The following is a 55,560-nucleotide window of genomic DNA, read 5'->3' as shown; positions in this document are numbered from 1 at the left end:
TGATGATAAGGCACCGTCAATGACGACTTTGACTTCAACTTTTTCACCGAGGTAGAGCTTCATCGTATCAACCTTGCGCATGACATCACCGACCTTTCTGGACATTTCTTCAGCCTTGCCTTGTATTGCGTAGGCGTTCTCCATCATAAAGTCTTCTGTTTGTGACATGATGGTAGTGAGTTCTTTGGTGCGGATCTTGGCGAGTTCACCGGCTAACTTTCCTAAAGTTGCTCTGTTTTCCAGGCTTCTCTTGTACTCATTTATCTGCGACATTTCGGTTGACGATGTGATCAATTGAGTGCTGCTTGATGTCATCATTTCAGGTGAAGGTAAGGCACTGCCAATGTGAAGCTTTTCGCGGCCTTTGTGAATAGTTTCTGCATCATGATTGGCAATTTGCTGCAACAGCGATGTTGAACTGGATAACCCGTCAACGATTAATCGCTGGACTTCAGTGGCGTCAGATTCAAGCTGCTTCAGGATCTCTTTTCGCTCGGCTAAAGCAACGTGTTTTTCAACAGGTTTAAAATTGAGGAGAAACTCGTCTATCTCAAAAAGTATTTTAGCGCCAATGCCGTTTTCCTTTTTGGGCTTATACAGGACGACGGTATGTACTTCATCGGTGATCAGATTAAATTTAACGTCAATGATGATGTAAATGTTACCAGGTGTCAGGCTGTGTTCGACCTCTTCTTGCGACACTGGTGGATTAAAACGCCAGTAATCCCCAAACTCAATGTTTACGTAATTGTTATTACTGGTGACGCCGCCATCAAATATGTTTATGTCTCTTTTCATTTTATTCACCTGTATCAGTGCAAAACAACGTTAATCTTTTAATAAATTCTGGTGTTATAAATTCACCGTGGAGTAATCTTTTTAAACACTGTAAACAGCGTTACTATTCAATCATCCTCAGTCGCTCCATCTCTTTGCATTCATCCCAGGGGGATGCGCTAACTATCGCGTCCACCAGCTTTGTTATGGTGTGTCCTTTAATGGGTTATTTCACCGGCACATTTGTAAGCCGACAGTAGGGCCGCATCGCAGTCTATGGCGCTGTCGGTAATGAGAGCATCGCTCAGTGATATCATTTGCTGTCGGATAAACTCTGTTTGTTTTACTTCAATGTATTGATGGTAATGTGCGACCAAAGCTCCACAGAATACGTCCAGCCACTGGTTTCCCTGTTCTTGTTGGTCGTATCTCAGTTGCTTGGGGTGTACTCTTTTGCTAAAACCAAAACTTCCCGTAGCTTCCAGTGTTAATCCATTAAACGGTGGAGGGGAGGGTATTTGTGCTTCTTCGTCATCAAGGAGCTGCTTTAATGATTTGGGAAACAGGTTTGGTAATTGATTTCGAATGACTTGTCTGACCTTTTTGCGCATTTCTTGCCAATGCGTATGGGTGTCGATGGTGTTAATGTTTTCACATTTTTCTGGCTCAAAAAATTTAAAATCCGATCCCGTTTTTACCTGGCAAGCGGTATTAAGATAATCAGCAATAGCATATCGTTCGTCTTGTGCTGCGTACCTTTCTGCCAGGCAGTAATGATGTTGTTCGAGGTCGTTGATCAGGCAATTAACAACGTCGTTTAATGCTGCGGCGATATCTTCAGGCGTGTGCCCCTCAAAGGCACATTGCACATAATCAACAATGAACTTAAATTCCTCATGAAATGAACGTTGCATGACAGTGGCTTTTATTTGCTCTTGCTCATGACGCCATTCGTTTGTCTCTTTATCCTTGATTTGTTGTTGCTTAAAGTGGGTCAACATTTGCTGTTGTGAATTAATGCAATATCCACTGCTGGTGGCATAGGAATCAAACAGTGATTTTTGTGTCATATATTTGCTTAACCACCCAGGTGCATTAGCTTCCTTTATTTCTTTTAGCAGAAAATGGTTGGTGCCTTTAATCACTTCTTCAAGATACGCTGTAATGCTGGCGATAAGGTTTTTATCCTGACTTTTAAAGCAAGCTATATTCCCATGATTTATCACGGTAAGCTCATCATTGTCCCCGAAAGGATTTGTGCGCAATAACTCTTTAGTTATTAATTCATTGCCACCTTTAAGGTAGCCAAAATAGTACTGAGGTTTAGTCTGCAGTTTTCGCTGTTCAGTGTTGGTTTTATATAATTGAAAAGCGCGTTTTATGAGTTGTTCAACAGACATTTTAGTATTCCTCGTATGGCCTCTTTTGTTGGGGGTCCCCTTAATGAGGCATTCAAATGATATGTAATTATATTAATTACTTTTATAAAGTGTGTCAATAAAATAATTACATTTTTATGCGTTGATGCTAATAGTGATTTAGTACTAAAGGCGGGTGATGACAGGTCAGGAAGTGAAACCCTGTATGTGTCTCTGAACTGGGGATTTTAGATGATGTTACCAGGGCTGCTGCGATGCCCTGTCGCTGGTGGACAGGGCAGTTTGTGATCTTAATCAATCACTGAGAAAGAAAATTCAGAATGAGGTTTAAGCAAAAACCGAGTCGTCAAATCGAGCCTGCCAGTATTCCTTGGTTAAGATCCCGTAAACGGCGGGGAACTCTAAATCGTATTGCCTGGCACAACTTGCCAACAAGGAAGGTAATGTACCTGAGCTGCGCTTACCGTAAACATGAAACATTTTTGCCAGGTGGTAGACTTGCATGGCGGATAATCTGGTGCCTCTTATGGTTGTCAGGTACTCTGAAAACCCATTGTATTTTATGAAGTCTTGCTTAAATTTCTTAAAACCGCCGTTATCTGCATAAACTTTTGCTACAGCCGGTGTGTCACAACGGTTTCGGTATTCTGCTTTCAAAAACTGGTTGAATGTTTGAAACATTGATTAGGCCTCTGTTTGTTTTAATTGTCCTGAGTGGATGAATGTAATTATAATAGATACACTCTCGCTGTCAATAATATAATTACATTGGCGACCCGTTTCGGAAGTGTTTGATAACTGGCAATATCGAAGTGAACCGGTTTTTTTTGATGAGTAAGGTGCGGGCAGGGATGCGATTGACTAGCCTGTAGTTGTACCTATTACAATGCTCACGTTAAATCCCTTTTCAGTTAAAGGCTCCAGGTGTTCCTCATGTATTTCTGCCAGCTCTGATCTACTCCACATGATTTGAGGTAAGGGTTTAACTGCGATCGACACACTCAGCCCATTGACCGCTGAATAAGATGCATTTTTAAATGTGTTCTGTTGTTCACCAGCAGGCATGAAATTTAGTTCGAATGACATTGAAGCCTGGCTCCTGAATTAATGATAATTTCCAAACTTCTAATGACCCCGTCTGCGCTATGCTTTCCTCTTTAGGGCTAACAGGCGGTTAAGTACCCGGTAAGAGCGGCCAGCATTTTTTTCAATTCGCGGCTCCCAAAAAAAGCCACCCGATATCGTTAGGGTTTACTTTCCAGTTGATTTGTTCCAGGTCTTTTTTGGTTTGTGCCGCTGCCATATCTATATGACGGTCATCCAGCTGCGTTAATGTTGTAGTTCGCATAATAATTCCGTTATCTATGTTTGTTGATAGCTATCTGCAATGTGTCCGATTACGGAGTATGACTGTTGCAGATGCCTTACCATCAATGAAATTATTACAATTACATTAGAAAGTCAATAATACAATTACATTATATTTTTAATTTTAGTGTTGCAAACGTGCGAATCGCACGCTAAAGTGTAATCGTCATGATGCATTTACAGACTTACCAGGAGCTTCAAAATGACAATTGATGAATTCAAAGAAAAGTACCCCGGTGCTTCATGGTTAGAAGATATAAGTGGGTGTGAACGTTGGACCAATGGGCTTGAGCCTGACTCTAAACATGAAAGTGTCTGGTTTGATAGCGATGGTCAGGAATGCCAACATCCGGATTTTTAGGCGGAATATTTTGGAGAAAACGATAATGAGAGAATTAGATGAAAAACACGTAAACACGGCGCTGGCCGCACTGCGTTTTGCACAAGATAGCATGGAAGAAGGATCTAAAGCCTTTCAAAACATGATTCATTTTAGTGATACAGAAGCCCCAACAAATGAAAGCATTGATGAAGTTTGCGAAACAATCAATAGTGAATCTGTTTTTGTTGGCACCTCTAAATCACTTCAAGCAAACTGGATGTCGGGCCGAGAGCAGGGGATTTGGGAGGTTATTGCAAAAGTTGCAAGAGAAAACAAAAAGTTGGCAATCTCTCTTGCTCGTGAAATGGAAGTTACAACAACCAATATTCACGAATTTGATTGGGAAAACTTTACTGAGATTTTTGGCTCAAAAGAAGCTTTTTTGAAAGCACGTAATGGCGAATAGTTGTTCGCCCATTATCAGTTGATAGTTTAATTTTAGGAGATCATCAAATGTCACAACTTACTATTGAAGAAGCTGGCTTAATCCTGCAGTGGATCGGCAAAGAAATGTTTAACGATAATGTGATAGCAGCTGCCACCGTCCAGTTTAGAGAACACGCTCACAAAGCCGAAGAGTTAGCGGATTTTCTAATTGAAAATGATATTGATGAAGACAGGGCTTCTGAGCTAACAGAAAACGTAGACCTGGATGAATTGATTGGTTTTGATTTGCAGGATTAATCGCTCGTGGGAGTAGTACCAGGCGGCTGTGTAAATCCACTTTGAGTTTAAATAGTAGTGACTAATGAAGAATTGCTAAAAGCATACCTTGTGGTTAAGGAATTTTATGGTGTTGACGCACTCAATGGATTTGAAGCGGCCCTTGGTAACAAAAAGAAACCCGACATTCCGGATCATCTGCACGGCAGAAGGTTTTTAGAGTGGAATGCTGGTTACGATGCTGGCATGGAACGCAAACGAGCCAAAAAATGTTTAATATTTGGTCGAAAAGCAGATGGGACGTACTGGTCAGCAAGAAGGTCGGGGTGGAATGTTAATCAGGCTCAGGTGGCAAGCCAGGCTGAGCGAAATGGGGTTACAGGTGATGTAACCTTTGATTATTACGATACAGCATTGCAAAAAGTTCCTGTGCGTACCTACGTGTGCTGCATTTAGGTCATTACGATTACAAGTAAACCGGAGTAAAAGATGTCAGATGAACACTATACGAATCACGTAGTAATTTCTGAGTGTCAGGAAGAAGACGCGCCGGAAGTACTCTACGAAGTCAATTTCTTTGGTCCCGCTGAAGATTACGGCTTCGATGATATTACTGATTTTTTAACCGCAGAAGACGCTGCGGCCATAGCACAGGATGTTGCTGAAGATTGCAATTCGACAATTGTTTGGGAGTGCATCAAGCCGGGTGGTTTACCTGGAACAGAAGCCTCTGAACTAAACCTTTATAGAAAATAGTATCGATTATGGCTTACTCACTACCTGACAATGATCAAGATGTTTTGCGACATTGGCAACTGTACAAAAAAGTGTTGCACAACACTTTTGAAATCTCTGGTTTGCTCTGTGGATTTTCCATCAAAATCAATGAATACAGTCCTTTCAAAGTCAGAGTGCAAGGCTGTAAAGGTGAACGTAGTTATGTTCATTGGATTGAGTTGTTGAGCAACGGGACATCATTATATTTCAGAGTTACTGGTATTAATCCGGGGGTGCTGTTTTCTAAAAGAGGGCAGGCATTTTTGGGTAACGATAATAATATCAACTTAATTAAAGATGTCGTTGAGTTTACTGTTGGTAAGTTCTCAGAGAGATATGAGCGCTATTCCTTTCTTGAACAAATGCGACAAAGAAGTGAATTGGCATTCAGCGGAATAATAAAGCAAATGACATCAAGGCCGGAATGTAAATTTAGTGTTTCTCAGAGTGGTGTTACTGCAAACGTAATTGTGCCGAACATGAAAGGTCAAATATATGGAACAATAGATAATAATGGTCATGCAAGTTTCAGTATTAACTTACGTAATGTTTGCCCTAAAAAGACTGCGCAAATTGCACAACTATTAAGTGAAAATTAGATGCGGAACTATGTATGCCGGTTGTTGATTTTGTAGTTTCTGATGTGTAGCCAAAGCGCCATTGCTCAGGCGCTCCCTGAAATTGATGACAGGCCCTGGGGTTTTTATGTGATCGCGTTGCTCCTTTTCTGCTGCTTTTTAATATGGCTTGGCATTAAAACCACCTCTGATGGCAGCTTGACCTCTACTTTTAACTTCGGTTCAAAATGAGGGGGTTACGGTGGCAGTACGATGTGATGAATATGCCTGGCCTTGGTACCAACAAGTCAGGAATAGTATTTTTATCAAAGGCGAATACTCAAATGAAACTTAAGAGAGTTAAGCAATGTGCTAAATGCCCATGGAAAAAGCGGGTTAATCCGCATGATATCCCCAATGGGTACGATATAGAAAAACACAAAGAGCTTATATCGACAATTGCCGATCCTGATGATGCTTTTTCTACACTAGGAAACACACTCAGAGTCATGGCCTGTCATGAAACTGCAGATGCACATTGTGTCGGTTGGCTGCATAATCAGCTTGGCCCCGGAAACAATATCGGGCTAAGATTGAAGATGCGTAACTGTGAAAATATCTCAAAACTTCAGGTCGTTGGGGAGCAGCATGAATCCTTTGGTGAGACCTTGCCTGTAGCGAAGGCTTTTGAATAAATATTACCAGGATGAAAATGCATCAACATGAGCTAGAGAGTGTCAGAAACAAGTTTAAATCGCTTGTAGAGCAGTGTGATGATTTTACTCATGCAAGCGACATCATTAAATCACACACTTACGGCATAGGTATCGATCGTTCCACTGTGAGCCGGATTTACAAAGGTGAAGGTAAATCCGGTGTAATATCAATGGCAACCAGGATACTAGAGTTGCATTTTGAACGAGAATGTAATACTCAAAAAAAGTAAGTCGGACAATTGGATTTTCCGACCCTTCTTAACTATTTTGATTACAACATGCGCTCGTGACGCAAACTAATTTTTTTGCGAGACTGACTCATCTTTTTATGCCTGTCTTGAAGAGTTTCATGAATTTGTCCCTTATCGTTAAACTATGCTTCTACGCGACGCATTTTAGTCAAAGGTTACTCGTACCAGCGCACCGGTATCAGTCGTGCATGAAAAACTGCTTTCTTTGCTCATTTTCTCACAGTTACCAAACTCTTCACTTTCAAAGAGCAACTGTGAGCCGGCATTATTTGAAGCAAGAACAATCGTCGTGCTACCACTATCCGTAGTTGAGGTCACTTTTGCAGCTGCCATCGGTGATACCACATGCGACCATTCGCTGATATTACCGTCTTTCATAATCTCAACCTTAAACGGCTTTTGTACAGTCAGATCCTGCGAAGATGCGCTCATGCTAATTGCCAAAAGACCAGAAAAAATCACATATTTCATTTTTATTTTCTCCATATTCCAATGGTGCGCAAAGCCCGTTAATTAGTTGATAAGGTCGTCTTCGTTATAGCGTCTAACTGCATCTCCAACTGAGCTTGCATCGGTCCAAACGGTCATACCGTTAGAACCCGAACCAACGTAAACAATCCCAGCTCTATTGATACCGTCGTGGTAAGCAACGTGTATATCACCCTCAATCGCAGCATTTTCCAAAGCAATTTCGTGAAACTCAAAACCTGCGTAATCTTCCGCTATATCTTCTTGCAGTGCTTTATCTAAATCTTTAAATTCAATCTCCATAAATTTCTCCTTTAATTTCAACGTAGTTTATTGATGTACAATTTTCAGCAGACTTTCAACTTTTTCCAGAGATAGATTTTTTACAAAATCATTCTTTGAAAATGCTTCAATTAATTCCCTTCGTTGAGCTGTCGCGTTTCTTTGCTTTTCCATATCTTCGGCTGTCCTGAACACTTCGATATAACTGTCAGTAACAGATCCTCTTGACAGAACAAGACCAAAATCAAGTTTGCGTACAATTCGATAACTTTGATTATCGATTGCTGCATTAACTCTAGCGAAATGAGTTAAAGTACCCACAGCTTCAATGCGCTGCTTCCGAGATACTGAACGGTCCCATTTAACTAAATAAACTTCATTACCTACGTCAGCTTTAGAAATCATCATTTATTCCAATTACAAAGTTCGAGCGTCAGCAACGCCCTTTGATGTAAGTTGATAATGCTGTCCACTTCTCAAAACGACACCATCATCAACCATTGTTTTTATTGTTTTGCTTATTGCTAACGCAGCAGCTTGAGGTGTAGCAAAAACATAGCCTTCAAATGCAAGATCACTAATTTCTGACAGACGTAACTCACACTGTTGACCGATATATGCCTTAAACCTAAGCATTTCTCGCAATACATTGGCTTTTAGTTGCTCGCTAGAAAGGTGTTTTTCGCTGTTACGTTCTGACATTTAGGGTAATTCCAACCCTATAAACGTTCAGCGCTATCGAACATTACGTTCATCGCTGTTTTAAAATCTGATATTGAGCCTTTCAGCTCTGAAATATTGATATGCGACTTTTCATAAATTCGCATCATGGTTACTAATGACTGGTAATCATAAACATTCAATTCTGACCATGATTTCCCCCGGTAACCCTGCTTCTCATCAAGAAGATCTAGAGGCTCTACACCATCAACCAGGGACTCACCTCTAATCCAAACTTTTAACTTTTCAGGCCATGAAAACATAGCTTTTATTTTGGAGTGGTGAACTTTCATCATCAGTCAACATTTCCTTTCGAATGTAATTCAACATGGAATTCAACAGCTTCCTTCATTGTGAATTTATTCTTTGGATAACGAGTCGTTCGATGTTGATCCTGAACACACCACTCAATATTTGAGTCGTTCCAAATCTGCATTCTCAATCCCGCTTTTTCACGTTTATAAATTCGCATGCACATTCACCGAAAAATTTTCCAATACTTTGTTGTCACCGACTCATACTGCGTGAATAGGGCATATTAGCTTTAACAAACTCCCAATTAGCAATATTTAATCTAGTCGCTGTATCATCGAGTTTAGTAACAAGTTGCTCAATTAGTTCCGCAGAATCAACATCACAGTCATTTAAGCCTAATGTGCAGTACAAAAACTCTAACGCAAACGTTAACCCTGTACATTCGTCAACATCACGCTCTGAGTAAAATGTAAATTCGTTGAACGCAATTAAATCGCGTACTGCTTTTTCAAGCGATTCGTCTGGGATTTTTGTTAGTTCTGACATGACATTCACTCCAATTAACATTCCAACACTCTATTCCTTCATAAGGAGGCTCAATCGCATAAGCAACCAGCCCTATGACTTTTTGCTCCTCGATGAGTGCATGGGTTATCCTTGCACCGCCATCCGGGTAGTCAACTTTCATTACCATTTCATCGTCAGTTAACAACCGATGTACCCGAATGCCTGTATTCACCGCATTCTGGAAATGTGATAAAGCTTCTTCCATATCAACCATTTGCCATTACGTTTCCCATCACAACTTAGGCCATGCATCTTCGTGGTCGATAAAGGTAAGATCAGCTGAATCGGTTCCAGCATCACACGCTTTTTCTCGGTCAACATTTGCTTCATGCAAAATAGTTTTCGCAACCGTTGGTTCATCACACATTTCAATACAGCGAGCAGCTGCGTAAACGATGCCTTGGGTAAAAATATCGTTATCTCGTGACATATTATTTCCAATATTCTTTTAATAAATCCAAAGTGATTCACCGAGCATATCAACCACCATTTTCAAAGCTTTGCTTTTCTTGGTTTGATACAGGTCGTGAAGTGCTTGGTGAAACGCAATAGTTTCTTTCTTATTGAGTCTCAAAAAAGGTTCCTCAAATTGTGAACGTATTAAAAATAGCTCACTCAACATTTGTATTGCCTTTTTCCTTTTGTTCGCTGCGTATTGCTCATTGAGCCATTTGTGAACATTGGTAAAGTCCTGCTTTCTACCTGTGAATATATGATCTTCACTGGCTGACTCACCGAGATTATTTAGCTTTGCAAATACTTCTAATGCCATACGCGAATTTTCCAATCGTTAAAATCTATTCAAAATTCAATGCCGGCAATCAGAAAAACGATTAAGGGCAAACTTCCAACTTGGTGAATTTATTTAATGCTGCACTCCGTGGAGTGCAGGAGTTAAATAAACTCTTTCGCCAGACTCTACAAAACACCATTAATGCCTTGCCAGTCATATCCTGTTTTCATTTGGCTTGCAGTAATATCGAGATACTGCCAATCCCGTCCCGAAGGAAATATATATTCCAATGGGGCGCTAAGCGCCCATTAAATTTTAAGCCAACTGCACATCAAACTGTGTGTCATTGGCCACCATGCGCTGAAACTGCTTATTACCTGAGACTGGCTTCAATGATACCAGTGTCGAGTCGTCATACCCCTTATAAGCAGCCTCAGTAGATGAATCCTGTCCATGAATAGCTACAAGCTCACACTTACCAACTTGTGGTAAGTCGATAAAGCAATCATGGTTCCACCAAAGCTGTTCAGAAATCGCAATATCGCTAATAGTTGCTTTTTTCATTTTTAGTCTCGTATAACAGTGAAGTAAGTATGAATAAACTATAGTCGCGGTGCGCGACCTTTTCAAGTATTATTTTGACTATTTTTCAGAAAAGTAATTGTTTGTTTTTGCAAACTGATAAATATCAATTAATCCTTGCTTTGTTGAGCCTGATTTATCTGACAAATCCGCTTTAAACTGTTCCCAAAAAGCTTGCATTTCTGCATCGTCTTTGAGTTCTTCTACTTTAAGGACTTGTTTTCGTTTAGCGTTGTATGTGCTGTGTTTATTACGCGTCATTTTTTAATGTCCTGTCACTTTTATTCTTGCATATACGCTATTGATAGCATCCGATAATTGCAGCAAATTACCGTTATACTTGTCAGTTACGATCTTTCTCGTTGAGTAGCCGAACAAATCAGCTACAACACCATGATCAACATTTTTAGCTAAGTGAATGATTAGCGAGTCCTCAAAGGTTTTCGCTGTAGCCCAATCTAAACCAGCTTTTTTAAGTAATGTGTTAACTTTGGTTCTGAGGTTAGTAGGCTGCTTATTAATGCCGCTCATAACTGCTCGGTGACTCATAGCGTATTCATTCAGTCGGTCATTCAATAAAGAAGGTGCGAACTCAGAAAAACCCCTATGCGTACCAAGGTTATGTCTGAATTTGGGTGGTAATTCTTGCTGCTCATACCATGCAAGATAGGTTTCAAGAGCTTGGCAGAATACCTCTGGCACTTCTATGACTCGATCTTTCTTACTGCGACTATAAGCGGCTGGTAACACCCATTTTCGGTACACTTCGCCCTTGTCACTTATTAACTGGTGCAAGCGCAATAAATTATGCTCTGTAAGCGACAGAGGAACGTAAGTTAACTGTGCTATTAGATACCTATCTTTAACTGCGAACTTGCCTGTACAGGCGGTGTTTAATAGCGAATCTATATCACTATCGACAAATATCTGCCTCAACATTTATGTAATTGCATATTTTATATATATTACTTTGCAATATAGATTACACTATCACAGTGCAATAACAAGGCAATTGAGGCAATAAACTAGGGGCGATATTGGAATAGGTCGAGAAGGTTATGGCTTTTCATCTGATTCAAAATATATTTTAAAAAGATATTAAAAACCACTTGCATAGGCTACATTGTAGCCTATAATGAAATCTCTTTCAACAAATGCTTACTACGACATAGAGCATTAATAAACGAGGCAAGTATGGACTCCACAAATAGACAAAACACTTTATTGACTGTTGCTGAGCTAAAGGAACAAAACCAGGATTTTGAATGGTATCCAACGACTGAGGAACAAATTAAAACAATAGTATCTGACGTAAAACGCCTGGCTGCTTTTTATGATATTAATGACAGAGACGTAAAGCCGCAGATATTAGATATTGGTGCAGGTGATGGTCGCGTGTTACTGGCTTTATGTGATGCGTTGAATTCTGATAAAGGTGAGCGCGATTCTAAATTTAAGCCCTTTGCGATTGAAAAAGCTGAAGTTCATACAGCAACATACAGTAGCAAAGACATTACTTTGCTGGGTACAGAGTTTTACGAAACTAATCTGATTTCTAAAAACGCCAGTTTTGCGTTTGTAAATCCCCCGTACAGTGATTTTTCAAATTGGGTATCACGGATAATACAAACACTTAATTTTAACGTGCTCTATGCTGTTATACCTCAACGCTGGACTGAGGACGAACAAATCAAATCAGCGATGAAAGTAAGAGGTATTAAATACCAACAAGTGATTGGTCAATCTGATTTTCTTGACGCTGAACGACAGGCGCGTGCCAGGGTTGATTTGGTACGCTTTAGTTTCATTGATGTCAGCGACGAAGCGATGGCAGAAGAGCAGGCCAGGATTGAAGCGCGGTTTAAAGAAGACCGCCACAACTGGCGTTGGTGGAGACCTTCATTAAACAAAGATGTAACATGCCCATTTCAACAATTTATCGAAAATGATTTAGGACTGAAAAAGACACACTCAGAAACCACGGAAAAATTCAGAGAGTATGAACAACGGGAACGCATTCGCGCCCAAATGAATGACACAGGATCTGATTGTTACGCATTGGTTAAAAGTGAAGGAATTTTACACGCGCTGCTTGACAGTTATGAACGTGATTTGCAAAAAGTGCTTGAACAATACAAGTTAATCAGTCAGCTAGACGGTGCCATTTTAGCTGAATTAGGCATTGAACATAAACAAATTGTCGAAGGTATCAAAGAAAAGTTGTTTGGCTATCGGAATGTGTATTGGAGCTTACTTTTTGACCAACTCGATACGCTCAAAGAAAAGTTGATTACGACACATAAAAAAGACTTACTTAACACGCTATCAGCAAACGCACTTGATTTTACCTATACTAATGCGGTTTACATCATCACGTTTGCAGTCGATATGGCAAACGGTCTGATTGAGGAATCATTGGTTGACGTATTTAAAACACTCACTAACAAAGATTCAATCAAGACATATTACAAATCCAATGAACATATGTTTCAAGACGATTGGCGCTATTGTACCCGTTGGGACAATGATAAAGATGCACATAAAACGTGCAAACGTGAATTAGATTACCGATTTGTGTTTAGTGGATATGGAAATTTCGGTAATGCGTCTTACGAAAAGGGACTTAGAGAAGATGCGCGATGCTTTACGTCAGATCTTGTTGTGATATTTCGTCTCTTGGGTTACAGCAATTTGATGTTGTCGAATGCATATGATTACATCTGCCCTGGCGATAAAGTGACAATTTTTGGCACGGATCCAAGCGGAGAACGTATTGAATTGGTAACTATTCGATTTTATCTAAATGGCAACCGACATATGAAATGGGATCAAGAAGCTATGCTTCGATTCAATGTGACAGTTAGTCGGGTGCTTGGTTGGGTAAGAAACAAAGAAGACTTTGCCTATGAAACCAATCAGAAAAAATTTGTTGAAGATAACGTGTGGAATATCAGTGATAATTTACAGGTAGCCCCCTCGCAAATCTTACGATTAAAAGCTGCGTAAAATGAATAGAGCGCCTAACAAGGCTACGACCCCTTGTTAGGCTTGCCATTTAAAACGAGACGTAAAAAACAGCAAAAGAACTATATCATGGAAAAATTGACCAACAAACAATTCAAGGAGCAAGTGGACAGGTGGCAGCTTCTTATATCACAGGCCAATATTACTTTACCTAACGGCGAATCCTTGCCTGACAAGTTCTTTCATGTATTCCTGGGCGTTGGATATTCAACATTCAAAAAAATGGTATCTGGTCAGGGTTCAATCAGGCCCATACAACCCTATACAGCTAAAACCATTCGCTACATTAACAAGCTGGAACCTAACGTTTTTCTTGATGAAATACGCCTTGCCATTCCTGAATACATAGACCACTACAAAGGCTAACAAGTAGCCTTTAACTCCCTCTTTTATTACAAGTAATATGTTCATTTTTCATAGGTAGCATATTGGAATACTAGACTTTCTTAAGGCATTCCAATGCTAAAAATGAATGTTGGAATAGGCTACGGCTTGGTTTGTAGATCAGTGTAATGATTTAACGCAAGCAAGCTATATCATTAAATCACATACAGACGGCACAGGTGTTGAACGCTCCACTATGGTCCTAAAAATCGGATTTACTACCCCTTCTTATCTGTTTTGAATTGGTCATTTGAAAATGATCCGGACTCCCGGTTCCTGATCAATACCGTTGAGTCTACCTGGTCAGCATCTGAGGCTTAAGGGCGGTGGTATTCGGTTACCGCCCGTTCTGTTAATGGCACATATGGGGTTCTGGTAAGGCCTTTTTTTCAGCCGGTCCAGAGATTGGGTCCGTCTGTAAGGGCGTCATTTTAAACAGTGCATTGAGAACCCGGCACGTTTCCATTGCCTTAGCAGGATCACGGTAGCTTTGCTGGTGGCTATGCGAAACAACGCCATTGCTTATCCGGTCTTCAGTGACCAACACGATGTCATACCAGGCGCCATTCTTATCAACCTTGAAATGCTGTTCGATTTCTGAGAGGGCAGCAAAATAATGTGCTTTTGCATATTCATATGCGGCACATTCTGTGAGTGGGCTAAATGCTTTATGTAACCCAGTCACAAAGGCTCGATGTGCACTCGCAAAATCGTGGTTTTGTTCAAATTTTTCCATGTGCAGGCGGTCTACTTCGCTCCGCAATATATCATGTCTTGGCAGTCTCATTATCTTATTCCTGTAGAGTGAAATGCTAACAATGATGAAATTGTATTAATTACACCGCGAAGTGTCAATAAAACAATTACATTGTCTTTTCATTTTCTGCAGCAATTAAGTTCCACGCAATTCGTAATCAGTCATCGATATCGTGACTATAGAGGTGAAGGTTTCACAAAATAAGTGTAATTATTATATTGACATATTGGCTGTAATTGATATATTTACACTCAATATTAAACAACCACTTTTTTTCACAGGTAATACTACTATGAACCGTTGGATTGACACTTCCGAATATGATGAGTTCCAGACTATGGTTGCTAATGTGTTTAACAAGCATGGGTGGGACAAAACCTGCGGCGCGTCTTGTGCTGTTGCGAAAAGAACGTTCAAAACTATTGCTTCACCAAATGACGCTATAGTGTTTCTTTCTCAGTACGATGCAGAGCATGCTTACCTTACTGCGGAATTTATTACTGAAGGGAATAATATTTTAATTACCACCACTGCGATATTACCTAAAACGTCTGACAAAAGCGCCGTCGACAGTATTGTCAGACGATATATTGCAGACATGGAAAACGTGATCAAGCGTTGTCGCATGGTGGCCCTGGCATCGTCTGAGTAGTGTGCAAGCTTAATGCTCATACCTGATGGTTTCTGACTGATAACAATGGAGTAACTTACAATGCACGAAATTTTAATAGCATGGCCTGCTGATGAAGATAATGAATGGAATAACGCGATTAAGACGGAGCCACGCTTAGCGAAAATGGCGCTACTGTATTCTCAGTCCCACTTGCGTCCGGAAGGTTTTTTAAAACGATTACTGGAACCATGGGAATGCGACAAAGATTACAATGAAATGCCGGATGAAAAAGCCGCGGCACATTGTCTTCGATACGCTTTAGAGTGTCGCTTTTCTCACAGTCATTTCGATAATGATATTAACGCATTTCTTGCAGAGTACTGGAAATACATTCGCCCAGAAAACCCAGAAAAAGTGACCTTAATTTTTAACCCTGGTGAGTACGAAACCCGACAGGTGATTTAACGGGGATAATCGCTAAGCGATAAGTCATGAATGTATCGAAACCATGATTTCATGGTTACTACTTAGTGTGTGGTAAAACAAAGAAGGAGCTGGTGATGATGTTTATTGAATCGCCCGGGCGGCAACGGCCCGGCAAAAGAATCAAAGAAAAGCCTATTTCACAACGCAAATATGGCTGGTACACCCGATTTACAAAGCCCCAAAAGAGCAAAAGTAAGAAAGGGTATTAGTACATGCCCAGGTCAGCACGTACCTGGTTTTATAATCAATAGGCCGGTTACCAGGTGCTGATTTTCAGAGGTGGGGCTACTGCGTAACCGGGCGCATTTCTTTGCGCCACAACGATTAGAGGCAATAAACGGATGAAAGGATCAGAAAAACTTAGTTATCTGACACAATGTGAATATGGCATCCATCGCGATGAAGAGTGTGGGTAAACCTCATGAAAGCGAATAAAGAGTTAATCGACTGCACAGAATGTGGCTCCAGTGACGTTGGGGCGTCGAGTCACATTGCTCACTGTTATTCGTGTGGACATGCAATTATAGCCGAAACCACAGACATGGCCGTTAAAAAGTGGAATGGCCAATCAAAAGACAAAGATACCGCCTGGCTGGATCCCCTATAAGACTTTTACTATTTATTTGACCCTAAAGCAGGAGTGCATACACGCATGAGCAATTTAACTGCAGAACAACTCATTTCAGCGATTCATAGTGCCGACAACCTTAATGAATTAAAACGCCTGGTTGGTCCTCCACAATCAGAGGAACGCCGGGCCGCAGAACGCTTAAAGCAAATTGACAGAATATTCGACAGGTGGGCGGACAAATTGGACCAAATGCCACCAGCAACAAAAGAGCGATTCGAGCGCCTGGATCGAGAACAAACCGAATTTGAAAATAAGTACTGCTGAAGCATGCAGTCAAAGACTCCCTCATACATATCAGCGACTGAGCCAGACTGTCATGGGTAAACGTCTGGCTCAGGTAACCATACGGGCGACCTGCTGCAATTTCGATATTTGCCAGTCACATTAAAGGTTATCGAGGTGATGTAGTTTATCAACCGATGTCACCTGGGCCGCTTGCCCTTCCTGTTGTTCACTTTATCCGGCAACTTATCAGTTGTAGTAGTCTGAATATAAGGTGTCCTTTGGGCAGGGTGCCCTCATTCACCTACAAATTTGTGGAACTTCTCATCATTCAATGTAATTATTATATTGACAATATAAACACTTGTGTTAACATTTGAATGGTCAACATTTTGGTCCCGATGACAAAATGATGCTCATTAGTTTAACCGTAAATTTCACCAGACTCAGAGGACACTCACAATGAGACAATCAATGGTCACTACACAAGATATGCCAGAACAACAACCCCTGCAGGAGGTCCGGAAAGATGATAATTCGGGTACCGATACCGGGTTATCTCTTTGTACGATGCGTCAGGTGATCGACAGACATGTTTTTAATGATCAGCAACGCCAATCAAAATGGTCTGAGGACCTGGCGCTTGCCATGCTTGAGCGTCGCTATCATGCACTGGCTGAGTACCTGTCTCATGGCGTTGGTTTCAATGACAAATCAAAAGCAGCGTTTTGTGAATTGATTGGTTATGAGGCTGTTTTTCGCAAAAAAGATATGGATTTCCTGATAGCCAATTACTGCGGGATATCATTAGCCGTCATGCTGGCTGAGCGCACTATTAAACAGGCAAAGAAAGCCCTGAAGTATGCAGATGAAAGTCTTCGTCAAAAGTTCTCTAATGCAGATACGGTCATTGACTGGGTCCACCAGCTGGTGGAGAGCGGATATAACACCGTTATCTCACAAGGTAACAAGTCATTTTTGGTGGACCGCGAAGGGAAAGGCTACCACCTGCAACGGACATTGGTGCGCGAATATGCGCAGCGGTTTATTGAGGTGCAAGAGGCGGTGTGTGCACGCAAGGCGTTGACTAACACCCAAACGGTTCACCACTGAATCGCATTCTATGCTGTTGTGAATTTGTCCGTATTCGATGTGAGGAAAAGGCGTTATGTCAGAATCTAATTGTGATCGTTGTCGTCAGTGGTTGGCGTCCGGCCCTTCCCCGAAACAGCTGGGTGAAAAACTCTTGCTGGTGGAGGGATACCTGGAAAAAACCGGGCCATTACATCCGAAGTATGCTGATTATCGTGCGACGCATACCATACTGTTGGCGCATATTAGCAGCCTTCAAAAAAGCGATAGCCAGCCAGCCGAAAAGACAAGTCAGAATGCTACCCATGCGCCTGAGCACGATCAGCCTGGACCTGATTTGTCTGCGTTGGGGTCAGATGTGCCGGATGTGGCTGAATTTCAATCAGTGGATGAAAAACTCGAAGCCTTTAAGCGATTAAAGTTAAAGCTTGGGGAATTAGAGGTGAGGACAAAGAGGGACATTGAAGCCTGATTCACTTTAAGTTGTGGCGCTCTGGCGCCTTGAATAATTGAATACCGGGAGATTAGAACAATGAAACAATCCAAAAAAAGTATATACAACACAAACTATGAGCACCTGGAAACGCTGGGCATTGTAAAAGACGGTAAATTGCGCACGTACGCTAAAAGTAAGGCTGGTGGTTTTACCGATCTGGTGTGTGAAAGACTGCCACTACTGGATAATTTTAACAGTCAGGGAACATTGGCGATCTCAATAGCGCACTACTTTAAACAAAATGGAGACTTATGCTGTGACCCAGACATGGTGCTGTTTTTACACCCTGAATTGAAGTCGGTTGAAGCTTACTCCTTTCAGCAGGCTATCCCTTGTGCCTATCATGTGGTGTATCCCGAACCCGGAAAGGTCTGCACGGTATTGAGACAGCAGCTCAATACATTTCTGGAGCAATGGTTAACTATTTTAATCGAACAAGGGCATGGAAAAGTGTGGGAGGAAAGTGCAGAGGTCGCATAAGCGGCTTTTGTTCTTTACCCTCGATTAACTTGCACGCCTGGGAACTCTACTATCAACACCCTCTCAAAACACTGGACTTAAATGCCTGAAGCACTGTTGCGGATAACGCCACATAATTTATCTGGTGATGAGGTTCTTCGTACCAATAGAGATATTGATTGCAGTATAAATCCATCTTCAGCTTAGTCGTACTTGTTTATAAACGGTTACGCTTATATTCTTGCTGGCTAATGCTATTGATAAAGCGCATTAGTGTGCTGACGTGAAAGGAAAAAGCTATGTTACTTATCGAGTATATCAGATCTGTCTATGGACCCAAGCGAGGCAATAAAGCGGCCTTTTTAAGGGATAATCCTGAGATATTACCTCAGGAATTAAGCCGATGGTTAAAGAATGATTATAAGGTGCACCTTGACTCAGGGGATATTTACAAACCTGTTTCCAGGAAAGTCATTGTTAAAAAAATTCCTAAAATATCAAATTAACACTTGTGCTTATAAGCAGAAGTGTTAATATTGTTTCAGGTTAACATATTATCGTCGCCACCTGGAGTTTATTATGGTTTTTTCCCCTGTTATTTCAAAAGTCGCGAACTGCTTAATGCAATGTACCGGGGCGTTCTTACTTTTATCCTCTGATAACTTTCTGGGGTTGTACATTTTTTACTGTATTTTTGGGCTTCGCGTTTTTATCGACGTAGCAGGCTTATTATCAGGCCTTATTGCGGGCCATAACTTCAATAATCTGGCTGATTCAATTTCAGGTACGCCCCGGCTGGATTACGGGACTGAAGTTGTGTACTCGTTGGTGCTGGTGGCGTGTGGGGAATTCTTAGCAGGACTGTGCTGGATGGTGGTAAGTCATCTCTGTGCTAAACGTTTGCAGGCTAAGGTGAATAAAGGGTATACAACCTGTCGGCTTATCGAAGTTTAAGCGGTGAAGGGTTAAATCAATTCTATATCGTTTTCTGTCTCGCATTGCTAAACCCAATCAGGACATAGCCACCATAAGTCGATCGCACTGGTATTTACTGCCGTAAAAAGTGGCGGCTTTGAAGCCTGGTAACGTCACGACGTCTCTGTAATGCACTCATTCACAAATAAACTCGGGGTCCATCATGGCTTTATCTGAATATACAAGAAATACGGCTATCACCATTATCAACCAACTTGGGGGTTCTGCGCGTCTGAATATGATGATTGGGCTGAAAAAAGTGCTTGGAGCGCCTTTTTTGGTGGATGAAAAAGAAAACTCTAATGTACGCCTGCAGTTCGACTTTAAGGCCTGTAATGTTCCAAATATCAAGCGAGTTGTGATCACATACATCGAGTCATCAGATACCTATGATATGGAATTATGGAAGGGGTTGAGTGAAAAGCAGTTACTTACCACTATTAACTGGAGCCCTGAAAAACTCGCTGAAAAGTTTCGGGTAGCACATTTTGAGAACGTTTATTGTGATCAGCTGGTGGAACTGTTCGAGGATTCAACCGGGTTAACACTCCAGGTCCCGGACTTGTTAACCTCCGGCATGACTGAAAGCAGACAGTATTCTTAGAGTCAGGCTGCTTTAGTGAATATAGTTCAGTTATTTTGATTTCAACCTGTCTGGTGACAGTCCTGTTTTTATTATCAGGACTCACCAGATAATCAGATAAACACCCATTACATTCATTCAGGATCGACATGTTAACAATTAAAGATGTTCGGGAAAAACGTGGTTGGACACAGGAGCTAGCTGCTGAGAAATGCCATGTCAGCAAACGTACACTGTCGCGGTTCTAAAACGGCAAGCCGGTTTCACAAGAGTATGCACAAAGAATACTAAATACCCTTGGCGTGGAAACAAAAGGGCAGCAATATTGGTATGAGGGTGAAGAGCTTATCATTAAAGTCCCTGGGTCGGGCCAGCCGAATAGCCTCACTGATACAGGCGCCATTGAGTCTCATTGGCTGCTGGCTCAGCGGGTGTTACTCGCCGTACTCGTATTTATCTCTTGCTGGGTAGGCGGGGTATTTGATGCCATTACGGGGTGGGGAGTTAAATTCCTTGGCGCATTCTGTTTTTTACTTCATTGCATTGCTATATATAGCTTTTTTAGTGTAAAGGAGGAGCCTGAAGCTTTTCGCGCCTGGAATAAATCTCAGAGCTTTTCGGTGCGGTGCATTATGACGGTGTATTTACTTTGTGTTCCGTTGTTAGGATTAAGTGGAGGGGGATTTTTTATAATTAAAGGCTCCGGACTCTACGACAATTGGCACGCGGACAAAATAATGGAAGTCATAATGACTACTCAACACGCATACTTTAAAGGTGCTGATCATGTGGCCGTGGATTTCATGTCAAAGGATTTTGTGATCCGTCATGGTCTTAGTGAGTTCGCCACCGAAAAGGAAGCCATTATACTGGCACGGCAGTTGACCCGATATCAATATCACTGGGAGCCGGGTTCGCAAGTGATTACACTGACTATGAAAGGGCTGCTTGACTGCAGTAAGACCGCCAGACGAATGAATAAGTTGTTTGCCCAATATACCACGTCATTTGATGCTACCTGTGACGAACAAACCGTAATTACAAAGTACGATGTATCTAAATACCAATCTTAATCACGCGCCACGGCGGCAAACATAAATACAGCCGGTCTCGTGGCGTGAGAATGCCTGCCTATTCGTTATCATTCCTTCCTTATAAACATATCAAAGTATAGTGTCTTGCATTCTGGTGAAATTATTTTATTGACATTCTGAATGTAATTATTATAATTACATTCATCAATATTAATTACACAACCACAGGCATTTTCAACATGAAGCTTGGCGAAATAATAGAAACGATAATACTATCCAGAACATCCGGAAAACTGGGTGAATATTTAGGTAGTACTGCAGCGACATTTGGTGCCTGCCGTATTGATGGAGTTGTTTACAAAGTTAAACGCTTTATTGAAGCTGAATCTTCCAGCTATTGGGAGGTTTTGAATGTCAATACAGGTAGAGTTGCTTACTGTAAAAACGAGTCTGATTTGTCAGCGCTTGAAGTAATTTAATCGTAGATATTGGAGTATTCTTGTTATGGAAAATTTAGAGCAAAACGGTTTCGTTTTTAATGCTATCAGAGACCTGATTGATGAGCCTGAGAACCCTTCTTTGCAGCAGTTAAGGGAAACATTAGACGCGCTTTATAAACAAAAAGAATACATTGCAGCAGCGAGAGTGCAGCACAGAATTAACTCAATTGTATTGGGTTAAGCAGGAATTATGAGGGAGCTATCAACATGAGTAATAACGTTTATTTTAAGCTTATTGAAGGGCGGTTGACTGGATCAGAAAATACAGGTGATGGGTTCATTTCCGTAGAAAATGAGTCAACCCATGTCTATCTTTTTCCCTGTGCGGCCAATATCGAATCTGCCGGGCGTATTGCGATAGAATTTTTAATATCTGATGATTTTGATGTGACCGGCACTACAATGATGTTTTTAAGTATGCCTAAGCAGCCAATATCTACGGTTGAAAAAGTTGCTTGCCAATGGATGCTGGAAAGTCGCCCGTCTGACGATGCGAATGAGATACTTCCATGGCTTGAAGGAATGGGGTTGCAAGACTGGGAAGCCAGAAAGGTGTTTGACTTGTTCGTAAGATATGTAATGGCCACCCTGTTTCAGGGGGTAGAACTTGTATTTGAGCCGGCTAAGCCTGAATTGGAGCTGATTGAGTAAAGTCTCGCAAAAACCTAAACGATTGAATGTAAGGAGGTGCAACGTGAAAAGACTAACTAAACAAAATGAGGTCTTCCCTGGTGAATACAGTAATGGTAGCTCTACGGTTGTAGTGACTGAGTGCAGAGACGGTTCTGTGTGCTATCAAAGTGTTTCTGGTAAACGGTTGAACGGTCGTTGTGATTCTATGTCATTTATGAAAACTTTTAAGCGAGTCATCTGAGTCCAACGGCTAAAGCAGGCTTCCTGTCAATTCAGAAGGGCAGGTACCGCTTAACTTGTGGAGTGATAATCGGTGTTTTTAGCAGCAGTTGATACATGTGACCATTGCGGTTGTACGATATACCCGGACGACGAGAAGGCTAATCATGAGTTAGCTCATTATCATATTGAGTGTGCAGAGAGATTGAATTTGCCAGAAGAGGAGTCAGATGAATAGCTTATCTTGATTAGAAACAAGTGACGGCGCAAAGCAGTTGTACATGTAGGAGAGTACTTTATAAAGTCTCATACTAGGTTGCTATATGTGTCGCTACTCAGGCTAGGCTTTCAGATGCAATTGAAACTTTCATAGCAGATACGGTAATTTTGAGCAGGGAAACAATTTTCGAGTAATAAAATATCAAACTGAAGGTCTCAAATGTACGTATAGCGGACATTTCATTTTCTTTCCTATGAAAACACAGAATTTGGTTTTTCAGGGGAAACGGATGTTACTATGAAGTAGCATTAATACGCAGTTAGTATTCAAGGGGGAGTATGGGTGTTTAATCGTAAGGAAGTTAAAGAAATTATATTAAAAAAATGGATATTTCCTGATTTCTCAAACAAGCTCACATGGTTGGTGGGTGGTGCAGGAGTAACTATTCTTTTAACACCTACTCCTTTAAAGCAAATTTTTTATAATTGGCTTGTAGACACTTTTAACTTAAATTCCGGCGAACACTATTCTCTTCCAGAACTTCAATCTAGTACGGCGGATTATTGGATAGGTTTTGGACTGATACTGTTAGCATTAGTCCACAATATCGGTTACAGGTTTTTTATTTATAGAGAAAACAAGTTAGCGCATATAGAAATACAAGAGTTAATTGAAGTTGATAAAAAGCTCTTTACTGAGTTTGTCGAGTTGCTACCCTCAGATGGCTTGGACGTTAAGCTTTTAGAGGAACATGATTTTGGTAATTCTTACCATGGTAATGCAGTTAAAGCCTTGGATAGATTTGTTCATACGTGGAACAATACTCAGAAGCAGTTTTTAGATCCTGAACTTGAACAAAAGCGAAGTAACTTCATCACAAAATCTCGACACTTTATCTATACACTGGCGAACAGGTCTAGCGCAATTGGTAATGGAGAGATTTTATCGTGTGTGCCAAGTGAATATAGGAATGCATGGGATTGGCCTCCTCATGTAGATGAGCAAATCAGGGAGTTAAACGACTTAGGTACAGAACTTTTTGAGTTACATCAAGATTTGATTCTTACTGCTCGAAAAGAGCTTAAATGCTAACAAGCCAAGTAAGTGGGATAGTTTTAAGCAGGGTCCCGTCGTTTCGCTCCTTATTTTAGCCTGCTTAAAAGTTGCACCTGCTTGTGGCGCAATATTGTTATCAAAGTTAGGAGTGAAAATCGTTCGAAGAACTGTTAGAGCTTGTAGAGGAAAAACTCCGAGAAATCGGGTAGCCGGAGGTTTCTAAGACCCTCCAGCCCCCCACAACACCCTGCATGCGGCTCCGCACAGGGCGTTTCATTCAGGATAGTGAAGCGCTATCCAACCATCCCGTAGCGAATAAAGCCCTTTGGATTTTAAGTATTCAAGTGATAAGGTTTGATTGATCCTCGGGGATTTGGCACTGCGCCATGGTCCTTAGCTGGTGATACCACACGCCATTGCGACTCGAACATGCACATCTCGACTCATCAGATTTCTATCCTTGGTCGGGGCTTGCGCCATTGTTGTAGGGCTAATAAAAAGCCTCATACCAAACAGGTCTGTATATCGCATTCTATGGTACAGCTGACGTTATTTAACATAAATACAGTTTCATAATGGCGTTCTGGCGTTCAATTAAATTATACAATCTGGTAGTAATAAAGACCCATACTAAATGGCACGTTCACCCGCAACCTTTTACCGGTTTCCAGCAACTGTTTATCAATTGCTAGCAACCATTTACCAGCGATAAGCAGTCTTTTACAAACATTGGGCAACCGTTTGTCAAATGGTTATTAGTGGCATCCACGGTATGATTCTTTATACCTGGTATAAATAAAGTCCTCTCCGACAGTACAGCCTTTCAGTAAGGCGTGCGTTATTCACCAGGCATTCAGTGAAGCAATCACCCCTACACCAACCTGATACACTATCTTATCTGAATGACCGATTTACCATCATTCAACATTCGAGAGGCTGGCACGCTCACAGTCCCATTCCACATTGAATTAATTTAAACGCCTGTCAGCAACATTGTTTAGCGTGTTCTTTGTAATTCATGTAATTATATTATTGACGCCAAAAAAGTCATTGATATAATTACACCAAGTTATACAAACTCATATTGCCACACAGGAGTGCACTCATGTACAACAGTTTTGATGATCTGGTAAAGCAGACTTACCGCAGCTCCAGGAAAAGTCTCGAAGGCTATTATTTCTTCGATGAAGTAAAGCAAGCATGGTTTAGGGTGGTTAAAGCCAGTCTTGTATTTGTCTCCTTTGAATATTCCTTTGGTGTACGTTGGGGCAGTAGCTGGCATCGTATTGAAGAAGCTGAACGGTGCGACAGAAAACGCTCTGACCACATAATGTGTTGTAGCAAGTCTGAGTTTTATAAACTTAAAGCGTAAAGAACAACAAGCACCTTCGGGTGCTTATTATTTTCATTGCAAAATGGAATATTACTTTATCGCACCACAGCATCCGTGGACTGATATTTTATCCAAAAACAGAAGAGAGGTAACATCGATGTTTTCTATTGAGCAATATGATCAGGCGATTGAAGCCCTGAAATGTGCCAGGCAACAAAAAGTCGAGGGCACAGAAAAAAATGGCTGCTCAGTGTGTGGTGGTTGCTGTCACCCTGACACATGTGGCCACAACCCTCTTTATGCAATGCATATGTGTCAACAGATTACTGAACAGTCTGCCGCGCTACATGAGTCACTACACGAACTAAGTGGCGTTTATACATATATGGGTGAGACTGTTGGTGCTGCTCGTGTTGTCGTTCCGGGAAAGGCGGAGCAATAACGGGGCGTTGTCACCGGTCTGTCCAATCTACTTTGAAGATTCTGAACTGGATCCTCGTGTTTTTACCAATGAAGCTGCAGTAAATAAATCATACGAGATACTGATGAATAGATAGTATTGCCATTTATTCAAGATGGTTAAGTTTAACGGTATAACAATGGAATATTAATCAACGAACATTTCCGGTTTCTTATAACCCGGTTCCGCTTTTCTGCAACTTACCACCAGTACTACGAAAAGACTTGCCAATTTCTCGCAATAAAACGCAACCATAGAGTGTATCGCTACGTTCGGATAGCCAAAACCTGACAATAGGATTGGCGTTTTTGAAAGCAGCCCGATGACAATCGGAGATGTTGATCTCAGACCGGAGGATGTATTAATCCGGCCAACGCAAATACGATAGTTACCATAACAAACAACAAAAGCAGCCCGGTAATAGATATAATCTTTATTGAGATAATATCTATGCTGGTGGACTCATTATTGTTAAGCATCCGGATGAATTTACAGGTCAGCAGCGCAAGGAATGCCGCAGAACCAGAAAGCACTATCAATGACCGGACTTCATTCCAGGCTGGCACATCAATATCGACGAATAGAAACGTCACTGCAAATATCATAAACCACGAGCCGTAATCCCTTACCCTGCAAATGATGTGCTCCTGCAGTACAAGTTGTGCTCCTTTGATGTTTGTCATTTCTTCATCCAGATGTCGTAAAGCTCTCTGGGATAACGATAAGGTAATTTAGCTCAATACTCCAGTAGCTATGCTATGTGCGTTTACCAATACTGTCAGCTATTGCTGTTAAACCGACCTGCAAATTGTTTTCCACCATTCGAAAGATTTGGCGTTTCGCCTGCAATGCGGGAATTGTTTCAATCTGAACTCATCCGGCGCTGGAAGGCAGTTATCTCAATCAAGGATGAAAATTGTTATTCAGCTTTACATGCTTACCGACTACCAGGTTGAATATTAGCGTGACCATTATGGTAAGAGCTAACGCTGGAAGGATTATTTAAAAATCAATAATTCCGAATAGAAACGCAAATGACACGATCCTGCCCGATTAAATTTATGCACAGCTTGCATCGTCGCTTTACCTATAAGCGCTTTAATCATAAAAAAGTGGTGAGTAATGCAGTAGGCAGGCAGTAAATAAAACGCTATCACTCAGAATTAGTGCAGGCTATCCAGGCTGGTGGCGTGCCCGGCAAAGTGAGTACCTGTTGTAGATGATTTTAAATGGGTGGGGCAGGGGCTAATCAATCACACAGTGGCTTGCACATTGTTGACTCCACTGAAAGATGAGATATCACTGTATAGCGTACTGGACCATACGGTGAGTAATACTCTGCCAGCACTTAATTATCAAAGGTGAAAGCCGGTTGACGTTTGATGTGCTCGAAAACCCAGACTATCCCCTCAAAACTGTATACAGGAGACCGGTGGTTTATAGCGTTGATGTTCTGATTAACTGGAGAGTCACATGCACTAAACTAAGTATAGTGAGTTGCTCTGGGAGTTCAGCGCTATTGTTGACCATAAAGGTCAATCACCTTCATTGAATTTCCTGAAGCCATTATCGCTAATCCATCAGTGCTAATGACTGTGCTGGCGGACGTGTCATATGAAGAATAATTTGCCAAAATAGAAAACTCTTTTTCGAACTCAGTCTTGTGAACCATATTCACGTCACTTTCAGAAGTTTTTACCTCGCCGTATTATTGCTTTGGCATGGCTATACAGGCCGGTTCCGTGAAGTCTGTTCCAGTCGTGGAGTTTCAGCTGGTGGCAAGAGTCGTCTTCACGGTGTTTTAGCTCTCTTTCCATTGACCTCCTCATTACTTGTCTGCTCAGGCCACTTTTCAATTATGGCCTTTAGCATTTGAATGGTTAGTGTGTTTCCCTGTCCTTTTCTGAACTGCGTAACCGCTCTTCGATTTCTCCCAAAGTGATTAGCCAACTGGTTGCCATTTTCCAGGCTTAGTATTTTACAGACGGCCTCAATGATTTCGTTATTACTCTCAGGTTTTTTCATTAATGTGTTCGCATTTTGTTGACATGCTTTGTGTTCGCTTTATAGTGTCATTGGTATGTTGCTTTTTCAATATCTTTATCACTCTGGAGGGTGTGCTATGAAAGATCGGATTATTGATGCCGAAGGTAACCAGACCGTAACTCGGATTTGTGATATGCGTGATGGTTTTAAGTTGCAGGTTATGAGGAGTGGTGTCGACGGCGATATCCACGTCTCAATGATGAGGGAAAGCGACCGCATTTCTTTTGATAGCGTGGAGTTCTGCGCATCTGGTTCGCAAAGCCCGAATACATTTAAAGCGCTAATCAACTTAATTGAAGCGATGAAAAAGGATTCTGCTGAACGACCACAAGATTAAATAGAGCGCCTGTCATGACATACCAATTTGAATGGAGGGAGGTCCTTGACGAAAACGACCTCTCAATTCGACATGAACTCATGGTGATCTTCACCTTGGTATCGATTCGTAAAGTGAAAGATAAATGGAACCTGTTCCGTGATGACATTCCATGGGAAGGTGCGTCTGAATTTATTGAGGTCGAACTGGCCAAAACATACGTTGAGGCAACAGTGAGTTGTAAGCTTGAATCGTTTTCTAAAAAGCGTGATCTGGCACAACAGGAGAAAGGAGTGTATCTGCTTGTGAATCGTTGCAAGCAACATCACTACCTACACAAAGAAACGTATGAAGCTGCTGTCGAAGTGGTGGAAGAGCTGCTGAGCGAAGATTCTCTGAACTCATTGTAAATGTGATGAGGTCTATTCTGGCTGAGGCATGGGATGATTACCTTAAGCCTGATGGCGCTCTTAGTGTTGCAGCCTGCTTATGGACTTTTAACCTGTAGTCAGCCTGAACAGTTCAACATGAAAGCTAAAACTGGTTGCAGGTTTTATTCAACAACCAATACCTTCGGATTCACACTTGCATGCATTTGCTGAACCGATTGCGAGATACTCAATCAGCAACCCAACCGGAAAAATCCACCAGACTACCAATCAGCCTTTCTCATCAATACATCCCAGCGGATGCACATGACCTTAGTCCTCTTAATGTTTATTCATTAAAAGAATCGAATACCTTCATTAGAAGACACAATGACCCTGCATAGTTCGTCCTGACTTGTGATTTCATTCCCGAGTTTTCTCATCGCCCCATAAGTGCCGGTGATATAGAAGCATTTACCGAATTCAGGGTGCCTGTCTGTATAACAGAGTCCACGACTCTTTAGGTATGCATTTAGATGAAATGGCATCGATGTAACCCATAACACTGATGGACCATAAAACCGTCTCGCCCGGGTTAGTATCGACAAGAATTGCTCAGGATATAACATCATTAACCACGTCAAAGCATTAACATCACCGCCAGCTCTATGTGCGTCATATCGATAGCCAGCAGCTTTAAGTAATGACGTCAACGAAGCATCCGAAGAAACCTTGCGCCAGTCAGCATCTAACACCGAGCATGCCCATCGTTTATTTTGTATCGATGGGCACAGTCGAGACAAGAACCTACAATCAAATGATGCCCCGTGACCAAGCAACACATCAGCCCGCCCAATTACATCCCACACCTTGGAGGATTTTATATGCTGGTTAAGTGTCATATCAGATGTAATCCCAGTCTGCTCGCTAATGTAGGCAGGGATAACATTCAAAGGCGGCTGGTGAAAGCTTTGATGAAGATGCTGAATATCAACGATGCCATCTGATTTTGTGTAGTGTACTTCTCGGCACGCACATTCAATGACAGTATCTTCCTGACTACCTCCTGTAGTTTCAACATCAACAATGACGCAGCGATAAGTATTTCCATCACTCTGAGAGCAATGCCCTTTTCCGATAAAGCTTATTGCGCCATTTGATAGTGGCACTGACTTCAGCATGTAGGATTTCTCATACCTGCGGATGCGTTCATTGATTTAACGTCTTGATTAGCTTTGCTGCCTCAAAGCGACCATCAGGTGCTTCCTTAGTAACCTCGCTGGTAACTCCAAATTGAGCCGCCTTTTTATTTTCAAACTGCTGACCAAAGTTTTCTGCCAATGAAGACATGTTGGCTATGGTGCTTTTTTGGATCTGCTTGATTTGAATATCAACACTAAAGTGCGGGTCCCATGACCACTGCTCCGTAAACGGTAGCGACCTAATTTCCCTTAGATGCTGATGCGAAGTGGCAGAATTGCCCATATTCATCATCTTAAAATAAACATCAGAAACGTTTCTGTCGATTAATTGGTGTTCAAGTATTTCTAAATCGAGATAAACACCATCCCTCTCCATTTGATGAAGGATAATTATACTGCACGCATCAATTTTACCATTAAAGGCGCATGCCGATATGATTTCGCTATACAGGCCAACCTTCCCAATTGACATTGCCTCTCCATATTCAATACCGGTATCGAGTTCGTCATATGGGACTAGTGATTCTATATCATAAGCAGGATGCTGGTCATATATGACATAAAAGGTACCATAAGGACTTTTGAATTCTGCTGTAAAATAAGGAATGTAAAATTCCCCAACAATATTCCTCGATTTCAAAGGCTTGCTAATTCGATAGGATACATCTGGCATTATATTGAGAAGCGACACGCTTAACCTATCAACACAATCATTAAACTGAGCCTCACTAATCTGCACGTCCCCCTTAATCTCTATTACGTTACCTGCGTTAAATAAAGGAAGGTTATGGTAATGGCGCAATGCAGTGAGCCCCGATATGACAGGATTTATTTCCGCAAACGCCCTTAGCCCAAAATGGACATAAAGTTTCTGCAGTTCATTCTGGAGACGCATTGGAGCATCTTCCTTTCCCGGTATATTCGATAGCCAGTAGTCAACCAGATTTTGTATATTCATCCCAACCCCAAAAACATTTAAAAAGTATAATACCATCCGGCGAGTATGCAGGTTCAACGATGCTTTTTAAGCTCATATAAAAGTGCATAAATGATATATGTTTTGCTTTTTAGAGATTATAGCACTTATCAAAAAACTTCTTAAGTCGCTCGCTGGGCTAGTTCTGGCCCACTCTCAACATTCATTTTGGGCCAGTAATGGCCCGCTCCACCAAATCGGGCCAATTATGACCCATGCCGAGGCGGAAACTTGGGCCGCATTTGACCCAGTATTGAAGAATGGGCCAATATTGACCCTCTACACATATCATTGGGTCATCTCTGGCCCAGACTTTCATATTTACTTAAATGTGAATTTATCGTCCAGTTATGCATTTGCAGATTTGTCATCTTTTTCTGCTTAAACTGTAGATAGGGCAGTCGTACGAACCTCTTTTCTATTTTATTTATAAATAGCAGTTACGATACATATGTAAGCCGGTCTGTATTTACCGCGCTACTTTAAGTATGTTATGTAGTTACAACAGGTGTTGTTTGGCTACTTCTTCCATATGTTCCAGGAACCTTTTAACGTCATCTGGTTTATAAGCTAGTCGGTAACTTTGTTTTTCTACATCAGGCCACGCGATCAAATAACCTCCGGCGGTAAACATGCTCGGAGTGCCTATACCACCAGCAAGTAATGTTGCATTGGTCATTGATTCTAGATATTGGGCGCCATGGGGGCATTCAACGTGTTTTATCGGTGCTAGATCAAAAGTTCGTTCAATGTGTTTTATTCCAGGGCTGCAAAATAGTCCCCCCATTCTTGATGCATTTTCATCCTGGTAGTTTCTGCTTTTGCTTATTGGCATCAAATGTAGCGTGTAGCCATTTTCAATAAACTGTGTATGCAGGTTGTTCTGGAAAAACTTTCTGCAAAATGGGCACTTCGCATCTACTGCGATAAATAGTGCTAGCTTTTCATTTTCGCTTTTCAATGTAATTGTGTGAGATTCGATTTTTTCTAGAAGTGCTCTTCGTTCTGATATGGATGGCAAAGCTTCTGGCGTCCCTGGTAACCCAAATGGATATAGCGCCTCCACGAATGAAGTTACTTCCGATGGTTCTGAATTATTTTGGCTTGGCACAACATCTGCTGATTTCTGAGAGGTAGCATTAGATAGCTGTGTGTACTCTGGGGTTTTTTTAAACTCCATATATGCTCTTTCATCTAGGGGTACCCAAATACCTTCAATTTTCATCTCTAAAGGCTTATCTGTTACATCGAATTTTTTATCGCCGATTACAGCTATAAATTGATTTGGTGTTGGAGTTGATTCGATTCTTATTTTAACTCCGTCTCCTACAGCTTTTCTCACTGCACTGGTAATTTTTATTTTACTGGTCAGTGGTGTAGTCAAAACCTGCTGGTATGGTCGTATTTCCGGATCTGATTGGGTAACGTTTTCTGTGTGTTCATAATCAGGATGAGCAATAACCCATGCCTGGTAGCCAATAAAAATTCCGCATAACATGATTATCGTTAACACAATGGCTATATATATTCGCACTGTAAGTTCGCTCGTTGTCTTTTATGGATGATTGTTGATTGTATCGTTGGTTTTGATAAGTGTATATTTTTGTAGGCTTTAAGATTGGTTTTATAACACTGATTGGTCTTTGTAATAGAGAGGACCTCACTAATAGCAAGTTATGTCTATGTGGTTTTATGTTAATGGGTGTGCAATTAGGTTTGACACCGGTTGAGCGTTAAATGGTGTTCTGTCCCTGCATGTTGAAGAAATTAGCCACTCTGGAATTGCTAAGTTGCCACTCTGGAATTGCTAAGTTGCCACCCTGGAGTTGCTAAGTTGCCACCCTGGAGTTGCTAAGTTGCCACCCTGGAGTTGCTAAGTTGCCACCCTGCAATTGCTAAGTTGCCACTCTAAATATAGTGTTAAAAGTGTTTTAGTCAGCGCTTTACTTCTTTATTATCTTAAAAGTGATTCTTTTAATGTCTCAACACTCGGTTAATTTAGCCAGGCTTTACTATTTAACAAATGTGATAAAATAATATGGATAATGAACAGATATTAATGCTCCTGAGAAAGGTCCCTGCGTTCTCTGCTTTAAGCGACTCGTCTCTCGCATCATTTCTTATTGATAACTCAAATATTGCTACTTTTGAAAAAGGTAGTTGTCTCATTCGCTCTGGCGAAAAACATCCCACGTTTTATATTTTATTAGAAGGTGCAGCCTCGGTGATGTATCGAAATGAACATATAAGCACGATCTCTCCGGGTATGTTTCTGGGTGAAGTATCTTTTGTTTTAAATGAAGAAAGAACTGCTACTGTGATTGCAAAATCTGATATCACAGCTATTCAGCTATCACGCGACTATTTTAATAAACTTCCTCCTGATGTCAGACTCTTAATATCTGAAATGATCATCAAAGGGTTAGTAAAGAGAGTCATAACTCTCAATGATAGGATTCATGACATGCAGTCTCACATAGACGACATAGAATCAGGACAAAACTGACTGATTATGGCTATTGTATTTTTCCATTTTATACTGCTGCATCTGCCTGAATTAAAACGTCATACATTAACCAGTTGAGGGGTAATACCCCTCATTTCAGTCATCTGCTACTGTCTCCGGTCTAAACTGTAATGTGTTTATTTATATCTAATTCTCCGACGGAAGTATTTACATTAAAGTCTAAAAGCCTATTTGCATTCTGAGGTTGGATCACTTGCTTCCGGTCCTAACGTGCTGAAACGTCAGTTGGTTGGAAAATGAGTTTTAGGTACTTTCCAAGTGGCATAATTAAACCACTAATATACTGGTCAACTGACTCACCCTACCGCCAGTCAGAAACATGTGGAATGACTGACTACTTCTCCATGAAAGCGAACAGTCGGCTCAGAATTGCCACGGGCAGCAATCACACCAGAGCGGCCGTTCACTAGACAATAATCATCTGACGGCTTCAGACAATTTGCGGACGTTCAATGCTGCGCTCTTCTGAAAATTTGCCCGGTAGCAGCGACTTATTAGCACTTTAATTTACGCCGCCCAAGCATAACGAACTGCTGATGAAGTTTATAGCACTCGGAGCCTTTCTCATTAAGAGCTTTAATTCGCAAATCGACATGTTCAGGCCAATCCCAAGCTCCTCGGTAGGCATCGGGAACAGCGGACAGCATAGGACCTGTGTGAATATACCCAGAGCTTTGGGCTAGCATATATATAAATTCACGCATTTTTTTGTATAAATTTTTTCGAGCAGCCTCTAGCTCCTTTGCATTTCTTGCCGCTATGTCACCTGTTATTGTAAATAAAGTATCTGTTTGCGACGTTATGGATTAATGCTAACGCGATGAGAGAAAAGCCCAAAGTATAGTCAGTTGTGCTGGATTCTAGTTCAGCGAAAGTCAATTGCGCTCCAGAATTTAAGTTAAGAGTTGCAACTAACCAGTTATAAAATATCTGTTTCAAAGCAGTTGGGGTCAAAATAATTATTCCATCAACTGACACAACAAACCACGTGAGCTTGTTGGTAAAGTCTGGAAAAATATATTTTTTACCAAGAGCGATCACTAGCTGCTTTAGTTCTTTCTTTGATATCACTCTGTACTCCTTGAGAGTGCTAACTCTCAAATTAAGAGCGCGAACACTGCGGCTATAATCTGAACGAAGTGACGGAAGTCGGCGTGCTAGTGCCCCACTATCTTGTTTGCTTTTTAAGGCACAATTGCGGCCAAAGCTGGAAGGAAAGGCGCAACTACAGGCCCATACACCTGCATATGATCAGCTAGAAACGACATAAAATTATTATAGTGAGTTTTATAGCTGTTAGTCCCCTGAGTATCTCTCATGCTTTCAACGGTATCCGTAATTTCTTCCTTTGATTCCGAAGCGTCATTTGTCTTCATCAATGCATGGAGTAACTCGTTAAAAACCTCATTATTTTGAGTTGTTGTTGCGTGTTGGTTTACATTGTTGCTTCCAGTCGCAACATTTTGAACATTCCCCGTGATGTAAGTATGGAAAATCTGTTGAACTTTCTCTTGGTCTACGGGGTGAGAATTGATTGGTGCTTCACCAGCATCTGGATCTTCAGATTCGATTTCTAAAACAAAATTTAAGACATTGTTCCTGATCTTATCTAGGATTCCAACCAATGCATTTACAGGTATAACTTTCCAAGCTTGCATGCAATTCATACCTTGATAGATATTCATACCAAAGTGGGCGGTCACATCAGCTGGCCAAGGCTCTTGAACTGTGCTGCCATTGGATGCTTCAATCAAAGATTCGATAGAAGAAATAGGTTGAGCTAAGCAACTGGTGAATAATCCATCTCTAAATTTTTCCGAAATGCACCGACTGGGGATATCAGCATTTCTGATGCCTGAACCAAACCCTCCGGAAAAATGGCCTTTGCATCCAACCGCCATTATTCGATATTCGGGTATTTCTGATTTTTCACGATAACCATTTAACTCGTTTTCGACCCATGATTTGAATTCACTACTACCAAGTCGAACTGCGAGAATTGTACACTTCCGAAGTAATGCTCCAATAGGTTCTCTGGCATCTACTGCCGAATCCTGAATTTCTCTCAAAAGCGACATCAATCCTCCTTGTGCTCCAACGTTTACTACTGAGATTTCATAGTATCACCCATTTCTACTGAAAAACCATATTCGGTGTCTACGCAGGAAAGGATATAAAATGTCCACTTCAGTTACGAAGCTGTTTTCTGCTATATGCAAGCCTTACCGGCAGCTTTACGTACAGTGATGCTACCCCATAAAAATGTACGTTTCGAATGACGGCAAACTTAAACAAGCCGTCATAGTGAAAGGTGTAAAGCCAACGGCTGTTAATCGCTCTTGTTGACCTACCAACTTTTGCACAAAACAGCGTCGTTACCAATTACCATTCAAAAGTTAAATCCAACCTCAGAATGCAAATAGCCGATGAAATTCACTCTATTCGTAATCGTATTGCCGAACGACATTACACAGAAAAAGATCTCGAAAGACTCTCTCATCTACTTGGTGCTTCTCAAGATGTTGACGAGCACTGAAGTCCAATGCTACGAAAACTGCTTGTACAAATAATGTGGAGATTGATTATTGTATTTCAATGACCGTTATGAATTCAGAGTGCTAGGGTAGAGGTTGTTTCTGCCGTTACTCTAACAGTCAGTGGGCATCTGGTGACATAACTTGGCAAAGCACCAAATTCAAAAACTTGCCAACATTTCCTTAACTTTGTTACGTTTTTCAGAATTGCAACTAATTGTCCGGGATACAGGAAACACAACCTTATCTGCATTCTCATAAAGTGATTCTGTATATTTGGTAGCATGATTGCAGATCACTACATTAACACCTCTTGCTGAAAGTGATTCCGCAGTTCTAGCCAGGCGTTCATGATCTTCGTCACTAAAGCCGCCCTTGGAGTATGTAGTAAAGTTGGCTGTTTTTGATAAAGCAACATAGGGCGGGTCAGCTAGTACGGCGTCTCCTTTTTCAGCAGCAAGCATCACCTCTTCAAAATCTGCTGTTAAAAAAGTAGCACGTTGAGCAAACGCCATGAATTCCCGCATTTCCATCTCTGGAAAATAAGGCTTTTGATAACTACCTTTAGGTGTGTTCAATTTGCCAGATTTGTTGTAACGCAAAATACCATTGTAACCATAACGGTTAATGTAAAGCAGAAGTGCAGACTTATAGGTAATATCGATTGTGCTATTAAATTCATCTCGCAGAAAATAATAAGCTTCCGGAGTATTATTCTCAGGGATGAAAAGTCGGCGAGCATATTCAATAAAATCCTGCTTACCATTTTTCAAACAGCAAAAGTAATTAATAAGGTCGCTATTCTTATCATTTACAATACACTCCTCAAAAGGGGCATTTAGTGAAATTACAGCGCTTCCACAAAATGGCTCAATGAGTCTCTTAGCTTTAGGTAATTTCCTAAAGATCCTATCCAATAGCGGATATTTCCCTCCAGGATATTTTAATGGTGACCTAACAAATCTCCTGCTCTTATGCGAAATCATCTATTGGATTCCTACAAAGACAGATCGATATTAAGGTCCTTATCCACCATGCTGCTTTTGTTAACAAAATCTTCAGTCTTTTCCGTGCTACTTTGTTTCTTATTATCGTTATCCACACTCTGTTCTTTTTCAGAAGGTGGTGCTGATTCATTCACTATTTGCAAATCCATATGTTGTTGAATGACAATTTGATTTATTGCCTGCAACACACGCTCATCACCCTTGAAATACAATGTGCTCCATTCATGCATTTTAGCGAGTTGAATAGCTTTTTGAGCTTGGTGTAAGATATCTGCATCCTGATCTGCTGGAAAATTAATTGATTCACCATCATCTCGGAATCTGACGCCGTCAGCTTCGACATCCAATACAATTGGGGCCTCCACATCTAACTTCGAATAACTGACTACATCAACTTTTAAAGTCTCAGGAACTGCCACCCGGTTTTCAATTAACTTCTCTACATATTGCGTCGCATAGTCCTGTACGTGCTGTGGGTAATCTGAAAAAGAAATAATATTTTCTTTCGAATCCTCATTTTGCTTTGCACCGGAGTCATTAGTATCATTATTGGCAGATTTTTCATTGATTGATGAACCAGATACTGTGAATCCAGATACGACCTCTGAATGTACCTCTGTTTCTTTTAGAGGCTTACCAGAAATGACTGTGGACTCAATTTCTTTGTTGTCTTTTGCATTACTGACTTCCTCTTTAGGTAATGACTCAGTGTTTTCAACGCTGTGTTCACCAACCTTCTTACTCTCCGGACTCTCCTCAGAAATCACATCTTCTCTTAAATCCGCTTTTCCTTCCTGCAATGCCATTGTTTGATTGGCGTACTTTAGAAGAGTACCCAGCTTTTCTTTAATTTCCTGCTGCCTATCAATATCTCCTTCAAGTCTTGATAACAATTCAGTATCACTTGCATCTGCTTTTTGGCCATGCAAATAAACTAGCTCTCCTTCAGTTTCCTTTTGCATTGACTGCAATGCTGTCAAGTGTTCCTTCGTAACAGCCACATCACCAAACATTTCAATAAAAGCCGACTGCGCAAGTTTAGTACTCATAATGTGTTTCTTTTCCATCTGTAATTGCGTTAAGTTCATAATTTTATCTGTGCATAACTGTTAATATATAGGTAGTGTATTGTATGTTTCGTCACTAAACAACATCTGTCTGAAAAATGACCTGAAATAATTACAATGCAGTGTTTTGACTTTAGCCTTACTTCAGTGGTTGCACTCTATCCAGTGCTTCATCCAAAAATATTGGATCTTTTTGCTTTAAAACTCGTTCAGTAGTTGATTTTACTCGCAAAAATCGTTTCATTGTTCCTTCGGTGATAGCTTTTTCTTTTGATTGCAATGAAGCCTGTAATTTACTTATTGAGTCCCAATCATTATGCATACTTGCACGGCACAATATGTTGATGTCGCCTAACGCTTTTTGGCGATCATAACTAATGGGTTGTGTATCAATACTGATGTCGTGATCTTTTTCGCCATACGATTTTCTGCTAGTCAGCGCATCCATGAACTGAAAGTAGTGGGCCTTAGGTATATTCACGCTCTTCATTATCATATCGCGTAAGTAATCAACGACCTTGTTTTTACCTGGCTCTTCGCCACCCAAGATGTCTTCGACTTGCTTGACAATAGCTCCTGGTTTTCCTTGCAACCTAAACCTCTCAATCGAATAACTAACACTTACATCAAACACCGAAGAAAAACCAACCAGTTCAGGTTCAGCTTCGTGCTTGAGTATTCGTTTAAATTGTTCTTTTTCTACCAAATGCATTAAATGAAATGCCGGAGCCCAACCCGCAATGCGGCACAATCTATCCAACTTCAATGCGATATCTGTACTCTGTGAATAAATAAAATGGCAAACCATATCTTTAAAATCTGGATCCAACGACAGGCCAAATTGCTTTTTAAACACATGTTTATCCATGGATTCATAAGGCAGCAACGTGCTGATCACAGATTCACCGGGGTAGGCCGATTTATACTGTAATGCCGCTATTGGGTTATCGAACAAATGCACTCGTTTATCATGAATATTTAAATGCTTACCCATGTATTGTCGCTTCTTATTCCACACTGGTGTGTCAGGCAAAATAATCTTATCGTCGCCATTAAGTAGCGTTAGCGCTTCTATTTGTCCACTAGGTGAAAACGAAGGTATAGCAAGATACCACTTTTCTCTCTGAACTTCCGAATCTGACATCGTGAAGCGCTTGACGTCCTCCTCAGCCTTCGCCGATAAAATATGCTCTCCCTGCATCAACACAACGCCGAACGTATCACCAGCTGATTCGGAAATATCAAATTTCTGCAGAGTACTTTTCAAGTGAGTCTGGGCACCACTTTTTTTTGCGCTGTCCACCATTTGTCGAAAATAAGCGTCATACTCGTCTAAACTGACATACTCACTTTTCTCTTTACTCTTAGAGTACTGAGGGACCGGAATACTGTAAAATCCGGCTAGTAACTTCATTGCCTTAGGGAGTTCGGCTTTTGCAATCCCTTCTGCCTCCATTACAAAATCAAAAATGTCACCTTTGGCTCCGCAACCAAAACAGTGAAAAGTATTATCTGTTTCATTGAACGTCAAAGACGGCGTCTTCTCATCATGAAAACAACACAGCGCTTTGCTGGTTTTTCCCACCTTTTTCACATTAGTATAACGCTCAGCGAGGTCCGTAATGCTAATTCGTGAGCGTAAATCCTCTTTAAACGAATGTGCAATAGCGGCATTACTCTGTTTCATTTCATCAACCTTATAGAATCACCACGAAACAACGCCATCAGTTTGTGCGAGTCTATTAGCATGACATTTGAATTTTCTGCGACTTTTTCACAAGCTTTACTGGCTTTTCCTAAATAAACAAACAAACCATTAACCCCGTCTCGCGACACTTTCTTGCAAAACTCAACCATATCTTTTTTACGAATATGACCTTTATACCGTTTTGCTTGAATGTAAAAATAACGGCCTTTGTATCGGACAATGCCATCCAACCCGTTGTCACGATAGTATCGAGGTCTTTCCACTTTTTTACAGCCTCCTTTAAGCAATGCATCATATACTAGCTCTTCAAATTCAAACGGCGTGACCGTCCGATACAAATCTTGCTCATTTACCAGCCCCCCTCGCTTGACGCGACTTGATACTTTTTTAATTCGTCTTCGGTTTTTTATTCGTTGTGTACTAAACCAACGGCGACCGATAGCGAACCCTAATAAAATCCCTAAAATGCAGAGTCCAACCAGTAGCTCAAAAAAATATAGCGCCAGGCTTTGTGTGAAGATTTCTATATACTTCATAATGCAATGTTAAATTTATTAAGCTCTGACAATTGAGCTTCAGACAATGTCGCCTCAGCATTGCCTACACCACTTATTACAGTCGGCTGTGGCTTTTCCAATGGGTGCATTGTGATTTTATCAGCAACCACATCCAGGTATCTCAGTGGCTCTGATGATATTTGTTGGCCGTCAATAAAACGATTTTTTGCCGCAGTATAGGTTGTACCATCTTTTGAACGGGTCATTCCGACATAAAACAACCGACCCTCTTCGTCCACTGTTTCAGCCGATGGAGCCTCTTCTTTGAACGATATTGCGTCTTCACACCCCATGTATATAACATGCCCAAACTCCAGACCTTTACTTGCGTGTAAGGTCATCAGTTGAATGCGTTCATGTCTATCATCGTTATGGCGCTCACTAAGCAGGAATACTTCTTCTAATGCCTCTTTAAACAACAAACCATTTTTTAATTGCGTGGCCACTACCATACATATGTTGTTGATCCTGTCACATTGCTGCGTTAACAAGCGCTGCTCATCTTCACTCAACGTTTTATTGTCAGATTGCGCCTTAATCCATACGGACTGCATTACCTGACTAATAGAATTCATAGCGTCTGCGTTAGCCAATCTCGCCATATTCTCGTACTGAGCCTTCAGCTCAGGGTTTTGTGAAAGCGTGTTTCTTGCTTTGTTAACCAGTCCATCGGCATGTCTGACTTTTTGGTTATATAAGAAAACTATCTCTGGAATAATTACCGGGCTCAGTCGTGTTAAATCACTTATGACATTGAGTAGGGCCATCGCCTTTTCTGATTTTGCTTTTTTACTTTGAGCAAAACCTCTCAACACTTCGTAGCAAGAGATACCACCATCCTTAGCTGCAGCTCTAAGTCTGGTTTTGGTGATGCCCACCCGAACATCGTCAAGAATCTTTAGCAGGGCCAAATTATCATTCGTATTGTTCATTAATCGCATCAACGACAAAGCAAACTTCACCTCTTTGCGCTGATAAAAATCCACTTCACCGATAACGTGATACTTCATCATCTGGTTATCTAAAGACTTTTTTAATGGCTCAGCTACGGCTTTTCTTCGATACAACACAGCAATATCACTGGATTTTAGTCCCTGCTTTTTTAGTGATTCAATTTTAGATAAAACAAAATCGGCTTCATCCTTATCCGACCTAAACTGATGAAACGCTGAACGCTCTCCACTTAACTTCGAGTGACTTTGAAGTTGCCCGTCTGTTAGTTGGCCACGCATTGAAGCCGCAAACTTGTTGGCGACTTCAATGCCATTCTTAGTTGTCCGGTAGTTGCGCTTCAACTCGAATGTTTGGGCGTTATATCGCTGTTTAAGCGACTGCATTAATGTGACATCAGCATTTCTGAACCCATAAATTCCTTGCTTCCCATCACCTACCACGAATAAGTTTTTCTTGCGTTGGGATTCAACCAGCATGCAGACAATGTCATGTTGAACCTGGTTTGTATCCTGATATTCATCTACTTGAATATACGGACAACGTCTGGCAACTCTGTCTGTGATTTCTGGATGTGTTAAAAGCAATTGTTTGGCAAAAACTAAAATATTATTAAAACTAATCGCCTGCAACTGACTGCATTGCTTTTCATACAAGTGTGCTATTTGTGCTGCAATGTATGTTTTTGCATCCGCAATAACCTGGTTGTCTTGTCCTTGATAGCCATCTACTAGCATACTCTCTACTGCTAATTTACCTTTTTTTCTATCACGCAAGTATCCTGAAGGGCGCCTTCCAAAAGACTGTTGTCTTTCAATAATAGTTTCGAAGGTTGATAGCCCCCATCCAGCAGTATCAAGCATCACTTTTAGCGAGTCAGGTAGCTGTTCATAGGAATCTTTCATCAGATTTCGGTGATCACCACTATCCAGGACCCGAAATTCAGACAGCCCTAATTTTTCCAGAAACGCACAATCTTTAAACGGACGCAACACCTTTCTTAAACAGAACTGATGAAATGTTCCGCAAAACATTTTATAAGCATCCACACCAATTTCGCCGTATAGACGAGACTGCATCTCATTAGCAGCTTGATTGGTAAACGTAAGATTCACGATGTCTTCCGGTCGCACTCTTGACTGTACTAAAAAAACAGCTCTTGCTGCTTGGGTTTTTGTTTTACCGGTACCTGGCCCCGCGACGGTGATATTAACCCCATCAACACAGGTTGCCGCAGCATATTGCTCTGGATTCAGCTCTGAAATTATCTTTGATGGCGCCATTGTGTTTACTCTTCACTTTTTTTAAACTGTTTATACTTAACCTAATTAGTAACTGTTATGCATAACTTTAATGATTTATCTGGAGTCACTAACTCTCTGAAATATTGGTTTGATTATTCCGCAAGACAGCACTCTCGTGACCTAGTGGTAAACTTGTATGTAAGCCAGTCGAAAGCCGAAGTAGCATACATGTTATATCCAGACTCTCCTGTTCCAAGCCCCGCACTAAAGCGTTTTGGAAATCTTGTTTTTTTTGACACATTGTCTACATCTGAATTTTCAGCTCTTAATCGAATCCTGGTGAAAGAGGTAGCAGGTATCAACATGAGCCAGAACACAGCAAATTTGGGTAAGTTACTTAATAATGAACTTATCAACGCTGCATTGGATAACCACAAATTACGCATAGGAGCTGTCAACCAAGCTGATCGTATTCTGACTATCTCTCTCAGAAAAGAACTCACAGACGATGAACTCCGGGACGTGATGCTCGCCCATGCATTATCTCCGGGCCCTGCTGAGCAGGAAATTATCAATGACTTCTCAGAGCGTGGCATTGATGTGGATAAGGCTGACGTCGAAGCTACAGTTTCCCAATTTAAGCAAACCGGTCGTAAAATTATTGAATATCTGCGTTCTAAAGCTTTCAATACCTGATCCCAACATATGCTCTGACTCGTCAGAGCAGAGATGCCACCGCATCATCAACTTCCAGCATTATATCGCCGTCAATGTCATACTCTGTGCTGAGACCTACATCGCAATCGTGAGAAAAGTCACCTTCGGCGTCATCAAGCATTCCTGAATTTGAAACTCTATTTTGCGGTACATGCACCTTATTGCCGGACTTTTCCTGTTTGCCTGCAATGCTCACAACTTTATTTTGACCAGCGATTGCAGGGGAGGGGGGATTTGATTCCGACACATTTAATTGCTGCTCGTTATGCCGCTGGACCATAGTCGAAACCAAATCAGACTGACATTCCAGTAGTAACATGTCTCGTTCAAATTTTTCGCAAATGGCTTTATTAATCCAAGCATTAATTTGCTTCTTTTCGTTCAGTTCATCTAAAAACTTCTTAATTGTGTTTTCTTTGACTCCGTCACCTACAACTCTGAAACGATATCGCTTTTGTTCTGACATAGTGAATCACCTTAATCAGCCAATAATGACTGGCTATTTCTTCGCCTTATTAAGTAGCAGTTTTTTGCACATCCCGTTTGCATTAGCCGTCACCACATTGTTAACGCGGAATATATGTTTGTTGTTGGTGAACCTTTCTTCTCTGCCTTGGTAGTATAGAGTGGTCCCACCAATAGGGAGTAAAGCATCAATGTCACTGGTCCTGCCTACGCGGTTGTACATTTTTGTAAATAGTGCATCGAGGTGTTTATCTATTACCAAATTCTTTATTTCATTGACGTCGATTTTCTCAAACTTATTAACCTGAAACTCGCCAGTTCTCAGAGCCGATTCAATAGCTGAGCGATCATAATCGCCGGTTAAACTCAATTCCGTTTTAATTGCTGCCTCGGCATCCCTTATGAGTTTCCAACCACCAAGTTCTATTGTTCCACTGCGATCAAAATCGATAACTCCATTGGGCCCGAATAAAACAAAATCTGCTGTTCCGCCGCCAACATCGAACAGCAATACTGTCGATTCAGTTATATCCTTATTAGCTGTAGCCTGTAATGAAAGCCCTTTTCCAGCATGTTTGACATTGATGTTGATCGCCGCGTCAAAATACGCAGCTTCAGCCTGCGCCATTACCATGTGGTGTTCAATTGAAACGGGTTTGATATTGCTATCATATGGCGTGACTTCCTGCTTAAACGCCTCAAGCTTTTGTTCGATCAACTTTTCGTTCGGCTTGCCTTGCACTACCTGGTAATAGCTGGCAAAAGGTAGGCCAGTACACAAGTTTACAGACTTGCCACTGAACCCTTGTGCATGCAGTGCTGCATGCACCAATACTACATTCTCATCCGATATGCCGAATGTCTTTTCATTTAGGTGATGATTGTTCTGAACTGCACCAGTGGAATAGGCCACATCATTGAGCAGGTATGTTGCCGTTTTTCCATCTTTTATTCCTACCGCATCTGATAGCGAACTAGAGTGCGTAACCACCCCTTTTCTGATCATCGACGGCGTTTCAAACTCTATTGTCTTAGGGCCAGTTCTACCAACGCCTTTCAAATTATACATTCCGTCATCAAAACCAAAGTTCATAATATGCCTAACTGTTAATATATTTGCATATACTTTAGCGCACTTTTTTCCGGTTTACAAATAATATGGGCCCACATTGGCCCACTATTTCCTAATATTTTTTGTGCGCTACATTGTTAATTTTATATTTGTGCTTGGTAATGGCGTTGGTATATCAGAATGTTGCTTACCGACTTATGCTGTGTAGCGACTGAATTCACCTTAAATCCGCCAAAAATTCGATAAATGATTGAGTTAATTAGTTATTGGGGCGCGGGTCTTCTGATTCTCACGATGGTAGGTACAATTTCTTCAAGCCAGAGCGAGTTGAGTAAACAAGCCATTTTTGAATTCCAACCAGGGAAGCTACCTCAACTGGTTTTTCTGGTACGAATCTAAGCACAACATTTCATACTAAATTGTTCTCAAATATCCAATAGTTAGCATTGAATAATTTATGTTTATTCAATGTTACGCATCAAAAAAGAAAGTTGAACGAGTGAGAAAACCGGTTAATGTAATGCTGACTTAAAATTGAGTTGACTAAGTACCAATGCGGATTTCAGGCGAATCATGTAGTCATCCCTACACTTATGACAATTGTCTTGCATCCTGACAAGGGGTTTTGGTTTGATCTCGAAAGTTTATTGCCGCTTACCACGTTAGTATCCACTAATACATACACATTGAGAAAGCGGCTTGAAGCGGGGAGGGGGCTTGTAATTTCTTCAATCCTGGGTTGAAACTATCGCACTCCTATTTCTGAATGCTGGTGTTTAAATGCAACTGCTTCTTTGTATTCTAATATCATATTCCGCAGTTGAGTCACTACATTCTCACTTGCACGCATCAACACATTTTTCATCTGAATATCATTTTCAACGGTTAGTCGGAAGAAGTAATCTCCCTTTCTTTCTACCAAACCATTGAATACGTAGAACTTGCCTTTATAAACGAATGCCTGACCAAGCCAGTCAGGTGTTACGCCCAACTCTGCAGCTTTTTCGAGAAATAGGATGTGGCTATCATCCATATTTAATTGGTTTATAGCAGAGAAACATAAAGTTATTTGTATAGAACGCTCTGTAGCATCCACTTTATACTCTGTGCAAGAAAGTTTTGCGCCCCTTGCTATGGACAGCGCTGAATTTTGCACTTTTCTTTTCACCTGTTGCACGCTTTCATCTGAGATCACATCTTTATATTCGCCTGTCGAAACAGCAAGAGACTTCTCTCTCACTGCCAATATTTCCTGGCGCTTTTTCTTTATTGCTTCTCTATCAGAAACAGTTACAGGCGCTGGTTGAGACGGTTTGTTATCAGTTGGCCTAAAAAATTTAAGTACTTTCTGGTTCATAGTATGTTATCCGGGCTATGCAAATGATATATCATTTAGATCATAATAAACTGCGTTTCCCAAAACCTCAATCCAAACTGTTTAAAATTCCATGACAAGTGCAGACGGAGTTGGATTTTCAGTGGATTTTCTTTCTACATTGTTAATTTGTTGTGGCGTTTCAGAGATTTCACGCCGATCATCCAAAGTTGCACTAACTGAATCGTCATATTGGGAGGTTGAGTTAAAGTTATTTTCTTGAGTTTTTTGCTTATTAAGCTTCTCCGCTATTTCCTGGATTGCTGCGTGGGTGTTGCGACCTAAATCATCATCAAAATTGTCTTTTACAAATGCGGAGTTCGATATAACGGCTACATAGGTATCTTCTGCTAGTGAATTGCCATCTCCTATGTCAGTTTGTGCAACCGGATTTCTACCAACTATCATGTCCAGTCGAGTCTTCATATCTTCTGATAATTGCGTCACTCCTTCATCATTGACAAAACCCGCTTTATCTTTAAGTCGTAATACCAACTTATCTTTAAATGATGCCACCGCATAACTAATCTTTGCCGGCTCCATACCATAATCATACCAACCAGAAACTATATTATTCAGAATGCCATCTTCCTTATTTTTATCTCCACCGGCCTTCTTAAAGGCCGCAATAGCCTCATCAGCTAATGCGGCGCCAAATTGATTAGCAAACCAATGTGCACTTTGAGTGTGTCTGCTCGTAACAAGCTGTTCTTTTAGAATTGTTGCTAATTTTTCATTAACACTACCGTCTTTGATTATCTGAACAGCAGCTGGCATGGCACCGGAAAATACGCTTGTGTAATAAGCTTCAAGACTTGATGCTGCTTCCTTACCCACCAAACCACTTGCCGCTCTGTTAATTTCAGTCGTTAGGTGGTCATATCCCAGCCCTTGTTCCATAAAATATTTTGCTTCGTTGTAGTACACGCGCAACGGACCTAATAGTTTACTCCATGTTCTTGCGCACGGATAAGGACTGCCGTCTTTGTCATTTGAAGGTTTATGAAAAATGCTACCATCACCAGTGTGAAGGTAGCTTTTAAAAAAATTTCCAAGAAGCGCATCTCCTATATCATCCTGGTATTGCTCTTCAGCACGAGCTATCCAGTTTTCAACGGTATCCGTAACATTGTAACTTTGCAATCGGGTGGCATTTGCCGAACTCATATTGCTGATGTTAGTGTTATCTTTTGCACCAAGGTTCCCGGTCCCTACAATGTAGGTATTACCAAAGTTTGTTCCCTGAAATCGACCTTCTTCAAAAATGGGAAGCATCTGATTTTGCACACTAGCATGCGCATTCAAAAAGTCATCGATAACAAGGCAGGCCGCTTTAGCTTGTGTCAGCGCATGAAACTTCAAAGACTTTAACTGTGATAGATACTCAACTCCATCAACTTCTTTTTTCGAAGGTATTCCGGCTACCTGCATATTTGAAACTTCGCCCGCCATTTCATGCTTGACCAGAATAAATTTTTCACTGATTGAGCCGTCCTTCATCCATTCTTCCAGGTCCGCCTCTGTAGGATCCGGCTTATAATCAAGCCCCATAAAATCCGCAAACATTCTACTCGCAACCCCAAACGAAGTGGTTTTACCCATACCAGGATACCCCCTGAACATCAGAGGATTAGATTGACGTGCGAAATAGGGAGCATTTCTCAGAGAAAAATACAGTGACTCTATTTTTTTATTCCATGATTCATCATGTGCCCCATGATATTTGAAGCACATTTCTTCAAGAATCATTCTTATTCCGATAGCGGTATCTATCCCAAATAACTTTGTATCATTTTGCATTTTAGTAGCTCATGGATATGTTTTGTGCCTATATATTATAATATATGCACAATATGTCAAGCCTGCAAAAAATCAATTCATTTCTCAGTAGCAAAATAAAATACACCTAAACTATGCATAAGTAGTAATATATTCGCACTTGTTAAGGTGGCAATTTGTGATAAACTGAATGTATTAATAACTTGAGCTATCTTTCTATGACGAGCGAATATCAACTTAAAAATGAGTCTTACAACATTGCGTTACAGCGGTTCGTGCGGGAAACCCCAGTTGATACATTTAACCGGCTCTTACCTACATTAGATGTAAATGCATCTTGGCCCTCTCATGTTTATGAGATGGCTTTGTCATACTTACGTTATGGGCATCTGGCGTTAGATGATCAGTTAGCTAGCGGAAAGAATGAAACGAATAGCAACTATACAAAACTCCAAAATGTAAGACAGATGGCTTTCAGGAACCTGGAAGTTTGTCTTGATTCAGGTGTGGATTTAACAAGGCCGTGTCTTTCGCTGCAGTTGAACAACCATGTACCACCGTCGTTATTTGAAGCTACATTGCATGCTTGTCATGATGCTGACGCTAGCCTCATTAACGCTTTGAATCAATATCTTTTACGAGCGCCAGATTCGCAGAATAATAAGCACTTCAACGGTGTAGCATCTGGATACCACAGTGTAGCTGACGCATTGGCTATTGATACCCAAATTGCGTTAAGGGCCGTTCTTGAACAGCCACAACAATCAAATGTTGATAATGCCAGGGATCTTAAAGCTATCACCGCTTACATCCAAAATCAGCGAAGTGATACAGAGGCACAAATAGACTTCGAACACTTAGTCGTCGCCGTACTAAATAATGGAGTGGATGTATCTAAAGCAAGGCAAGGTAGGCGACCAGTCGCTAAAGCGTTTAAGTTGGCAGGACATGACCGCATTGCGGCTATTATTGATAGCTACGAGACAAGATTTAACATGGCTCAACAGCAAACTGACTCACCCAATCTGATGCAGCAGACGGCGATCGATAACCTCTCTCAAGTGAGAGGATTATAAAACTACATGAATCTGGTTTCAGGAAATTCTTAAACAACTATGAAGATGCAGGTAAGGTAACATGAACAAAAATCAATCTGGACGAAACAATCTCATGTCATTTAAGTATGTTAAAAAAATTGTTCTTTCAGTCAGCGCAATCGTTATTTATTTTCACGTAATCACATCACTTGTAGATCTGTTTTCTATGGATGTTGTTAGTGAAGCAGCAATGTCTGCGACTTTTTCAACGTCCCGGTAACAAAGGCGCTAAGAACAAAACCAACCTGTGACACTCCAGCTTCCGTCACAGGTGACTTTATTAAAGCAGTGAAACAACGAAATTTAAAAATAACCTATGATCAGAGATTCAAACGATTGCTACTTTGCCAAACAGTACCTTCTTAGATCCGTAAGTCGTGTCTCTTACTGGCAGTCAGTATCACCCAATCGAAAAAATGATGTAGTCACTTCCCTGCATTCACTAAATGAGACTCCATCTGATCTCAATATTTGGATTGCCAAATGGTTAACTCCCGGTCAACAAAAAAAACTGACCTCTGCGCTCAATAACGCCCGAATGAGATCGAAGGGGAAAACCATCACAATATCTGATGAAGCTCATGCCATCTTAAAATCACTTGCTGATGCAGACGATACAACCTTATCACAAGTTATCGTCAGTCGATTAAAGCGCGCCAAAGACCGATTAAATGTCTGACAAAACAGGAATAAACCCATGAAATTTATTACAGCGGTTGAAAAGGTTACGCTTATTCCACCTCCAGATAGTGAGTCGGCCTTGCCTTTCACATGTTTGATGGTGCAGAGAGAGGCAAAGGTAAGGTCTATTTGCAGTGAGTATTGAATTTTCAACAGCTAAAGCTCTGGATAATTTGAAATCAGTTATTCAGGCTGGGGCTTATGACTACACCAATGAGTCTGTATGCCAGGAACAAATAGAGATGCACCTCAAGAAGCTAGGGGCTACTTTCTACCGTGAATACACTCTTGGGGAATTCGGTGTTATTGATTTTTACTTTCCCAACACGGGCATAGGTCTTGAAGTGAAAGCCTCTAAAAATTGGAATCGAACCAAGGTATTCAGACAATGTGAACGCTATTGCAAAAGTGAAGAAATTAATGGCTTGCTTTTAGCAACAGCACGGGCACAAGCCTTACCTGATTTGATTGAGGACAAGCCTGCAAGAGTTTTTTATCTCGGAGAATGTCAATTGTGAATTATGGACATCTTGAATTTGAAAAGTCATCTGGGCAATGGGTTGTGTCACAACTCAAACCTCATGTTGCGATACGCTTTAAGCAGTTATTCCCCGGAGTGCGCAAATCCTCTACTGGACCCTTTCCGCTAAATGACACGCTTGATAACGCGTCTGATCTGCTTTGGTTTACTCAACGCTATACCTTGACTGCAACTAAGCCCACGCTGGCAAGATTAAAACGTCAAAGTAAAAAATATACCAGACTCATGGAGGACGCTGAAGCTATCCTTTGCCCTGGGTATATTCCAACATCTCGCGCAGGCCTTAAACCCGGTCAAAAACTCAGAAACTATCAACTGGCGGCATTAGATTTCATTAATACTATGAAAAGTTTGCTTCTTATCGACGATGTTGGTCTTGGAAAAACCTACGAGGGGCTGGGGATTGCGCTTACCCCTGCTAATCTGCCATTAGTTATCATTTGCGAACCACACCTGCAGGCTCAGTGGGGAGAAAAAGCGGAAGAGTTTATCGATCTAAAAGTGCACCTGGTGAAAGGCAATAAACCATATGACTTACCATCGGCAGATATCTATATCGCAAAGTATTCTCAGCTCAGTCCGTGGGTGGACGTATTCACTCAGAGATGGATTAAAGCCATTGCGTTTGATGAGGTTCAACAACTCAGGAGAGGAACAGAGTCGAACAAGGGGGAAGCTGCCAAAGCTATCTGCAATGTTGTACCTGTCAGAGTTGGCCTGACTGCAACTCTCATCTACAACTATGGCATTGAAGCATGGAACATTATAGACATATTACGACCTGGATTATTGGGGTCCACTGATGAATTCCGGCGCGAATGGTGCAACAACGGCGGTGTTGTAAGCGATCCTGATGCATTAGGTGCGTACCTCCGTGAAACTCAAATGATTTTGCGAAGGACAAAGTCGGATGTTGGTCAGGAGGCCAAACAGACACAACCCTGTATCGAATGGGTTGATCATTCAACCAAAGCAATTGATGAAGCAGAGCGTCTGGCCGAAAGCCTTGCGATAAAAACGTTATCTGGCTCCTTTGAGGAGTCAGGCAGAGCCGCCCGTGAATTTGATATGCGAATGCGCCTTATGACCGGCGTTGCCAAGGCGGTTCAGGTGGCTGGTTTCGTACGAATGTTTGTCGAAACCGGGACCCCGATACTGTTGTTTGGCTGGCACCACGAAGTATATGAGATATGGAAAAAGGAGCTATCCGATCTCAATCCGCTATTTTACACAGGCCAGCAAACTCAAAGCCAAAAAGACGCCAACAAAAAAGCATTCCTTTCGGGTGAGTCAGACATATTAATCATGAGCCTACGTTCAGGCGCGGGTACTGATGGGCTGCAGCACAGGGCTTCTACTGTGGTCTTTGGGGAATTCGATTGGTCACCCAAGGTGCATCATCAATGCATTGGTAGATTAGACAGGGATGGCCAGGAGGATGAAGTGTTCTCGTTCTATGTTGCAACGAATTTTGGTTCAGATCCGGTAGTGCTTGATGTGCTTGGATTAAAAGAGTCACAAAGTCGAGGCATTCAAGACCCTGGTACGGCCCCGGTTTCACAACAAGTCGACAGAGACCGAATAAAGCGCCTTGCAAGGAGCTATCTGTCCAGTAAAGGCAAAACTATCCCACATGATAAGAATGAAAAACAACTATCACTCATAGAAATGGCAGGCTCTTTATAGAGTCTCGAACAAACAGGAAAGAATATGAAATATATTGCAGTGTTACTAATGTTTTGGATGGCGTTGGATTTTAGCTACTTTTTAAAAAACGAACGCCTGAATAAGTCTGAATTAGCATGGGCTAGTATAAAATGTCGGACTTGTATCCCTTTTCCGCATTTTGAGCGTGTAAGGGCTTGGCCATTGGAGACACGGCGATTAGACCTGACGCCTTCGTTACCTACACGATAGTCAGGTTATGGCAACTCAAACCAATATCGAATGGACCGATAGCACATTCCACCGGTGTTGGTGCGGGGTGTGATAATTGTTATACCGCTGTGCTCGATAAGTGAACGTGCGGGCTGCATTGGGCAAAGGGCTTGGATTATCGAACGCACTCAGACGACAACTGGAAAAAACTTATTGGGAAGAAGACCTCATTTCAGAAGAGCTGTACCGGCAGTTATTTATGAGTCAGGTAAGGTCACCCAATTATGGAGAATCTTTGAGACCCAGCAAGCAAGCTCATCCGGACTCCCTGTTATGCCTGCAGAATCAAAATAGATGATGTTTATTAACCGAATATCCAGAAATTTGTTATTTGTCCGTCTTTATACTTGAGACACTAATCAAAAAATACGTTGGAAATAAAGAGAGAAGGTAAATTGACAATGCAATCAACTGAGTTGAACTACAGAGGTTACCACTTTGAACATGCTCCAGGCTGGGTAGGGATATTTCATGATCAACGTTATCTTGGATACAGAGAATGCCATAATGATGCTGTCACATTCATCGATGACCGTATTTCAAAGAAAAGAACGCAGTTAATCCATTTGGAAATACTGGCCATGGCAGACAAAGCATCCTCCACATTTGGCACAACAAAGTACTATCCCTATTCAGTCTATGAAAGTGCCGGTGCTCAATTCTATGAATTACAGACAGAAGCCTTGATAGGTGTTGAACGAGATATCTCCAATAACATTTTAACTTTGCTGCATGACACACACGCTTTCTTATGGGGCTATCAACAAATGCAGGACAATTCTCACTCATGGGGTGACATCCAGTACGACAAAGAAATTGCCGCTGAAGTGTATTACAAGAAGAAGCAGAAGGAAAAAGCCGATAAACGCTCAGAGACAGCCGTTGACATCCTTAACGGAATAGACCGAAATAAAGCATACGATCACTATGACGATCTGCTCACCATACCTGAAAACATCATAGCGTCGCTGCTTGACCTAGAAACCAGGTATGTTTGTTATCTTGAGAATAATGACGAATACATTGACGGCAGGACGTCGGGGCACCATGCCGATATCCAACGTATATTCGAAAATGTTGCAGATAAAAAGCCCTTCCACTCTTCTATGGGTGCGGTCTATATCAGTGACGATGGACGGTTATGTTTTAATCTGATCAAGCATCTGAAGGGTTTTATAAATTCTGGTGCGATCATTGAGATTACCGGGATAAAAGACCTCTGGCGATCCGAAGGTGTTCCTGCGCAAGAGATAAATTTTAAATATCAAGGCGACCCTGGCGATATCGAAAGGTGGGCCTATTCTCACTGGCAGAAAAACGCCAAAGAGAGGTTTATCGGTGACTTGAAGTTAGATTCAACAAACAAAGAAGGACGCTTCTTTGATCTTGAAGGCGAGTGGCAAAAAGGTGAGATACACATTTGCCGTTTTGACCTATAAAAATTGAATGGTGTAAACGCGAGGAAACATTAAATGGGTTTTTCATACACGTTAGGAAACGCAGACACTGCCCCAGACTGGTGTTGCAACGCAACAGGCTCTCCCCGATGGTCCGGAAAAAAAGAAAGCGAATTTGACAACGAGCTGGTAATGTCAATCATTGACTTTTGTCAGTCTGAAGCTCATCGCCGTGGATGGGGAGCTTGTGGAAATGACGAGATTGATTTAGAAAAGAGTAATATTTTCCATTCCAAATTCCTGTTCGGTATCCCCTTTCATGCATGGCGGATTAACTATATTCAGGGCGCATATAATTATGCCGAAGAGTATGGGGTTAAACTTGAACGATTTAACCTCGTGGGCGATATTCCCCTGGTAGAGAGTTCAGTTCGCGAACTCAAGCGACATTACGACTTGCCGGACCTTGAAGAGGGCGTCCCTGCTCTCAGAAGATGCACTACCCCGGATAAAGAAAAGTGGGCAAATTACATCGATCCCGACACTCATGACTGGGAAGAGTTTGAAGCAATGATTGCTGCAGAATTCGAAGGTGAAGAATACGACGATGAGGATATTGGATATGAGCCAGACAGCTATCGCCTTGTGATGGAGTCTAAAAACAGGACTGCCATTGTAAAAATTGAAATTGATGTCATGGCAGCTATAGCGGTCAGAAACCTGCAACTTGGCCACTCAGACAGTCGAGAGCTCCAATATATTCTGGGGTGCTCAGCGATGGAGGCCAATAATTATTACGACCTTTTATCAAGTCCATATAAGACGAAGCTGTTTAATGATGTTAAAACCAGTATCAGAGCGTTAAACGAGCCAGGATTTGAAGCTGAACTTCGGTTAGCTATTCGAAGAGAGCGCTTAATTGAGATTCAATACGAAAAAGCAACCTATGGCGATCAGGTAAACATTAACGCTCTTTAGTTGCTTTTCAAATGCGAGTGGCGTTGCCTGCTCTTAGTTAAATGTGAAGTGATAGTTTAATCCCGTAATGCATGCCATACCTAAAGCCAAACAGCTGCAAATACATTCAATTGCAACACAAAAAGTGAAGTGGGTTTATGCGCACTGCTATTGATTTTTATTCACAGAAAATTGAGGGTTTTGCTGATATGGGCTTTGAGCAACGTCGTATTGCTGCAACGGAGGCAGGCTTATCGGAAAAACACCATACAAAAACCACCTTGAAAGAGGTGTTCCGGGTAAAACCTGAAAAAGGAACTGTCTCAGGGTATGAATATAAAAACAGTTATGGCACCTGGGTTCAGTGCTTCACACTGAAACAGTGTATCCCCATGCGACCGCTTAATAAAAATCCGAGAACAGAGGCCCAGGTACTGGCCTCTCAACATCTGGCACATGGCGCAAAAGTAAAAAGCCGAAAAAACCAGGCAGCTCTGTTTGCCAGGGAAATCATTGAATCGGGCAATCTGGTGTCCATAGACACTGAAACGACGGACCTGTACGGCACGGTGGTCCAGGTTGCCCTGGTCGATGTTGTTACCTCTAACGTTTTGTATGAATCTCTCGTGCATACCGACCAAGAAATATCAAACGGAGCATACGAAGTTCATGGTATATCGCAGGACGATATCAAGGACGCTCCCACATTTGAATCGGTGAGTTGTGACATTGCAAACATTATGGAAGGCAGACGCTGGACAGCGTTCAACCTGGACTTTGACAAAACCTGTCTGGAAAACAGCAGGCACACCCCTGATGCGCCCTGTTACGGGTGGATCCAAAATGCCGATATATGCACGATGTACGATATTGCTGTTGAATACTTTGGTGCCACTAACCGGCATGGCAGTATCAGCCTGGCAGACTCTATGTATTTCAGTGGTCTTCCGTTTGAAGGTCGCGCCCACTCAGCCGTTGCCGATGCCATGGCTGTAACAAGATTAATTCAATACATTGCAGCTCAGGCAATAAGCTAACAACTAATACACCTTACAGTGGGGCAATAAATTCATGACTAGAACAAAATTTAGGGAAGAATGGATGACGTTGAAGCATGACGAAAATAATCATCTGGTCCACAAGTGCTATTTTCACCTCATTTCACCTGAGGAAGAGGAAAGACGAGCACATGAATATGCTGACGAATTGAGACAAGATCTGCAACCCGGCCATACAGTCTCTGTCGTTAAGAACCTCATACCACCTGAAGGCAGAATTAAATGTCTGGTCGGTGACTGTCGGAGAACACGGCGTTTTTCAAGGTAGTTGTCGCCTAAGCCGTTAAGCTGCTTCTTTTTTGCTCTCCGGATTAAGTTCCACAACA

69 protein-coding genes (1 of these 69 only partly in view) are annotated in these 55,560 nt (G+C 41.4%); 36 read left to right on the top strand and 33 right to left on the bottom strand.

Features of this window, described 5'->3' with window-relative positions; all coding sequences use genetic code 11:
* The 5 genes from AC0J20_RS16415 to AC0J20_RS16395 all read right to left on the bottom strand — a co-directional run.
* On the bottom strand, window positions 1–798 hold the start of the coding sequence (locus AC0J20_RS16415) for a hypothetical protein (protein WP_473022553.1). 2,124 nt of this gene lie to the left of the window's left edge; only the first 798 of its 2,922 coding nucleotides appear in the window; its start codon is at window positions 796–798; the stop codon falls past the left edge of the window.
* A gap of 197 nt (window positions 799–995) precedes the next feature.
* Window positions 996–2,177, bottom strand: coding sequence for a hypothetical protein (locus AC0J20_RS16410; RefSeq protein WP_473022552.1), 1,182 nt, complete (start codon window positions 2,175–2,177; stop codon window positions 996–998).
* Between the two features lie 306 nt (window positions 2,178–2,483).
* Window positions 2,484–2,837, bottom strand: coding sequence for a hypothetical protein (locus AC0J20_RS16405; protein WP_473022551.1), 354 nt, complete (start codon window positions 2,835–2,837; stop codon window positions 2,484–2,486).
* A 180-nt stretch (window positions 2,838–3,017) separates the two neighbouring features.
* Window positions 3,018–3,242 (bottom strand): hypothetical protein, encoded by a 225-nt coding sequence (locus AC0J20_RS16400; RefSeq protein WP_473022550.1) that lies wholly within the window; start codon window positions 3,240–3,242, stop codon window positions 3,018–3,020.
* 121 nt (window positions 3,243–3,363) lie between these two features.
* Complete coding sequence (locus tag AC0J20_RS16395; protein WP_473022549.1) at window positions 3,364–3,504, bottom strand: hypothetical protein; 141 nt, start codon at window positions 3,502–3,504, stop codon at window positions 3,364–3,366.
* Window positions 3,505–3,726: 222 nt separating this feature from the next.
* Here AC0J20_RS16395 and AC0J20_RS16390 point away from each other — a divergent pair, with 222 nt between their 5' ends.
* From AC0J20_RS16390 to AC0J20_RS16360, 7 genes are all read left to right on the top strand, one after another.
* Window positions 3,727–3,885 (top strand): hypothetical protein, encoded by a 159-nt coding sequence (locus AC0J20_RS16390; RefSeq protein WP_473022548.1) that lies wholly within the window; start codon window positions 3,727–3,729, stop codon window positions 3,883–3,885.
* Window positions 3,886–3,910: 25 nt separating this feature from the next.
* On the top strand, window positions 3,911–4,312 hold the full coding sequence (locus AC0J20_RS16385; protein ID WP_473022547.1) for a hypothetical protein: 402 nt from the start codon (window positions 3,911–3,913) through the stop codon (window positions 4,310–4,312).
* A gap of 47 nt (window positions 4,313–4,359) precedes the next feature.
* Complete coding sequence (locus AC0J20_RS16380; protein WP_473022546.1) at window positions 4,360–4,590, top strand: hypothetical protein; 231 nt, start codon at window positions 4,360–4,362, stop codon at window positions 4,588–4,590.
* A 57-nt stretch (window positions 4,591–4,647) separates the two neighbouring features.
* Window positions 4,648–5,025, top strand: a complete 378-nt coding sequence (locus AC0J20_RS16375) for a hypothetical protein (RefSeq protein ID WP_473022545.1) — start codon at window positions 4,648–4,650, stop codon at window positions 5,023–5,025.
* Between the two features lie 33 nt (window positions 5,026–5,058).
* Complete coding sequence (locus tag AC0J20_RS16370) at window positions 5,059–5,325, top strand: hypothetical protein (protein WP_473022544.1); 267 nt, start codon at window positions 5,059–5,061, stop codon at window positions 5,323–5,325.
* Window positions 5,326–5,333: 8 nt separating this feature from the next.
* Window positions 5,334–5,945, top strand: a complete 612-nt coding sequence (locus AC0J20_RS16365) for a hypothetical protein (protein ID WP_473022543.1) — start codon at window positions 5,334–5,336, stop codon at window positions 5,943–5,945.
* 233 nt (window positions 5,946–6,178) lie between these two features.
* Window positions 6,179–6,598, top strand: a complete 420-nt coding sequence (locus AC0J20_RS16360; protein ID WP_473022542.1) for a hypothetical protein — start codon at window positions 6,179–6,181, stop codon at window positions 6,596–6,598.
* Between the two features lie 416 nt (window positions 6,599–7,014).
* Here the strand turns inward: AC0J20_RS16360 and AC0J20_RS16355 are convergent, their stop codons facing one another.
* From AC0J20_RS16355 to AC0J20_RS16300, 12 genes are all read right to left on the bottom strand, one after another.
* On the bottom strand, window positions 7,015–7,341 hold the full coding sequence (locus AC0J20_RS16355; protein WP_473022541.1) for a hypothetical protein: 327 nt from the start codon (window positions 7,339–7,341) through the stop codon (window positions 7,015–7,017).
* A gap of 42 nt (window positions 7,342–7,383) precedes the next feature.
* On the bottom strand, window positions 7,384–7,641 hold the full coding sequence (locus AC0J20_RS16350) for a hypothetical protein (RefSeq protein WP_473022540.1): 258 nt from the start codon (window positions 7,639–7,641) through the stop codon (window positions 7,384–7,386).
* A 27-nt stretch (window positions 7,642–7,668) separates the two neighbouring features.
* Complete coding sequence (locus AC0J20_RS16345) at window positions 7,669–8,028, bottom strand: hypothetical protein (protein ID WP_473022539.1); 360 nt, start codon at window positions 8,026–8,028, stop codon at window positions 7,669–7,671.
* A gap of 9 nt (window positions 8,029–8,037) precedes the next feature.
* Entirely contained in the window at window positions 8,038–8,322 is a 285-nt protein-coding gene (locus AC0J20_RS16340) for a hypothetical protein (RefSeq protein WP_473022538.1), read from the bottom strand.
* Between the two features lie 17 nt (window positions 8,323–8,339).
* The gene (locus tag AC0J20_RS16335) at window positions 8,340–8,636 is read right to left on the bottom strand and encodes a hypothetical protein (protein WP_473022537.1); all 297 of its coding nucleotides are present in this window, start codon (window positions 8,634–8,636) and stop codon (window positions 8,340–8,342) included.
* A gap of 211 nt (window positions 8,637–8,847) precedes the next feature.
* The gene (locus AC0J20_RS16330; protein ID WP_473022536.1) at window positions 8,848–9,141 is read right to left on the bottom strand and encodes a hypothetical protein; all 294 of its coding nucleotides are present in this window, start codon (window positions 9,139–9,141) and stop codon (window positions 8,848–8,850) included.
* Window positions 9,104–9,376, bottom strand: a complete 273-nt coding sequence (locus AC0J20_RS16325) for a hypothetical protein (protein WP_473022535.1) — start codon at window positions 9,374–9,376, stop codon at window positions 9,104–9,106. Before AC0J20_RS16325 ends, AC0J20_RS16330 begins: the two co-directional genes overlap by 38 nt.
* 18 nt (window positions 9,377–9,394) lie before the next feature.
* On the bottom strand, window positions 9,395–9,592 hold the full coding sequence (locus AC0J20_RS16320) for a hypothetical protein (protein WP_473022534.1): 198 nt from the start codon (window positions 9,590–9,592) through the stop codon (window positions 9,395–9,397).
* A gap of 18 nt (window positions 9,593–9,610) precedes the next feature.
* Complete coding sequence (locus AC0J20_RS16315) at window positions 9,611–9,934, bottom strand: hypothetical protein (protein ID WP_473022533.1); 324 nt, start codon at window positions 9,932–9,934, stop codon at window positions 9,611–9,613.
* A 276-nt stretch (window positions 9,935–10,210) separates the two neighbouring features.
* Window positions 10,211–10,459, bottom strand: coding sequence for a hypothetical protein (locus AC0J20_RS16310; protein ID WP_473022532.1), 249 nt, complete (start codon window positions 10,457–10,459; stop codon window positions 10,211–10,213).
* A gap of 78 nt (window positions 10,460–10,537) precedes the next feature.
* The gene (locus tag AC0J20_RS16305) at window positions 10,538–10,738 is read right to left on the bottom strand and encodes a hypothetical protein (protein ID WP_473022531.1); all 201 of its coding nucleotides are present in this window, start codon (window positions 10,736–10,738) and stop codon (window positions 10,538–10,540) included.
* Window positions 10,739–10,741: 3 nt separating this feature from the next.
* Window positions 10,742–11,416, bottom strand: a complete 675-nt coding sequence (locus AC0J20_RS16300; protein ID WP_473022530.1) for a hypothetical protein — start codon at window positions 11,414–11,416, stop codon at window positions 10,742–10,744.
* 255 nt (window positions 11,417–11,671) lie between these two features.
* Here AC0J20_RS16300 and AC0J20_RS16295 point away from each other — a divergent pair, with 255 nt between their 5' ends.
* Both AC0J20_RS16295 and AC0J20_RS16290 read left to right on the top strand, forming a co-directional pair.
* Entirely contained in the window at window positions 11,672–13,483 is a 1,812-nt protein-coding gene (locus tag AC0J20_RS16295) for a DUF4942 domain-containing protein (RefSeq protein ID WP_473022529.1), read from the top strand.
* A gap of 87 nt (window positions 13,484–13,570) precedes the next feature.
* Window positions 13,571–13,867 (top strand): hypothetical protein, encoded by a 297-nt coding sequence (locus AC0J20_RS16290; RefSeq protein ID WP_473022528.1) that lies wholly within the window; start codon window positions 13,571–13,573, stop codon window positions 13,865–13,867.
* 370 nt (window positions 13,868–14,237) lie between these two features.
* On the opposite strand, the gene AC0J20_RS16285 is transcribed toward AC0J20_RS16290, so the two are convergent.
* Window positions 14,238–14,672 (bottom strand): hypothetical protein, encoded by a 435-nt coding sequence (locus AC0J20_RS16285; RefSeq protein ID WP_473022527.1) that lies wholly within the window; start codon window positions 14,670–14,672, stop codon window positions 14,238–14,240.
* A 262-nt stretch (window positions 14,673–14,934) separates the two neighbouring features.
* Between AC0J20_RS16285 and AC0J20_RS16280 the strand changes: the two genes are divergently transcribed.
* From AC0J20_RS16280 to AC0J20_RS16200, 17 genes are all read left to right on the top strand, one after another.
* The gene (locus AC0J20_RS16280; protein WP_473022526.1) at window positions 14,935–15,294 is read left to right on the top strand and encodes a hypothetical protein; all 360 of its coding nucleotides are present in this window, start codon (window positions 14,935–14,937) and stop codon (window positions 15,292–15,294) included.
* Window positions 15,295–15,354: 60 nt separating this feature from the next.
* On the top strand, window positions 15,355–15,720 hold the full coding sequence (locus tag AC0J20_RS16275) for a hypothetical protein (RefSeq protein WP_473022525.1): 366 nt from the start codon (window positions 15,355–15,357) through the stop codon (window positions 15,718–15,720).
* Between the two features lie 442 nt (window positions 15,721–16,162).
* Window positions 16,163–16,348 (top strand): hypothetical protein, encoded by a 186-nt coding sequence (locus tag AC0J20_RS16270; RefSeq protein ID WP_473022524.1) that lies wholly within the window; start codon window positions 16,163–16,165, stop codon window positions 16,346–16,348.
* A gap of 45 nt (window positions 16,349–16,393) precedes the next feature.
* Window positions 16,394–16,636 (top strand): hypothetical protein, encoded by a 243-nt coding sequence (locus tag AC0J20_RS16265; protein ID WP_473022523.1) that lies wholly within the window; start codon window positions 16,394–16,396, stop codon window positions 16,634–16,636.
* A gap of 420 nt (window positions 16,637–17,056) precedes the next feature.
* Window positions 17,057–17,707, top strand: a complete 651-nt coding sequence (locus AC0J20_RS16260) for a hypothetical protein (RefSeq protein ID WP_473022522.1) — start codon at window positions 17,057–17,059, stop codon at window positions 17,705–17,707.
* A gap of 55 nt (window positions 17,708–17,762) precedes the next feature.
* A complete protein-coding gene (locus tag AC0J20_RS16255; RefSeq protein ID WP_473022521.1) occupies window positions 17,763–18,158 on the top strand; it encodes a hypothetical protein in 396 nt (131 codons plus the stop codon).
* Window positions 18,159–18,218: 60 nt separating this feature from the next.
* Entirely contained in the window at window positions 18,219–18,662 is a 444-nt protein-coding gene (locus AC0J20_RS16250) for a DUF1249 domain-containing protein (protein WP_473022520.1), read from the top strand.
* Between the two features lie 558 nt (window positions 18,663–19,220).
* Window positions 19,221–19,595 carry a hypothetical protein gene (locus AC0J20_RS16245; RefSeq protein WP_473022519.1) on the top strand — a complete coding sequence of 125 codons (375 nt, stop codon included), beginning with the start codon at window positions 19,221–19,223 and terminating at the stop codon, window positions 19,593–19,595.
* Between the two features lie 184 nt (window positions 19,596–19,779).
* Window positions 19,780–20,220, top strand: coding sequence for a hypothetical protein (locus AC0J20_RS16240; protein ID WP_473022518.1), 441 nt, complete (start codon window positions 19,780–19,782; stop codon window positions 20,218–20,220).
* A gap of 128 nt (window positions 20,221–20,348) precedes the next feature.
* Window positions 20,349–20,447, top strand: a complete 99-nt coding sequence (locus AC0J20_RS16235; protein WP_473022517.1) for a helix-turn-helix domain-containing protein — start codon at window positions 20,349–20,351, stop codon at window positions 20,445–20,447.
* A gap of 501 nt (window positions 20,448–20,948) precedes the next feature.
* Window positions 20,949–21,272 (top strand): hypothetical protein, encoded by a 324-nt coding sequence (locus AC0J20_RS16230; protein WP_473022516.1) that lies wholly within the window; start codon window positions 20,949–20,951, stop codon window positions 21,270–21,272.
* Window positions 21,273–21,472: 200 nt separating this feature from the next.
* Window positions 21,473–21,712, top strand: coding sequence for a hypothetical protein (locus AC0J20_RS16225; RefSeq protein ID WP_473022515.1), 240 nt, complete (start codon window positions 21,473–21,475; stop codon window positions 21,710–21,712).
* A gap of 25 nt (window positions 21,713–21,737) precedes the next feature.
* Entirely contained in the window at window positions 21,738–21,914 is a 177-nt protein-coding gene (locus AC0J20_RS16220; protein WP_473022514.1) for a hypothetical protein, read from the top strand.
* A 26-nt stretch (window positions 21,915–21,940) separates the two neighbouring features.
* Window positions 21,941–22,384, top strand: a complete 444-nt coding sequence (locus AC0J20_RS16215; RefSeq protein WP_473022513.1) for a hypothetical protein — start codon at window positions 21,941–21,943, stop codon at window positions 22,382–22,384.
* 763 nt (window positions 22,385–23,147) lie between these two features.
* Complete coding sequence (locus AC0J20_RS16210; protein ID WP_473022512.1) at window positions 23,148–23,897, top strand: hypothetical protein; 750 nt, start codon at window positions 23,148–23,150, stop codon at window positions 23,895–23,897.
* 1,069 nt (window positions 23,898–24,966) lie between these two features.
* Window positions 24,967–25,233, top strand: coding sequence for a hypothetical protein (locus AC0J20_RS16205; protein ID WP_473022511.1), 267 nt, complete (start codon window positions 24,967–24,969; stop codon window positions 25,231–25,233).
* A 118-nt stretch (window positions 25,234–25,351) separates the two neighbouring features.
* Window positions 25,352–25,636, top strand: coding sequence for a hypothetical protein (locus AC0J20_RS16200; protein ID WP_473022510.1), 285 nt, complete (start codon window positions 25,352–25,354; stop codon window positions 25,634–25,636).
* A gap of 362 nt (window positions 25,637–25,998) precedes the next feature.
* On the opposite strand, the gene AC0J20_RS16195 is transcribed toward AC0J20_RS16200, so the two are convergent.
* On the bottom strand, window positions 25,999–26,337 hold the full coding sequence (locus AC0J20_RS16195) for a hypothetical protein (RefSeq protein ID WP_473022509.1): 339 nt from the start codon (window positions 26,335–26,337) through the stop codon (window positions 25,999–26,001).
* 1,439 nt (window positions 26,338–27,776) lie between these two features.
* Here AC0J20_RS16195 and AC0J20_RS16190 point away from each other — a divergent pair.
* Together AC0J20_RS16190 and AC0J20_RS16185 are read left to right on the top strand one after the other, a co-directional pair.
* Complete coding sequence (locus AC0J20_RS16190) at window positions 27,777–28,037, top strand: hypothetical protein (RefSeq protein WP_473022508.1); 261 nt, start codon at window positions 27,777–27,779, stop codon at window positions 28,035–28,037.
* 95 nt (window positions 28,038–28,132) lie between these two features.
* Window positions 28,133–28,426: a hypothetical protein gene (locus tag AC0J20_RS16185; RefSeq protein ID WP_473022507.1), complete on the top strand. Its 294-nt coding sequence runs from the start codon at window positions 28,133–28,135 to the stop codon at window positions 28,424–28,426.
* A gap of 314 nt (window positions 28,427–28,740) precedes the next feature.
* On the opposite strand, the gene AC0J20_RS16180 is transcribed toward AC0J20_RS16185, so the two are convergent.
* The 3 genes from AC0J20_RS16180 to AC0J20_RS16170 all read right to left on the bottom strand — a co-directional run bounded on the left by AC0J20_RS16180 (window position 28,741) and on the right by AC0J20_RS16170 (window position 32,060).
* Window positions 28,741–29,565: an exonuclease domain-containing protein gene (locus AC0J20_RS16180; RefSeq protein WP_473022506.1), complete on the bottom strand. Its 825-nt coding sequence runs from the start codon at window positions 29,563–29,565 to the stop codon at window positions 28,741–28,743.
* Window positions 29,566–29,593: 28 nt separating this feature from the next.
* Window positions 29,594–30,544, bottom strand: coding sequence for a hypothetical protein (locus AC0J20_RS16175; protein WP_473022505.1), 951 nt, complete (start codon window positions 30,542–30,544; stop codon window positions 29,594–29,596).
* A 517-nt stretch (window positions 30,545–31,061) separates the two neighbouring features.
* The gene (locus AC0J20_RS16170; RefSeq protein WP_473022504.1) at window positions 31,062–32,060 is read right to left on the bottom strand and encodes a thioredoxin domain-containing protein; all 999 of its coding nucleotides are present in this window, start codon (window positions 32,058–32,060) and stop codon (window positions 31,062–31,064) included.
* 540 nt (window positions 32,061–32,600) lie between these two features.
* On the opposite strand from AC0J20_RS16170, the gene AC0J20_RS16165 reads away from it, so the two are divergent.
* Window positions 32,601–33,068 (top strand): Crp/Fnr family transcriptional regulator, encoded by a 468-nt coding sequence (locus AC0J20_RS16165; protein WP_473022503.1) that lies wholly within the window; start codon window positions 32,601–32,603, stop codon window positions 33,066–33,068.
* A gap of 783 nt (window positions 33,069–33,851) precedes the next feature.
* On the opposite strand, the gene AC0J20_RS16160 is transcribed toward AC0J20_RS16165, so the two are convergent.
* The 7 genes from AC0J20_RS16160 to AC0J20_RS16130 form a co-directional block, all read right to left on the bottom strand.
* Window positions 33,852–34,160, bottom strand: coding sequence for a hypothetical protein (locus tag AC0J20_RS16160; protein ID WP_473022502.1), 309 nt, complete (start codon window positions 34,158–34,160; stop codon window positions 33,852–33,854).
* Between the two features lie 113 nt (window positions 34,161–34,273).
* Window positions 34,274–35,167 (bottom strand): AbiTii domain-containing protein, encoded by an 894-nt coding sequence (locus tag AC0J20_RS16155; RefSeq protein WP_473022501.1) that lies wholly within the window; start codon window positions 35,165–35,167, stop codon window positions 34,274–34,276.
* A 617-nt stretch (window positions 35,168–35,784) separates the two neighbouring features.
* On the bottom strand, window positions 35,785–36,609 hold the full coding sequence (locus AC0J20_RS16150) for a Dam family site-specific DNA-(adenine-N6)-methyltransferase (protein WP_473022500.1): 825 nt from the start codon (window positions 36,607–36,609) through the stop codon (window positions 35,785–35,787).
* An 11-nt stretch (window positions 36,610–36,620) separates the two neighbouring features.
* Window positions 36,621–37,718 carry a hypothetical protein gene (locus tag AC0J20_RS16145; protein WP_473022499.1) on the bottom strand — a complete coding sequence of 366 codons (1,098 nt, stop codon included), beginning with the start codon at window positions 37,716–37,718 and terminating at the stop codon, window positions 36,621–36,623.
* Between the two features lie 118 nt (window positions 37,719–37,836).
* A complete protein-coding gene (locus AC0J20_RS16140; RefSeq protein WP_473022498.1) occupies window positions 37,837–39,384 on the bottom strand; it encodes a CHC2 zinc finger domain-containing protein in 1,548 nt (515 codons plus the stop codon).
* On the bottom strand, window positions 39,381–39,941 hold the full coding sequence (locus AC0J20_RS16135) for a restriction endonuclease (protein ID WP_473022497.1): 561 nt from the start codon (window positions 39,939–39,941) through the stop codon (window positions 39,381–39,383). Before AC0J20_RS16135 ends, AC0J20_RS16140 begins: the two co-directional genes overlap by 4 nt.
* Window positions 39,938–42,196: an ATP-dependent helicase gene (locus tag AC0J20_RS16130; protein ID WP_473022496.1), complete on the bottom strand. Its 2,259-nt coding sequence runs from the start codon at window positions 42,194–42,196 to the stop codon at window positions 39,938–39,940. The genes AC0J20_RS16135 and AC0J20_RS16130 overlap by 4 nt, the downstream gene beginning before the upstream one ends.
* A 57-nt stretch (window positions 42,197–42,253) precedes the next feature.
* On the opposite strand from AC0J20_RS16130, the gene AC0J20_RS16125 reads away from it, so the two are divergent.
* On the top strand, window positions 42,254–42,853 hold the full coding sequence (locus AC0J20_RS16125; RefSeq protein WP_473022495.1) for a hypothetical protein: 600 nt from the start codon (window positions 42,254–42,256) through the stop codon (window positions 42,851–42,853).
* 22 nt (window positions 42,854–42,875) lie between these two features.
* Here the strand turns inward: AC0J20_RS16125 and AC0J20_RS16120 are convergent, their stop codons facing one another.
* From AC0J20_RS16120 to AC0J20_RS16105, 4 genes are all read right to left on the bottom strand, one after another.
* A complete protein-coding gene (locus AC0J20_RS16120; protein ID WP_473022494.1) occupies window positions 42,876–43,340 on the bottom strand; it encodes a hypothetical protein in 465 nt (154 codons plus the stop codon).
* 33 nt (window positions 43,341–43,373) lie between these two features.
* Window positions 43,374–44,432 carry a plasmid segregation protein ParM domain-containing protein gene (gene parM, locus AC0J20_RS16115; RefSeq protein WP_473022493.1) on the bottom strand — a complete coding sequence of 353 codons (1,059 nt, stop codon included), beginning with the start codon at window positions 44,430–44,432 and terminating at the stop codon, window positions 43,374–43,376.
* Between the two features lie 724 nt (window positions 44,433–45,156).
* A complete protein-coding gene (locus AC0J20_RS16110; protein WP_473022492.1) occupies window positions 45,157–45,768 on the bottom strand; it encodes a hypothetical protein in 612 nt (203 codons plus the stop codon).
* An 81-nt stretch (window positions 45,769–45,849) separates the two neighbouring features.
* Entirely contained in the window at window positions 45,850–47,586 is a 1,737-nt protein-coding gene (locus tag AC0J20_RS16105; protein ID WP_473022491.1) for a P-loop NTPase family protein, read from the bottom strand.
* 197 nt (window positions 47,587–47,783) lie between these two features.
* Between AC0J20_RS16105 and AC0J20_RS16100 the strand changes: the two genes are divergently transcribed.
* The 6 genes from AC0J20_RS16100 (at window position 47,784) to AC0J20_RS16075 (ending at window position 55,213) form a co-directional block, all read left to right on the top strand.
* Window positions 47,784–48,641, top strand: a complete 858-nt coding sequence (locus AC0J20_RS16100; RefSeq protein ID WP_473022490.1) for a hypothetical protein — start codon at window positions 47,784–47,786, stop codon at window positions 48,639–48,641.
* A gap of 836 nt (window positions 48,642–49,477) precedes the next feature.
* Window positions 49,478–49,861, top strand: coding sequence for a hypothetical protein (locus AC0J20_RS16095; RefSeq protein ID WP_473022489.1), 384 nt, complete (start codon window positions 49,478–49,480; stop codon window positions 49,859–49,861).
* A 44-nt stretch (window positions 49,862–49,905) separates the two neighbouring features.
* Entirely contained in the window at window positions 49,906–51,570 is a 1,665-nt protein-coding gene (locus AC0J20_RS16090) for an SNF2-related protein (protein WP_473022488.1), read from the top strand.
* A 653-nt stretch (window positions 51,571–52,223) separates the two neighbouring features.
* Window positions 52,224–53,261, top strand: coding sequence for a hypothetical protein (locus AC0J20_RS16085; RefSeq protein ID WP_473022487.1), 1,038 nt, complete (start codon window positions 52,224–52,226; stop codon window positions 53,259–53,261).
* A 33-nt stretch (window positions 53,262–53,294) separates the two neighbouring features.
* Window positions 53,295–54,197, top strand: a complete 903-nt coding sequence (locus AC0J20_RS16080) for a hypothetical protein (protein ID WP_473022486.1) — start codon at window positions 53,295–53,297, stop codon at window positions 54,195–54,197.
* Between the two features lie 137 nt (window positions 54,198–54,334).
* Window positions 54,335–55,213 (top strand): 3'-5' exonuclease, encoded by an 879-nt coding sequence (locus AC0J20_RS16075; RefSeq protein ID WP_473022485.1) that lies wholly within the window; start codon window positions 54,335–54,337, stop codon window positions 55,211–55,213.
* Window positions 55,214–55,560: the final 347 nt, after the last annotated feature.

This window comes from Planctobacterium sp. R6 (assembly GCF_055755215.1).
This window is presented reverse-complemented; position numbering and strand designations above follow the sequence as displayed.

What these genes read in the sequence shown, in the direction of transcription:
- AC0J20_RS16410 (WP_473022552.1), bottom strand. Translation starts at nt 2,177, where the DNA reads ATGTCTGTTGAACAACTCATAAAACGCGCTTTTCAATTATATAAAACC.
- AC0J20_RS16405 (WP_473022551.1), bottom strand. Translation starts at nt 2,837, where the DNA reads ATGTTTCAAACATTCAACCAGTTTTTGAAAGCAGAATACCGAAACCGT.
- AC0J20_RS16400 (WP_473022550.1), bottom strand. Translation starts at nt 3,242, where the DNA reads ATGTCATTCGAACTAAATTTCATGCCTGCTGGTGAACAACAGAACACA.
- AC0J20_RS16395 (WP_473022549.1), bottom strand. Translation starts at nt 3,504, where the DNA reads ATGCGAACTACAACATTAACGCAGCTGGATGACCGTCATATAGATATG.
- AC0J20_RS16390 (WP_473022548.1), top strand. Translation starts at nt 3,727, where the DNA reads ATGACAATTGATGAATTCAAAGAAAAGTACCCCGGTGCTTCATGGTTA.
- AC0J20_RS16385 (WP_473022547.1), top strand. Translation starts at nt 3,911, where the DNA reads ATGAGAGAATTAGATGAAAAACACGTAAACACGGCGCTGGCCGCACTG.
- AC0J20_RS16380 (WP_473022546.1), top strand. Translation starts at nt 4,360, where the DNA reads ATGTCACAACTTACTATTGAAGAAGCTGGCTTAATCCTGCAGTGGATC.
- AC0J20_RS16370 (WP_473022544.1), top strand. Translation starts at nt 5,059, where the DNA reads ATGTCAGATGAACACTATACGAATCACGTAGTAATTTCTGAGTGTCAG.
- AC0J20_RS16365 (WP_473022543.1), top strand. Translation starts at nt 5,334, where the DNA reads ATGGCTTACTCACTACCTGACAATGATCAAGATGTTTTGCGACATTGG.
- AC0J20_RS16355 (WP_473022541.1), bottom strand. Translation starts at nt 7,341, where the DNA reads ATGAAATATGTGATTTTTTCTGGTCTTTTGGCAATTAGCATGAGCGCA.
- AC0J20_RS16350 (WP_473022540.1), bottom strand. Translation starts at nt 7,641, where the DNA reads ATGGAGATTGAATTTAAAGATTTAGATAAAGCACTGCAAGAAGATATA.
- AC0J20_RS16345 (WP_473022539.1), bottom strand. Translation starts at nt 8,028, where the DNA reads ATGATGATTTCTAAAGCTGACGTAGGTAATGAAGTTTATTTAGTTAAA.
- AC0J20_RS16340 (WP_473022538.1), bottom strand. Translation starts at nt 8,322, where the DNA reads ATGTCAGAACGTAACAGCGAAAAACACCTTTCTAGCGAGCAACTAAAA.
- AC0J20_RS16335 (WP_473022537.1), bottom strand. Translation starts at nt 8,636, where the DNA reads ATGATGAAAGTTCACCACTCCAAAATAAAAGCTATGTTTTCATGGCCT.
- AC0J20_RS16330 (WP_473022536.1), bottom strand. Translation starts at nt 9,141, where the DNA reads ATGTCAGAACTAACAAAAATCCCAGACGAATCGCTTGAAAAAGCAGTA.
- AC0J20_RS16325 (WP_473022535.1), bottom strand. Translation starts at nt 9,376, where the DNA reads ATGGTTGATATGGAAGAAGCTTTATCACATTTCCAGAATGCGGTGAAT.
- AC0J20_RS16320 (WP_473022534.1), bottom strand. Translation starts at nt 9,592, where the DNA reads ATGTCACGAGATAACGATATTTTTACCCAAGGCATCGTTTACGCAGCT.
- AC0J20_RS16315 (WP_473022533.1), bottom strand. Translation starts at nt 9,934, where the DNA reads ATGGCATTAGAAGTATTTGCAAAGCTAAATAATCTCGGTGAGTCAGCC.
- AC0J20_RS16310 (WP_473022532.1), bottom strand. Translation starts at nt 10,459, where the DNA reads ATGAAAAAAGCAACTATTAGCGATATTGCGATTTCTGAACAGCTTTGG.
- AC0J20_RS16305 (WP_473022531.1), bottom strand. Translation starts at nt 10,738, where the DNA reads ATGACGCGTAATAAACACAGCACATACAACGCTAAACGAAAACAAGTC.
- AC0J20_RS16300 (WP_473022530.1), bottom strand. Translation starts at nt 11,416, where the DNA reads ATGTTGAGGCAGATATTTGTCGATAGTGATATAGATTCGCTATTAAAC.
- AC0J20_RS16295 (WP_473022529.1), top strand. Translation starts at nt 11,672, where the DNA reads ATGGACTCCACAAATAGACAAAACACTTTATTGACTGTTGCTGAGCTA.
- AC0J20_RS16290 (WP_473022528.1), top strand. Translation starts at nt 13,571, where the DNA reads ATGGAAAAATTGACCAACAAACAATTCAAGGAGCAAGTGGACAGGTGG.
- AC0J20_RS16285 (WP_473022527.1), bottom strand. Translation starts at nt 14,672, where the DNA reads ATGAGACTGCCAAGACATGATATATTGCGGAGCGAAGTAGACCGCCTG.
- AC0J20_RS16280 (WP_473022526.1), top strand. Translation starts at nt 14,935, where the DNA reads ATGAACCGTTGGATTGACACTTCCGAATATGATGAGTTCCAGACTATG.
- AC0J20_RS16275 (WP_473022525.1), top strand. Translation starts at nt 15,355, where the DNA reads ATGCACGAAATTTTAATAGCATGGCCTGCTGATGAAGATAATGAATGG.
- AC0J20_RS16270 (WP_473022524.1), top strand. Translation starts at nt 16,163, where the DNA reads ATGAAAGCGAATAAAGAGTTAATCGACTGCACAGAATGTGGCTCCAGT.
- AC0J20_RS16265 (WP_473022523.1), top strand. Translation starts at nt 16,394, where the DNA reads ATGAGCAATTTAACTGCAGAACAACTCATTTCAGCGATTCATAGTGCC.
- AC0J20_RS16260 (WP_473022522.1), top strand. Translation starts at nt 17,057, where the DNA reads ATGAGACAATCAATGGTCACTACACAAGATATGCCAGAACAACAACCC.
- AC0J20_RS16255 (WP_473022521.1), top strand. Translation starts at nt 17,763, where the DNA reads ATGTCAGAATCTAATTGTGATCGTTGTCGTCAGTGGTTGGCGTCCGGC.
- AC0J20_RS16250 (WP_473022520.1), top strand. Translation starts at nt 18,219, where the DNA reads ATGAAACAATCCAAAAAAAGTATATACAACACAAACTATGAGCACCTG.
- AC0J20_RS16245 (WP_473022519.1), top strand. Translation starts at nt 19,221, where the DNA reads ATGGTTTTTTCCCCTGTTATTTCAAAAGTCGCGAACTGCTTAATGCAA.
- AC0J20_RS16240 (WP_473022518.1), top strand. Translation starts at nt 19,780, where the DNA reads ATGGCTTTATCTGAATATACAAGAAATACGGCTATCACCATTATCAAC.
- AC0J20_RS16235 (WP_473022517.1), top strand. Translation starts at nt 20,349, where the DNA reads ATGTTAACAATTAAAGATGTTCGGGAAAAACGTGGTTGGACACAGGAG.
- AC0J20_RS16230 (WP_473022516.1), top strand. Translation starts at nt 20,949, where the DNA reads ATGACTACTCAACACGCATACTTTAAAGGTGCTGATCATGTGGCCGTG.
- AC0J20_RS16225 (WP_473022515.1), top strand. Translation starts at nt 21,473, where the DNA reads ATGAAGCTTGGCGAAATAATAGAAACGATAATACTATCCAGAACATCC.
- AC0J20_RS16220 (WP_473022514.1), top strand. Translation starts at nt 21,738, where the DNA reads ATGGAAAATTTAGAGCAAAACGGTTTCGTTTTTAATGCTATCAGAGAC.
- AC0J20_RS16215 (WP_473022513.1), top strand. Translation starts at nt 21,941, where the DNA reads ATGAGTAATAACGTTTATTTTAAGCTTATTGAAGGGCGGTTGACTGGA.
- AC0J20_RS16205 (WP_473022511.1), top strand. Translation starts at nt 24,967, where the DNA reads ATGTACAACAGTTTTGATGATCTGGTAAAGCAGACTTACCGCAGCTCC.
- AC0J20_RS16200 (WP_473022510.1), top strand. Translation starts at nt 25,352, where the DNA reads ATGTTTTCTATTGAGCAATATGATCAGGCGATTGAAGCCCTGAAATGT.
- AC0J20_RS16195 (WP_473022509.1), bottom strand. Translation starts at nt 26,337, where the DNA reads ATGACAAACATCAAAGGAGCACAACTTGTACTGCAGGAGCACATCATT.
- AC0J20_RS16190 (WP_473022508.1), top strand. Translation starts at nt 27,777, where the DNA reads ATGAAAGATCGGATTATTGATGCCGAAGGTAACCAGACCGTAACTCGG.
- AC0J20_RS16180 (WP_473022506.1), bottom strand. Translation starts at nt 29,565, where the DNA reads ATGCTGAAGTCAGTGCCACTATCAAATGGCGCAATAAGCTTTATCGGA.
- AC0J20_RS16175 (WP_473022505.1), bottom strand. Translation starts at nt 30,544, where the DNA reads ATGAATATACAAAATCTGGTTGACTACTGGCTATCGAATATACCGGGA.
- AC0J20_RS16170 (WP_473022504.1), bottom strand. Translation starts at nt 32,060, where the DNA reads ATGTTATGCGGAATTTTTATTGGCTACCAGGCATGGGTTATTGCTCAT.
- AC0J20_RS16165 (WP_473022503.1), top strand. Translation starts at nt 32,601, where the DNA reads ATGGATAATGAACAGATATTAATGCTCCTGAGAAAGGTCCCTGCGTTC.
- AC0J20_RS16155 (WP_473022501.1), bottom strand. Translation starts at nt 35,167, where the DNA reads ATGTCGCTTTTGAGAGAAATTCAGGATTCGGCAGTAGATGCCAGAGAA.
- AC0J20_RS16150 (WP_473022500.1), bottom strand. Translation starts at nt 36,609, where the DNA reads ATGATTTCGCATAAGAGCAGGAGATTTGTTAGGTCACCATTAAAATAT.
- AC0J20_RS16145 (WP_473022499.1), bottom strand. Translation starts at nt 37,718, where the DNA reads ATGAACTTAACGCAATTACAGATGGAAAAGAAACACATTATGAGTACT.
- AC0J20_RS16140 (WP_473022498.1), bottom strand. Translation starts at nt 39,384, where the DNA reads ATGAAACAGAGTAATGCCGCTATTGCACATTCGTTTAAAGAGGATTTA.
- AC0J20_RS16135 (WP_473022497.1), bottom strand. Translation starts at nt 39,941, where the DNA reads ATGAAGTATATAGAAATCTTCACACAAAGCCTGGCGCTATATTTTTTT.
- AC0J20_RS16130 (WP_473022496.1), bottom strand. Translation starts at nt 42,196, where the DNA reads ATGGCGCCATCAAAGATAATTTCAGAGCTGAATCCAGAGCAATATGCT.
- AC0J20_RS16125 (WP_473022495.1), top strand. Translation starts at nt 42,254, where the DNA reads ATGCATAACTTTAATGATTTATCTGGAGTCACTAACTCTCTGAAATAT.
- AC0J20_RS16120 (WP_473022494.1), bottom strand. Translation starts at nt 43,340, where the DNA reads ATGTCAGAACAAAAGCGATATCGTTTCAGAGTTGTAGGTGACGGAGTC.
- parM (WP_473022493.1), bottom strand. Translation starts at nt 44,432, where the DNA reads ATGAACTTTGGTTTTGATGACGGAATGTATAATTTGAAAGGCGTTGGT.
- AC0J20_RS16110 (WP_473022492.1), bottom strand. Translation starts at nt 45,768, where the DNA reads ATGAACCAGAAAGTACTTAAATTTTTTAGGCCAACTGATAACAAACCG.
- AC0J20_RS16105 (WP_473022491.1), bottom strand. Translation starts at nt 47,586, where the DNA reads ATGCAAAATGATACAAAGTTATTTGGGATAGATACCGCTATCGGAATA.
- AC0J20_RS16100 (WP_473022490.1), top strand. Translation starts at nt 47,784, where the DNA reads ATGACGAGCGAATATCAACTTAAAAATGAGTCTTACAACATTGCGTTA.
- AC0J20_RS16085 (WP_473022487.1), top strand. Translation starts at nt 52,224, where the DNA reads ATGCAATCAACTGAGTTGAACTACAGAGGTTACCACTTTGAACATGCT.
- AC0J20_RS16080 (WP_473022486.1), top strand. Translation starts at nt 53,295, where the DNA reads ATGGGTTTTTCATACACGTTAGGAAACGCAGACACTGCCCCAGACTGG.
- AC0J20_RS16075 (WP_473022485.1), top strand. Translation starts at nt 54,335, where the DNA reads ATGCGCACTGCTATTGATTTTTATTCACAGAAAATTGAGGGTTTTGCT.